The organism is Arthrobacter sp. KNU40, from assembly GCF_051515115.1.
Lineage (GTDB): Bacteria > Actinomycetota > Actinomycetes > Actinomycetales > Micrococcaceae > Arthrobacter.
In genome coordinates, this window is the sequence record NZ_CP195850.1 from 4785730 (window position 1) to 4843400 (window position 57671).

Here is a 57671-nt window from a genome sequence, read left to right on the forward strand (position 1 = left end):
CGTCGTCATCCTCATCACCTATGCCGAGATGACCACCGAAGAGGCCAAGGCCTACCAGCCCAAGGTTGTCCATTTGGACAGGGCCAACAAAATCGTCCAGCTCGGCAGCGATCCCGCCGAAGGCATTACTCCGGGCATCATGCGCCCGCCCCATGCCCTCAACAACGCACAGCTGAACTAGACTCCCGGTCCCCGGCGGACACCCCTTCTTCGCGGTCCACATGGCGGAACATGTCGCCGTCGAACCTTCCAGGCGAATAAAGCTGATTTAGGCTGGGACTGTGAACCCACGCCGCTCCGCGCCCGTCCCCCTCCGGATGCCGTAGTGCTGGGCGTCCTTTCCGGGTTCTTCGTGGTGTGGGCCATCATTCTGGTGGGCATGTTCGTCGGCAAGCGCGGGATCCTGGGGGACAATGCGCGTTCGGTCCTCAGCGGCCTGACCTTCTTCGTCGCGAGCCCTGCGCTCCTCTTTGAAACCCTGGGCAAGGCCCGTCTCCACGACATCTTTGCCGCCCCGCTCCTTGTCACGGCGGTGGGCGCCGTCGCCACAGGCAGTTTGTTCTTCGTCATCGTGAAGTTCTGGCTCAAGCGCTCCCTGCCCGAATCGCTCATGTCATCCATGAGCGCTTCCTTGGCCAACTCAGCGAACCTCGGCATCCCTATCGCGGTGTTCGTCCTGGGCGACGCCAGCTATGTGGCACCGCTGTTGATCTTCCAGCTCGCGTTTTTCACGCCCATGTACCTGATGGCGCTCGACGCGAGCACCAGCGCCCACCGCACCACTCCCCTGCGCTTCGTCTTGATGATCGTGCGGAACCCGATGATCGTGGGATCGGCCCTCGGTTTGGTGGTGGCTGGAACGGGCTGGCAAGTGCCCTCGCTCATCATGGACCCGATCCATTTGATCGGCGGAGCCGCCATTCCCGCGATGCTGATGGCGTTCGGGATGAGCCTGAACGGCTCCCGGCCCCTCCAAAAGGACACGGAACGCCGGACGGACGCGCTCCTGGCCAGCGGATTCAAGCTTTTAGTCCACCCCACGATGGCGTACCTGTTCGCCCGCTTCGCACTGGGCCTGGAGGCGCATGCATTGTTCGCAGTGGTTGTCACGGCGGCCCTGCCCACTGCGCAGAACGTATTTGTGGCTGCGAGCCGCTACAACACGGGAATCACCGTGGCCAAGGATACGGTCCTCATCACCACGGTGGTGGCCGTCCCGGCGATGATCGCCGTGGCCCTGCTGCTTACCTAGCCCAACTGGCCCGCATTTGTTGTCGTTTTGGGCGCCGAAAACGACATTAAGTGCGAGCTAGTTGGGTGGGCACCTACTCTTCGTCCACCGAGTCGAGGTACCTGTCCAGGAGCTGCGCACAGCGGATGAAGCCCAAATGCGAATACGCCTGCGGGTGGTTCCCCAAGTGGGTCTCGGTGCCCGGGTCGAATTCCTCGGGAAGCAGACCGGTCGGGCCGAAGAGGGCCACGAGCTGGTTGAACAGCTCAAGCGCATCGTCCAGTCGACCGACGGCCAGGTACGACTCGATCAGCCAGGTTGTGCAGATGTGGAACCCGCCCTCCAAGCCCGGCAGGCCGTCGTCGTACCTGTACCGGAACACGGTGGGACCCACCCGCAGTTCCCGCTCGACGGCGGTGACGGTGTCCAGGAAGCGCTGGTCGCGGACGTCCAGCAGGCCCGAGAGTCCGATGTGCAGCACCGCCGCGTCCAGGTCCGGGCTGTCGTAGGCCACGGTGTAGGAGCTCGCGGAATCATCCCAGCCCTCGCGGAGGACTTCCGCGCGGATGTGGTTGGCCGTTTCCTCCCACTCGGTCCCGATGGGGCGCCGGAACCGGACCGCTGTCTGCATGGCCCGGTCCAGGGTCACCCAGCACATCACCTTGGTGTAAATGTGGTGCCGAGGCGCGCGCCGGGCTTCCCAGATGCCATGGTCCGGTTCGTGCCAGCGGGCCAGGACGGCGGATGCCATCTGCTCCATGAGTTTCCAGTGCTCGTCCGGCAAGGTGCCGCGGCGTCTACTGAGGGTCTGGATGAGTTCGGCGATCGGCCCGAAAACGTCCAGCTGGACCTGGTGGTCGGCTGCGTTCCCGATCCGCACGGGCCGCGAGCCGGCATAACCGGGCAAGCTCTCGATAATGGCCTCCGTAGACAGTGGGGAGCCGGTCACGGAGTACAGGGGGTGCAGCCATTCCGGACCGGGCGCGTTCTCGAGAATGCGGCCGAGCCAACGGAGGAACCCGTCTGCCTCCTCGGTGGAACCCAGGTCCACCAGCGCATTAACCGTCATTGAGCCGTCGCGGAGCCAGCAGTAGCGGTAGTCCCAGTTGCGGGTGCCGCCGATCCCTTCCGGCAGCGACGTGGTTGGCGCCGCGAGGACAGCCCCGGTCGGCTCGTGTACCAGGGCTTTCAGGACCAGGGCCGAGCGCCGCACCAACGACGGTTTCATGTCGGGCAGTTCCAGCCCACGGACCCACTTCCGGGATTGGTGCGCGACGGCGGCCCGCCGGGCGAGCTCCCCGGCGGGGTCCGGCGACGTCGGCTCCGTGTCTCCGCACCTCAGGTTCATGACGACGGGACCGTACGCGAGGCTGACTTCCGCGGTGGCGGTGCCGTGCTTTCCGTCGCTCGTGACTGTGAAGGACACTCCGGGGGCGAAGAGAATGATGGGATCCGAGGTGCCGACGACGTGCAACTCTTCGCCGCGGATTTCCATGTTGAAGGGGGCGTTGGCGTAGTCCGGCCGCGGTGCGAAAACAATCCGCGCGCTGCCGGTTCCGGACAGGACACGTACCAGGCTGGTGATGCCGTCCGGTGCCGGCTCAAGATAGTCGGTGACCGTGACGTCCGCCCAGCGCGTCTCCACGATCATGGTGTTGTCCACGTAGCGCTGGCCGAGCACCTTCGACGTCTTGACCGGTTCCACGGTGAAATGGCCGGCCGGGTCGCCACCGAGGATGTGGGCAAACAACGAGCCGGAATCCGGGAGGGGATGGCTCATCCAGCAGATCTTGGCCTCGGGGGTGAGGAGCGCCGTCGAGGTCCCGTTGCCGATCATCGAATGCCGCTCCAGCCCCACCGCGTCCTCGCCGAACAGCCACGCGCGGCGCAGTTCGAAGAGGATGGCGAGCACTTTGGCGAACGACTCCGGGTCCGGCAAGCGGTGGCGTGCCTTGGTTTCCCCATCACCAACGTGCAGGCCAAGATCCGGGCCCCGCAGGGTGGCGATCGCGAGTTCATCGCTGTCCGCGTCGCCGGCAAACAGGGCCGCGCTGGCCCCCAACTGTGTACGCAGATGCTCCAGCGCGGCGTCTTTGGAGGGCTCCACGATGGACAGGTCCAGAACGGATCCGTCCACAATGAAAAACAGGCCCAATTCACGGGCGATCTGGTGCGCCTCGCGGGTCACCCGTGCCACGACGGCAGGAGTGGCCGGCCTAGTGTGGATGGCTACGGCCACGGGCTTGCGCTCGATGCTGATCCCCTTTTCAAAACCGATCGATTCGTTGAGGGCGGTGGCTGCCTGTTGAAGGACGGCTTCTGTGGCCATCGAGACGCTGTACGCGTAGGTCATGTCGAACTCGGCGCCGTGCGAACCTACCAAGTGGACTTCCGCCGGCAGCCTTGACACCGCGGCAAGGTCCCGCAGCGACCTCCCGGAGATGACGGCCGTGTGCGTGTTCGGCAGCGCAGCCAGGGCCCGAAGCGCGACGGCGGCACTACCCAAGGGCAGCGTCTCAGTAGATACGCCTTCCGCAGCGCAGAGGGTTCCACCGTAGTTGCAGGCAACCAGAAGCCCCGGAGTGCGGGCCAGCATCCTCAATTCTGCTAGCAACTCCGGAGTGATTCCATCGTGGGCGGCCTCGGATTGGACTGTCGTCCGCAGGAGGCCCAATGGAAGCGACTTTGTCAGCAGCGCCGTATCGGCCACGGACAAATTGAGCGGAGTTGCCATGGGGACGATCCTTCCGAGGTGGATTCGTCCAGTTTCCGCCCGGCTAGTTTCGCCTCCATGACCCGCGTATTGCCGGGGTGTAACGAATTTGCTTGGTTACGTTTGGACGGCGCAGCTACACCCGCGCCAACCCCACGGCTTCCGCGACCAGCTCCACGGATCGCAGGCGCTGCTCCGTGCCCGTGCTCTGGTGGGCAACGATCAGTTCGTCGGCATCGGCGTGGCGGGCAAACTCGTCGAGATAGTCGCGCACCACTTCTGGTGTGCCCACGGCCGAGTACTTCACCATCTGCGCGATGTGCTGGCCCTGGGGCGAGTCGAGGATGAGGTCCGCCTCGGCGTCGGTGAATTCGCGTCCGCCGCCAAGGAAACGGGAGACCCGGTCCCGCTTGACCTCGAGGAAGAGGCGTTGGGCTTCTGCCGCCGAATCTGCGGCCACCACGTTGACGCCCACGATCACGTAGGGCTCCGGCAGTTGCTCGGACGGCTTGAACTCGCGGCGGTAGACGGCGACGGCGTCCTGAAGAGCGTTGGGCGCGAAGTGCGAGGCGAAGGCGTAAGGCAGGCCGAGCTGCGCGGCGAGATGCGCCCCGAACAAAGAGGAACCGAGGATGTAGAGCGGCACGTTGGTGCCCTTGCCCGGCGTGGCTTCGACGCCCTGGATGCGCGTTGGTCCTGTGAGGTAGCCCTGCAATTCCAGGACGTCCTGCGGGAAGGTGTCCGCGGCCATCGGATCGCGGCGGAGTGCACGCATCGTGTTCTGGTCACTGCCGGGCGCCCGTCCGAGGCCGAGGTCGATGCGGCCCGGGTTCAGCGTCTCAAGGGTGCCGAACTGCTCTGCGATGGTGAGGGGCGAGTGGTTGGGCAGCATGACGCCGCCGGCACCAAGCCGGATGGTGCTCGTGTTGGCCGCGATGTGGGCGATCAGCACGCTCGTGGCCGAGGAAGCGATCGAACCCATGTTGTGGTGCTCGGCGTACCAGATCCGGCGGTAGCCGAGCCGTTCAGCCAGTTGCGCCATGGCGACGCTCCCGGCGAAGCTCTCCGCCGCCGTCTGGCCTTTGCCGATGATTGCCAGGTCGAGGATGGAGAGGGGAACAGTCACGTGATGCCGGCCTTTCGAAGGTGGTTTCGTTCAAGGGGCCGGTTTCCCGGCCCTTCTTGCGACAACGACGGCGGCGCCCGGGTTATTTCTCCCGCTTGCGTGGGTTCCGTCTCAGCTCATAAAGATGCCTTTGCCGGTCTCCATATCGATGGGCAAGGACGAGTGCTCGTGGGAGATCTTCCAGGCGTCGTCCTTCTTCTCAAGGCAAATGGTGAAGCGGTTGGTCATCGCGCGGAGCCGTTCCCCATCAGCCGAGATCCCGGCGAAGGTGACGGCCGCATGCCCGAAAGCCACGTCCTCTCCGGCGACGGACTGCACATCGTTGAATTCGACCCGTACCCGCTCATCGCCGAGCGAAGAGAACCATTCGCCCGCCATCGACCGCCAAGCCTCGATTCCCGTGTATTGCCATTGCCCCCAGGAATCGTAGATGTGGACGTTGTCGTCGTAGAGCGCCGCGAATGCGTCAACGTCCTTCGCGTGGACAGCAGCTGCGTAAGCCTCCAGCGCCTGATTGACCGGGGTTTGCTCGTTGCTCACGAAAAATCTCCTCATGTGTCGGCGGTTGTGTGGGAAGCCTACACTGTGGTTGTTTTGTGACCCTTCGGGACCTCGAATGAACCTCCGTTAACCCCTGTATCCCACCGTTTCACAGCGCTTTGACCGGTGCTGGGCCCTGCCGGATAGTTGCTGCAACGCACACCATCCATCGTTTTCGAAGGGGACTCCATGGCTATTTCACGCCTCAAAACAGGCACCGCACTGGCACTCGCCGTGACCACGGCTCTCGGCCTTGCCGCGTGCTCGGACCCGGGCGCCTCAGCCGCGTCAGCGCCGTCGTCGTCCGCTTCCGCTGGCAAAACCTTCAACCTGGCTCCCGAGCAGAACCGCTTTCCGGTGCAGGTTTCACCCGAAGGAGTCCCTGGGACTCAAGGCGGACATCGTCCCGACGGCGTGGGCCGACTGGCCGCTGGGCGTGGAATCGGGCAAGTACGAGGCCGTCATCTCGAACGTCACCGTGACGGAAGAGCGCAAGCTCAAATTCGACTTCGCCAGCTACCGCGAGGACAAACTGGGCTTCTACGCCAAGCGCGACAGCCCCATCACGAAGGTGGACTCGGCTCCGGACGTTGCGGGCAAGCGGATCATTGTGGGCTCGGGCACCAACCAGGAAGCAATCCTGTTGCGCTGGGACGCCGAGAACAAGAAGAACGGTTTGAAGCCGGTTGAGTTCCAGTATTACGACGACGACTCGGCCTCCACGCTAGCGCTTCAGTCGGGCCGTGCGGACCTGACGTTCGGGCCGAACGCGACCGCGTCCTACAAATCGCAGACCGACGGCAAGACAAAGAACGTGGGCCTGGTTGACGGCGGGTGGCCACTCAAGGCGAGCATCGCGGTGACTACCAAGAAGGGCAACGGCTTCGCGGCGGCAGCCCAGGCAGGACTGAACTCGCTCATCAAGGACGGCACGTACGGAAAGATCCTGGACCGCTGGGGTCTCACTGCGGAAGGCATCCAGAAGTCGGAACTGAACCCGCCGGGCTTGCCGAAGAGCTAGCGACGGCTTCGGGGTGTAACTTTCCACGTAAACGGAACCGCGATCCGGACACGCGAAAGGGAATTCCATGGGCCGGCGCCTTGCCATCCTCGACGACTACCAAGCCGTCGCCTACGATTACGCGCCGTGGGCTGAGCTCACCGACAACGGCGTTGATGTCACCGTCTTCACGGAGCCTTTGGCGGACGCCGTGGATGCCCTCCGCGACTTCGACATCATCATGGCCATGCGGGAACGGACCAGTTTCGACGCCGGGATCCTCCGGCAACTGCCGAAGCTGAAGCTCTTGGTCACCACGGGGATGGCCAACGCAGCCATCGACGTGCGCGCGGCCGGGGAACAGGGCATCACTGTCTGCGGGACAGGCGGTTCACCCACCGCGGCGCCCGAGCTCACGTGGGCCCTGCTTCTGGCGTTCGCACGAAAGGTGCCACTCGAGGACCGTCAGCTCCGCTCTGGAAGTTGGCAGAGCACGGTGGGTTTCGAACTGTCAGGGAAGACCTTAGGGGTGCTGGGACTCGGAAAGATCGGGAGCAAAATCGCCGGCTACGGCAAGGCGTTCGGCATGGACGTCATTGCTTGGAGCCCCAATCTCACGGAAGAGACTGCCGCCGCGGCCGGCGCCAGGAAGGTGGGCAAGGAAGCCCTGTTCCGGGAGGCCGACGTCGTTAGCGTCCACGTGCGGTTATCGGAACGGTCCCGGGCTCTCGTCGGGCAGGACGAACTGCGGCTCCTCGGCCCCAAAGGCGTCCTGGTGAACACGGCCCGCGGGCCGATCGTGGACGAGGCCGCGCTCCTCCGCGGGCTCAACGAGGGCTGGCTCGGCGGCGCGGCCCTGGACGTGTACGACGTCGAGCCCCTCCCGGTGGACCACCCGCTCCTCACTGCGCCGCGAACCGTGCTGACACCGCATTTGGGTTACGTCACGTCGCAAAGCTACGCCCGCTTTTACGGCGAGGCCTTCGAGGACGTCCGCGCGTGGGTGCGGGGGAACCCGGTGCGGGTTCTTACTGGTTGATTCGGCGGCGCCGATTGGGGTTGAGGTTGGGGTTGAATAGTCCAGTGCCTGCCGAATTCTCACTCCGTCCCGCCGTGCCCACCGATGCCGATTGGATCGCTGAACTGCGCGCCGTCGTCATGCGTCCGGATTTGGAACGGCTTGGCCGTTGGGATCCTGTCCGGGTGCGGGAGCGCTTCTTGAATGCATTCCAGCCGGAACACACCTTAGTCATTGGCGTGGAAGGGCACGCTGCCGGTGCCATCGCTGTCCGCCCGGAACCCGATGCGCTGTGGATCGAACACTTCTACCTCGCTCCGGAGTTCCAGGGACAAGGACTCGGGGCCGGCGTGCTCCAGCGGGTCATGGGCGAGTCCAAGGACCACCGGCCGTTCCGGCTCAACGTGCTCCAGGGCAGTCCGGCCCGGCGCCTCTACGAACGCCACGGCTTTGTCCTGGAGACCGCGGATCCGGTGGACGTTTTCATGGTCGCGGGCTGATTGGTAACGAATGGTGTGGTTTGCGAACTGTCAGGATCGGGCGCAGGTGCCATCCGCACGCCTGAGTCCACATCTGTGGATTGTCCGCCGAGTGGACTGCGAAGCAATGCCAATGCCTCCTTCCACACGGCGGCAAGCCGCAGCCGCCACTACCTGCTCTGTTGTTCTGCAAACCGGGCAATCACAGCCGCATCCGGTTTGTGGAACGTTCGCCAGTCCGAGCGAACATCGACCCACCGCGCGGGCTGGCCATCCTCCGGCAGGAGCGCCGTCGCGGGATCGGCGATCGTCCAGTAGGACAAGTTCAGTGTCGCTGACCAGTCCGACCGGTAGGAACGAGCAGCAGCGAAAGCCGGGCGGTCGGCAATAGGGAGTTCGACGCCGGTCTCTTCCGCAAGCTCGCGAGCTGCGCCCTCGCGCGGCGTCTCGCCCGGTTCCACTCGTCCGCCAGGAGGTACGAGGCCGCGCCAGCGATGCTCAACAACGAGTATCCGTTGGAAGTCCGGCGAGAACACCCACACATCGGCTGCTAACGGGCGCGGATTCATGAGCCATTCCGAATGGAACCAGGTCAGGAGTCCCTCTTCTGCGATGTGCGCAATGGACACATCATGGATGGCCGCTTCCACGGAGAGCCTGTTGTGCACTGTTAACCGATCGGCGTCCCACTCAGTGCCATCGCGGTGCGCCGGGCGCGTTCCAAGCGCGCGCAGAAGCCTGCCGGCACTTGAACTGGCAATTCATTGATCGGGAACCAGCGGACGTCCTCGCTTTCATCACTCACGGCGATCTCCGCATCCGGGTCTGCGGCCGCGGCGAACCCCACATCCCAATGGGTAGTACATGAGAATCCCCCATGCAGATCGTGTCGGTCAAGATCCACGATCGCGGGAGAAAGCAGGACAAGGTCGTCAATTCCGGACTCCTCGCGGGCTTCCCTCTGTGCAGCTTCCGCCACCGATGCGTCCTTGGACTCGACGTGACCGCCGAACTGCACCCAGAACTGCCCCTTGCGATGGAAACACAGGAGAACACGATCGAATTCGGGCGAAAACACGAAGCAGGACCCCGTGACATGCTCGGGTCCACCATTTCGACGCAACGCGGCGTCCCCCGCTACCTCCAGGAACCGCAGATACGCGTCTCGCGATCCCGATTCAGGAAGTGTCCTAAGGCTGGCGAGCAGATTGGCAAGAGGCATCCTGCCATTTTGCCGCACGAGGGTACGAACAACTCAATGCCACGGCGAGTGGTGTGATTCGTCGGATAGATGTCACTTTGGTGCCCGTTAGTCGATCCTGCACCGGGCACTACGAGTCGTGGTCAGGGACGTTTGATGTCATGGTTCTGGGGCCTAAAGATCCGCAGGTTCCACGGCAGCCATCGCAAATGGCCACGCCGACCGAATTCGAGGCGGTCCACTACGCGCCTCCGCAACTCGTATGACTGCGGCATGGAACCTGCGCCGGTTCAGATGGACCCCCGTGAGTCGACGGATACAAGCAATTAACACATCAAACTCTTGACCGGGTGAGGATCGCACCCTTAGAGTTCTCTGATATATGAGTTATATGTCACATTATGCAGCAGTGATACATGACGACGCCGAAATCATCTCGCGAGTCCTGCGCGGCCATATCGGCTGGCGTCAAACCAGTCGGCATCGTCCACTGGTCGCTAAGGGCTGCGGCTGTCCGTGCGTCTAGGAAACGGCGTCAGCGGTTTGCGCTGAAGTCAGAAGGGAACAAATCTCAATGATCTATCCGACCGGGACGACGGCCTCCGTCGACACCTCCATATCAAGAGAGACCAGCTCCAAGTTCAAACGCCGCTTCATGGTGCGGCTTGTCGGTGTCTTCATCGGCGGGATGTTCCTGGATGGTTACATCCTCGGAATCATCGGCCCCGTCAGCGGACTCATGCGGTCAGATCTCCAGCTCGACGCACTATCTCTGGGCATGATTGCTGCAGGCCCGCTGGTTGGAATCTTCGTCGGCTCCCCGCTGGCCGGCTGGGCTACTGACAAGTTCGGACGCAAGCCCATGTTCCTCGTGGACATGGGCCTGTTCCTGGTCGCCTCAGCGGCTCAGTTCTTCGTAACCTCCGGAGAAGGGGCTGTGATCCAGCTGGCCATCATCCGGTTCTTCATGGGTGTCGCGATCGGCGGCGAGTACTCAATCGGTGGGCCATTGCTATCAGAGTTCTCCCCTCCAAAGCTCCGCGGGCGATTGCTCGGGCTGACTCTGATCGCCTGGTACGTCGGTTTCATGATGGCATTCATCATCGGCACGCTCCTGCACGACGCCGGCACCCCATGGCGCCTCGTAATCGGCACGAGCACGATACTCGCATTCGTCCTGTTCCTCGCCCGCTTGGGCCTCCCCGAATCGCCGAGCTGGCTCATTACGAAGGGACGGCGTGAGGAAGCACTCGCGATCGCACGCAGATACGTCGAATCGCCCCAGATGCACAACAGCATCACCGAAGAGATCGATCTGAGGATGATCCAGGAGGCCCAAGCCGCGCAGAATAGGACCAAAATCAAGGGCTCCTCCTTCGGAATGCTGTTCTCGAGGCAGTACTGGCGCACCACCCTCTTCACCTCAGGTTTTTGGTTCTGCGCGGTCACTCCGTACTTCGCGATCGCGACCTTCGCCGACGACGTGCTCAACCAATTCGGCTTCGGCGGCTGGACCGGTGGAGTCGGCCTGTCCGCACTTGCGGCCGCGGGTGTTGTCACCACCGTACTTCTGATTGACAAGCTCGGCCGCCGGATCCTCACCGTGCCCGGGCAGTGGCTCTGCGCAGGCATCCTGCTGATCATCGGAGTCTGGGCGAACGCACCAGCGATCCTCGTGCTCGTACTGTTTCTCGCCTTCTCCTTCTTCAATGCCGGCTACACCACGATGACCCAGGTCTATCCGGCCGAGGTATTCCCCGGCCACCTGCGCGGCATCGGCATGGGCTTCGCCGCGGCCTTCAGCCGCATCGGAGCCGCACTCGGCACCTTCGCCCTGCCATGGGCGATCAGCAACATCGGCCTGGGCCCAAGCATGATCGTAGCCGCCGCCGTCGCATTACTCGGCGCAGTCCTCTCGCAATGGCTCGCGCCTGAGACGAAGGGGCGCACCCTCGCCGAAATCTCAGCAAACTTCTCCCACTGACACCGGGACTGCACGGTGATTTCGAATCAGAGCTAAGGCCCTCGGGCGGAACAGGGGCGTCAGTGGTTGGGGCCCGCCAGTCGATCCAGCCCGTGCTCCACTGCGGAGCCGAGAAGCTCATTGACGTCAACGTCCATGACAGTGTTATCGACTTGCTCGGTCAGGTCGATCGTGACGTCGTCGAGCTCCCGGCATTGATCGGCGACAGCCAAGTGGGTTATGAGTGGTTTTAGGCCAGCTAGTTTGGTGCCAGCCTCTCTGTTGTTGAGGCGGGTTTCGGCGAGGCCGGCACCGCGTTCGAGGTGCTCCGCGACAAATTGAAGATCCAGGATCAGTCTTTCGTTCACAGCGTAATCACGTGGCCGCGAGGACTGCCTGTGTCGGGTGCATCCTGGGGTCATGCCGGCGAATGGCCACAAAGAGTTGCGGCTAGCGCACCGGATATGCCCGTATCTCTGCTTCCCACTCGGCAGTTGCAGTGCCGAGTTCGGCGAGGGTCATCGTTAGGCACACGTAGTTTTGCAGGTGGCCGTGAGCTCCTGTTAGGACGAATGATGGTTCGGCTTCGTACAAGCTTCATCTTGCTCCCTCCTGATCGACCGAACCCGGTAGCGCGAGGCATCCGCCGGACCTTCCCCGTCTAGTCAGCCATACGAGGGTCCATGACCAAGGATAGAGGACCGAGATTCGCTAGTTCGATCCGCCCGTAAGTGCCCGGTGAAGGGCGCCCCAAACGCTACATTTCAGGGCAACATGCAGCGCTGAACATTCGAGGACGAACTAAGGCTTCTCGGCCCCGAAGGTGTCCCAGTGAACACCGCCCGCGATGCTCACCGTTTAGGGCCTCCCTGTGAACCAAAGTGATGAATGCCGGCGTTCATCCCCAATTGGCCGCTCAAGAAGTTTGCGGTTATGGTTTTGGCTATGGAGATTGAGGTCGACAGAGCCTAGCCACCTGACGTTCGGTGGCCGCCCGGTTGTTTGCGCTCATGCGCACCCGGTGAGAAATCTCGCTTTCAGTTGTCCGCAGGCGCTATTCCCTGCGTCCGATCTGATAGGTCCGTATGTCAGGTGCAGTGCCCTCCGAAGTAGCGCGCGTTTTTGCGCCCCGGAGAGAGCACGTTGACCCATGACTGCGCCCCCTGATGGGCAAGAACCAAAGGACTGTGTCTCATGTCAGCACAATCAGCCATCACATTGCACGACCTGTCATTCGAGTGGCCTGACGGCAGCCCCGCTCTTCACCGGCTCAATGGAACCATGACTACCGGCCGGACCGGACTAGTCGGTCGCAATGGTGCAGGAAAATCGACCCTGCTCCGTTTGATTGCCGGCAAGCTGAAGCCGACCCTGGGGCGCGTCGAAACCGTCGGTGACGTCGGCTACCTCCCGCAGACGTTGACCCTCGGGCACCACACGACGGTCGCCGTGCTGCTCGGCATCGACGGCACACTCAAGGCGCTCCATGCCATTGAGGCCGGCGACGTTGACGAGCGCCATTTCGACGCAGTCGGCGACGATTGGGATATTGAGTCCCGGACAGACGAGGCCCTACACGAAATCGGCTTCTCCGCGGACGATCTCAACCGACGGGTCGGCGAGGTCTCGGGCGGCGAGGCGATGCTCATCGCACTGACCGGACTGCGCATCCGCCGAACCCCGGTTACGCTTCTCGACGAGCCGAGCAACAACCTCGATCGGCGCACCCGGGCCAAACTTGCCGACTTTGTCGACAGTTGGCCGGGCACCCTCGTAGTGGTCAGCCACGACCTCGAGTTGCTTGAGCACATGGACTCCACAGCTGAGCTTCACTCCGGCAAGCTTGACGTGTTTGGTGGCCCGTACAGTCTTTTCACCGGACATCGCGAGCAGGAGCAAGCCTCCGCGGTCCAGGCGGCCCGCAGCGCCCAGCAGGCGCTGAAGGTGGAGAAGAAGCAACGCGTCGAAGCCGAAACGAAGCTTGCCCGCCGCGAGCGCACAGCGAAGAAGACCCAGGCCAGTGGCGGTATCCCGAAGATCCTGGCCGGCAACCGTGCGAGCAAGGCGCAGGCATCGGCTGGCTCGATGCGCTCGATCCTCGACGACAAAGTGCTGTCAGCCCAGGCCGCCGTCGACGCCGCCGACGCGAGGGTCAGGGAGGTCGAGCACATCCACCTCACTCTCCCCGATCCCGATGTGCCGCGGAGCCGCCGGATCGCCGAGCTAGGCGACGGCTCCCGGACGATTGTCATCCAGGGCCCCGAGCGCGTGGCCTTGGTGGGACCCAACGGCTCCGGTAAGTCGACACTCCTCAAGCACCTCGTCGAGGGGCGCCCCGCAGAATCTTCGGGCCGGATCAGCGGAAGGCTGCTGACAGACCGGGTGGGATACCTCCCGCAACGGCTCGACGGCCTGGACGATTCCCTTTCGGCACTGGACAACGTGCGGGAGGCAGCACCGGCGTCGGCGCCCGGGGACATCCGCAATCAACTCGCACGCCTCCTACTCCGGGGATCCACGGTTGATCGCCCGGTCTCCAGCCTGTCGGGAGGAGAACGGTTCCGGGTCAGCCTCGCGAAGCTGCTACTAGCGGAGCCGCCCGCCCAGCTGCTGATCCTCGACGAGCCGACAAACAACCTCGACTTTGCAAGCGTCAAACAGCTCGCCGAAGCCCTGGACGCCTACCGTGGCTCACTGCTTATCGTGAGCCACGACCTCGGTTTTCTCAGGCGCCTGAATATCGACACAGTGGCCGAGCTCGACGGCGAAGGGGGCCTGCGCGAGCGCACGGAGCCACTCGCCTAAAGCCACTGTTCCCACACTGTCAGTTGGAGCCGCACCAGCTCCGCGTCTGGGTCGCGGGAACCGCCGTCGTCGGTCTGCAAACCGACGACGGCGGCCGTCGCGTCCGCGCGCTCCCTCACCGCCCGCCCCGGGCAGGTACCGACTCCAACGACTCCGATCGCACCGGCGTCGCCAGCCCCAGGTTCTCGCGGAGGGTCGAGCCGACGTATGCCGTGGGGTACACGCCGCGTTCCTGCAGCTCGGGCACGAGATGGTTCACGATGTCGTCCAGGCCCGTGGGGATGAGCCAGGGCGAGATGTTGAAACCGTCCACGGCACCCACGCGGGCGTATTCGGCCAAGGTATCGGCCACGGCTGTGTAGGATCCCGTGAACGTCGCGTCCACCCTGGAAGTCCTGGAGCTCACGAACTGCCGGATGGACAGGTTCTTCCCCTTGGCTTCGGCGCGCCACTGCTCGGCGAGCTGCCGGGCCTTGGCCCCGTGGAAACCACTGCCACGCGTCTCGGAGGTCTCTTCCACCACCGGATCGATGTCCGGCAGCGGACCATCGGGATCGTAGGCGGACAGCTCGCGGCCCCAGAACTGTTCGAGATACGCAACTGCCTGCTGCGGCCCGATCTGCAGGCTGCGGACCCACTCCTTCTTCTCGCGGGCTTCCTCGTCAGTCGCGGCGAGGATGAACTCGCTCGCCGGCATGATCTGGACGTCGTTGGCGCCCCGTCCGGCTGCCAAGGAACGCGAGACGATATCAGCGCGGAACTCCACGGCGTCGTCGAACTTCGGGTGCGCCGAGAAGATGACATCCGCTTGGCGGGCGGCGAAGTCGCGGCCTTCCGGGGAATCGCCGGCTTGGAACAGCACGGGCCTGTACTGGGCGCTGCGCGGCAACCGCGGCGTGACGTCCACCGTATAGTGCCGCCCGGAATGGTGCACGGGCCGTGCATGCGACGGCACCGCCCAGGACTCCGCGGAAACTGACGAGGCGACCGCTCCGTTCTCCCACGAATCCCAGATCCTCTTGGCGGTCTCCACGAAGGCCTCGGCGTGAACGTAGCGATCGGCGTGGTCCAGGTAGCCGCCCCGCCGGAAGTTTGCCCCGGTCCACGCATTGTCTGTGGTCACGACGTTCCAGGCCGCGCGCCCACCGGAGAGCAAGTCGAGCGAAGCAAGCCGGTGCGCAAGGTCGGCGGGATCGTTGTAGGTGGTGTTTTGAGTGGCCACGAGTCCGATATTCGACGTCACCGAAGCCAACGCCGCGAGCATGGTCTGCGCGTCGGGCCTGCCCGCGACGTCAAGGGCGTGCGGCCGGCCGAGGTGTTCCCGCAAGCGCAGGCCCTCACCCAGGAAGAACGCCGCGAACAGCCCGCGCTCGGCGGTCTGCGCGATCCTCCGGAACGATTCGAAGTCGGTCTGCGAACCGGATTCGGGCGCCTTCCAGATGGTGCCGGAATTGACGCCCTGGAAGAAGATTCCGAACTGGATCTTCCCGCTCGGCTGGAATTTAGCACGGTTGTGCTGTGTCATGTTCTCTCCTCAGATTTCCGAGCCAAGGCTCGCGTACCGGCTCAGCGGCCGTTCAAGACCCAGCAATTCCCGGAACGTGCCGCCCTGGGCAACAGGCTGGAGCGCCCTGCGGCGACGAAGCTCGGGGAGCACCAGCTGCCCCAACTCCTCGAGTTCCACATCCAGCACAGCCGGATGCAGCCTTACGCCGTCGGCCACCGCAAGCAACTCGGCAAGGAAGTCCACCAATTCCGCTGCCGTGCCGACGAAACGCGCCCGGGAACTGGACCACGGAGTAAACGCGTCCAGTTCGGCGAGCCGCGCGGAGGCGCTTTGCCCGCGCGAGTCGAGGACGACGTCGAGCTCTGCGACTACCGCCGGGCCGCCCGCAAGAGTCGGGCCGCCCCCAACAGCGGTCCGGGCACGCACCTCTGCAACCTCCGCGGCAAGAAGTGAAGCCGTCGGAGCGGACACCAGCACCACATCGACGTCCGAAGGAAGCAAGCCAGTCCGCGCAACTACTGGCAACTGCCCTTGCAGCGGACGCGGAATGATCGAGGGGCCCTTCACCGAATACCCGGCCCCTGCGAAATCCGCTGGCGTCTCGAAGTCGACGTAGTGCAGTTTGTCGACGTCGAGGTACTGCCCGCTGGGGACGTCGCGGATCACGGCGTCGTCCTCCCAGGAATCCCAGAGCCGCCTGCTCACTTCCACCGACGCCGCGGCCTCTTGCGCCCGCGCGGCACCTTCAACGAAAAAGCGCCCGACGGCGGCAGCCTCCTCCGCGTAACCGCTCGCCGCGACGAGCCAACCGGCCCGTCCGCCTGAGACGTAGTCGAGGCTCGCTAGCTGCGTCGCGATGTGGAAAGGCTCGGTGTAGACGGTGTCGACTTCCGGAACCAGCACAATGGAACTCGTCACCGGCCCCGCGAAGGCGGCGCGCTGCAAGGCATTCAGGCGGCCGGCAACATCCCGCCCGCCAGCGACTGCACTGCCCACCGGACCGTCGCCGAACGTCGCCACATGAAACCCCGCCGACTCCGCCGCCAGCACCGTGCTCCGGATCCGCGCACCGTTCAGCAACCCATCCGGGGCATGCCGGGCTTTGCGCCAGGCGGCTGGGTGGGCGCCGTCGCCGTCGAGCTCCAGGGCCAAGAATCCGGGCTGGCCCGGACGAGATTCAGTGAGTGTGGACAAAACTCCTCCTGTGGTTGACGTGGTCTGTGGCGACGGTTCCGGCAGCGTCCGGTGACGTGGCTCCGGCGAATTCGGGACGACCGCCGTAGGGATCCGCGGTCTCCCACAAGGTGGTGGCTGCGGCTGCGCGGACGGCCGGGATGATTTCGAGTGCGAACCGCTCCAGAATCTCCAGCTGTTGCTCGAAAGGAAGCGTGGTGGGCAAGGAGATGGACTGCAGATCGTGGCCGAAGAGCGAGTGGTAGCTCAGGATTTTGTCGATGACCTGTTCCGGGCTGCCCACCAGCGCAGGACCTTCAGCCACAGCGTGGTCGATATCCCGGAACGGCGAATTGTTGCCCGGGACGTTGCGCCCGATCGCCAACGCTTCATAGACATGCCCGAACTGGCGCTTGGCTTCCTGCGTGGTGTCCGCGACAAACACTCCGCCGGCGCCGGAACCCGAACCGAGGTACTGGTGGCGCGGATCGTGACCGTGGCGTTCGTATTCCTCGCGGTAGTGCTCGATCAGGATCTTGTAGTTCTCACGAGGTTGGATGGCGTTGGCGGTGAACAGGGGATCGCCCCATTGGGCGGCGAGCGCAGCCGAAGTCAGGGTTGTAGCCGAGCCGTGCCAAATCCGCGGCGAACCCGCAAACGGTCGCGGCGTCGTCGTCGTTGCTTCGGTCAACGCAGGCCGGAAACGGCCGGACCACATGACGTTTTCCTCCCGCCACAGCCGCCGCAACAGTCCATACTTCTCGGCGAGCAGCTCCCACTGGTCACCCAGGGAGAGCCCGAACAAGGGATACTGAAGCACCTCGTTGCCCTTGCCGATCACTAGTTCCAGGCGGCCCCGGCTCAATTGATCGATCGTCGCGTAGTCCTCGGCCACCCGCACCGGATCGAGCACCGACAATACGGCGACGCCGGTTTGGAGCCTGATGCGGCTGGTGACGGCAGCGATCGCGGCGAGGACTGTCGTCGGGGACGAAGAGATGAACTCACCGGCGTGCCGCTCCCCCACCGCGAAACTGTCAAAACCCAGCTCCTCGGCCTTCCGGGCAGTCTCCACCACCTGGTTGAGCCGCGCGGCCGTCGAGACGATTTCGCCGGTCACCGGGTTCTTCAGGTGCGGAATGATATCGAGCACCTGGAACTTCACTGTGATTTCCCTGCCGGGGCGACCCCGAAGTTTGCCTCGGTAACGGTCTTGGATTCCGGCAGTGCTTCCTCGCTCAGACCCCAGCGATCCAGGACCTTGCCGTAGGTACCGTCCTTGATAGCCGAATTCAGGGCATCCGTGATGGCGGGAGCCAGGCCGTTGCCTTTGAGGGTGGTAGCCGCGACGAGGGTCTCGGAGGGCCAGCCGGCATTGACTTTGCCCACGACTTTGAGGTCGTTCCGGGTGTTTTCCCGATAGGACACTGACGGGTAGGGCGCGAGGTTCAAGTCTGTCCGGCCCGAGGAGAGCGCCAGGATGGTGTCGGCGTCGGAGGAGTAGTACTGCAGGGTTGCCGGCGCCTTGCCGCGGGATTCCAGGTCCTTGTTCCAGGCCAGGAGGATCTTCTCCTGATTGGTGCCCGAACCCACCGAGACCTTCAACCCCGAGATGTCGTCCGCGCCCTTGATTTTGTACGTGGACGATTTCTTGGCTTCGAAGCCCATGTACGCGGCGCGGTAGGTGGAGAAGTCGAACAGTTTCACCCGGTCCTTGTTGATGCCCACGTTCGAGAACACCGCTTCAAAATCTCCCGACTGGGTCTTGAGCGGCCAGTTCTCCCAGGAGGTGACCTGCACGTCCAGGCCGAGCCCCAGTTTGTCGGCAACGAGCTGTGCGATGTCCACCTCAACGCCGATCGGGGTCTTGTCATCCGTGGCGTGGAAAGACAGCGGGATGGACCCGGCGGTGGTGGCAACGGTCAGTTTGCCGTCCTTGCCGATCGCAGCGGGAACTGCGGCTGCCGCGGCGGGGTCCTTCTGTGCCCGGATACGGTTCTGCTCGGGCGAGGTGTTGTAGACGACGCCGTTGCGCGCCGCACTCGCTGACGGGCTGGCTCCAGCAGCCGATGCGCCGGGATCGGAGCAGCCGGCGAGCGCCGGCAGTACGACGGCGGGCAGCACCGCGAGCGCGAGAAGCCTGGTTTTGATGCGTTGCATTTTCAAGGATTCCTCAGATGTTGAAAGCTGGTTCGATGACTTTGGAGAAGAAGCTCCGCGTCCGTGGTTCACGGGGATTCGCGAAGATCTCGCGGGGACTGCCGTGCTCCACGATCTGGCCTTCGTCCATGAAGACGACGGTGTCTGCCACATCGCGGGCGAAGCCCATTTCGTGCGTGACGATGATCAACGTGGTGCCCGATGTAGCGAGTTCGCGGATGACGTCCAGGACCTCATTGACCAGCTCCGGATCCAGCGCCGAAGTGGGTTCGTCGAAGAGCAGGATCTTTGGGTCAAGGGCCAGCGCCCGGGCGATGGCAACGCGCTGTTGCTGGCCGCCCGACAATTGCCGCGGATAGGCATCGGCCCGGTCCTTGAGTCCCACGCGGTCCAGGAGTTCGAGCGCACGCTTGCGCGCTTCGGCCTTGTTCCGGTGGAGCGCGACGACGGGTGCTTCAGTCACGTTTTCCAGCGCGGTGAGGTGCGGGAACAGGTTGAAGTTCTGGAACACCATGCCGATGTCCGTGCGCTGTTTGAGGATGTCCTTTTCGCGCAGTTCGTGTAGCTTGTTTCCACGGACCTGGTAGCCCACCAATTGGCCGTCGATGGTGATGTACCCGCCGTCCACCTTTTCCAAGTGGTTGATCGTCCGCAGGAGGGTGGATTTCCCGGAACCGGAGGGCCCCACGATCACCGCAACGCCGCCTGGCGGAACCGTCAGGGAAACACCCTTGAGGACTTCAGTGCCCCCAAAAAACTTGCGGACGTTGGTGATTTCCACGTGGCCGCGGGTTGCAGCGGCGGCTGGCACCGCCGTCGTCGGGCCCTCAGAGGGAAAAGCGGCGGCACTCATCGGGCGTCCTTTGATCGGTCACTGTTCACAGGTGCGTGGGTGCCAAAGAACTTCCTTGCCTTCTGCAGCGGAGTGAGCGGCAGGTTGCGGACGGCGCCCTTCGAGTAGTGCCGCTCAATGTAGTACTGGAAGACGCTCAGGACCGAGGTAATGGCCACGTACCAGAGGGTCGCCACGAGGAGCAGCGGAAGAACCTGCTGGGTGCGGTTATAGATGACCTGCACGGTGTAGAAGAGCTCGGAGTAGGCCAGGACATAGACGATCGACGTTCCCTTGACCAGGCCGATGATCTCATTGAAAGCGGTAGGCAAAATGGCCCGCATGGCCTGCGGCAATACGATCCTGGTGGAGCGTCGCCACGCCGGGATGCCCAGGGCCGCGGCTGCCTCGAGCTGTCCCTGATCCACCGAGAGGATGCCGCCGCGGATGATCTCCGCCGAGTATGCCGCCTGGTTGAGGGTCAGACCCAGCACGGCCGCCGCGAATTGGCTGATGAGCGTAGTGGTCTGGACTTCGAAGAAGCGGATATCCGTGAAGGGGATGCCCAAGCTGATCTTCTCGTAGAGGTAGCCCAGGTTGTACCAAAGCAGCATCTGGACCAACAATGGCGTTGAGCGGAAAATCCAGGAGAACGTCCAGGACACTGAAAGCAGCAGCGGCGAGGCCGAGAGCCTCATGAGCGCCAGGATGAAACCGAGGACAAAGCCGAGCGCACCGGAGATTGCCGTCAGCTTGAGTGTCTCGACGAGGCCGTTCACGACGGATTGCGCGGTGAACCATTGTGCCACGACACCCCATTCCCAGCGCGGGTTGGTCGCGAGGGACCAGGCAACAGTGACGACGCCAAGCGCCACCAGCACGGTGCCTACCCAGCGCCATGGATGCCGGGCCGGCACCAGCTTGTAGCCGGAGTAGTCGGCTGCGCTCCGTGCCGCGGCCGCCGTCGGGCTTTCCGCGACGGCGCTGGCAGGCGCCGGTTCCGGTGCAGATTGCTGTGCGGACTGCGCCACTGTGGTTGCTGCTGAACTCACGCGCCACCTCGCTTCGTATCGCTTGATTGATCGGATGGCTGCCAATCTAGGGGCGTCGTCGAAGCGGCTGCAAGACGGATTTTTGCACTTCTTCATGGGGATTCATGGCGCTTCGCGCGGCTTCATATGGAGCCATATGGGTCCGTTCTTTGCGCTTGTTGACGCACCGTGACGCGCAATGAACGGCCGTTACCGGCGCCTCGACCGAAGCCCCGCCAGGTCCCTAGGCTCGGGTACCACCAGCCACCGCCAACAGGAGTTGCCATGCCGTCCTTCGCCCCCACGATCGTGTTCATTGGCGGTGGTCCGCGCTCAGCCGGCATCCTCGAACGGCTCGGGACCAACAAGCCCGGACTCTTCGACGGCCCACTCTCCATCCACGTCGTCGAGCCGTACGAACCCGGTTCCGGGAGGATCTGGCGCTATGACCAGAGCCCGGGACTCCTGCTCAACTCCACGGCAGCGGACGTCACGATGTTCACCGACAGTTCCGTGGCCTGCGACGGCCCCGCAGTCGACGGTCCGGGCCTCGCCGCGTGGGCAGCCGGCGTGTTGGACAGTTCCATCCGCGACGTCCCGCAGTTAGAGCCCCACCTCCTCGAGCAGCTCCGGGCGCTGACACCGGCATCGTTTCCCAGCCGGCAGCTCCAGAGCAAGTACCTCGAGTGGTTCTTCCGCAGGGCCGTAGCGGCACTCGGTCCGGACGTCCCAGTGACGGCCCACCGGGACATGGCCACCGCCGTCGAGCATCTTGCTTCAGAGCGCGACGGTGCGAAGTACCGTGTGCGGCTCGCCTCCGGTTGGGTCCTGGAGGCGGACCTCGTGGTGTATTCGCTGGGGCACACGGATTCCCAAGCCGGGCCGGAATCAGCGCGGCTGGCCGGGTTCGCCGCGCGCCATGGCGGGTTCCACGCGGCGCCGTCGTACACCACCGACGTCGACTATTCCGCGATTGCCCCTGGACAGGACGTCCTGGTCTCGGGCATGGGTCTGGCATTCGTGGACCTTCTGGTGCTCTTGTTCGAGGGCCGCGGCGGTCGCTTCGAAGACAGGCCCGACGGCGGCCTGGACTATGTGCCGTCCGGCGCCGAACCGCGGCTCTGGGCAGGCTCCCGGCGCGGAGTCCCCTACCACTCCAAGATCTCCTCGACCCTGCGCGGCGAGCCCGTCGGCGTGCCCCGGTACTTCACCGCGGGCGCCGTGGAATCGCTGCTCGCCGCCCACGAGGAGCTCGATTTCCGCACCCAGCTCTGGCCGCTCATCGCCAAGGACGCCGGCCACGCCTACTACCGCGAGCTGTTCACAGGCTATCCCGAGCGCGTCCGGGGAAGCTGGGACGAGTTTTCCGCGCATTTCGATGCCCTGGATTGGTACAGCCATGACCGCGAGGACCTCGTAGCCTGGGCCATCCCGGACCCGGCCCTCCGGCTCGACCTCGAGGCCCTGGACCAGCCGTTCAGCGGCTGCGCTTTCGCGGACCATGCCGCGGTGCAGAGATCGGTGGCGAACTACATCGAACGCGACCTCAAGCTCCGCACGAGTCCGGACCATTCGGAAACCCTCGCCTTGTTCACGGCCCTGCTCCGCGTCTACATGGAACTCGGCCGGCTGGTCCCCCAGGAACGGCTCAATTCGCGTTCCCAACAAGCGGTGCACGGATGGTGGCACGGCTTCTTCAGCTTCGTGGATTCCGGCCCGCCACCGCACCGGCTGCGCGAAATCCTCGCCCTGCACCGGGCCGGATTACTGCAATTCCTGGGCCCGGGCATGTGGGTGCGCCCGGACGAGGCCAGCGGCCGGTTCGTGGCCGGTTCCTTCCAATCGCCCGTGGTGGTGGATGCGGCGGCGTACATCGAGGCACGGTTGCCGTCGCCGTCGGTGGCGCGATCGGCGAACCCCGCTTTGGCGGACCTGCACGACGCCGGTTGGGGCACCGAACAGTCGCTTCTCACCGCGGACGGCCCGCACTCCACCGGTAAGCTGTTGGTCTCGAGTTCGCACGAAGTCCTGGCTCCCGATGGCGGGCGGCAGGCGGGGCTTTTCGCCGTCGGACCCTGGACCTCGGGTTGGGGCGCCGGTGCGTTCGCGCGGCCCGGAACCAACGCAGCACCGTTCCGGGAGAACGACGCCCTGGCCCGCCGCCTCCTCGCCGAACTCTCCGCCCGTCACCCAAGCACCAGCCACCCAACTGACTCGCAGTTGTTGTCGTTTTGACGCCTCATAACGACAACAACTGCGAGTCAGTTGGGGAAATTCACGAAAGGTAAGCCATGACAACAACGCCAACCCTGCCGCCGCCGGGCCTTTCCGTCCTGAGCCTGCCCATGCGCGATCCACGCGTCAAGCCCCTCCTGGACGAACTCGCCGTCGAATACACCACGCGCTATGGCGATCTCTTTGGCAGCGGTGGCGCGGCCGAAGAGCTCAACAGGTACCCGGCCGGCGAGTTTGCCGCACCCCACGGCGCCCTCCTCATCCTGCAGGAGAATGGCGAAACCGTGGCTGGCGGGGCATTCCGCCGCTACGACTCCCGGACGGCGGAGCTCAAGCGGATCTGGACGAATTCGGCCCACCGCCGTCGTGGGCTGGCCCGTGTTGTCCTCGCGGAACTCGAGGCCGAGGCGTCCCGGCGCGGCTACCGACGGATCTACCTCACCACCGGTCCGCGGCAGCCCGAAGCCAAGAACCTGTACTTGGCCACAGGCTACACCCCGTTGTTCGACGTCGACGCGGATCCGGAAGAGATCAAGCACTTGGCATTCACGAAGGACCTGGCGCCCATCGAGGCGTGAGGTCTCCGGCCTTTCGCGCTCGCAAAGGGTCGGGATCTCACCCCTCGATTGCTACCCCACGGCCTGGCGCGCCGCGGCTTCGATCCTGGCGCGGTGATCGGCCCATTCTTCGGTGCCTCGCTGTGACAAATTCGGGTCCCCCGGGCCTTTCCCGGCTGAGCCGTCGATGAGCTCACGAAGTATGTCGGCATGCCCCAAGTGCTGGGCTGTCTCGACGCACATGTGCACCAGGATCTGATGGAGCGTCACGTGTCGGCGTTCCTCCGACCACCACGGCACTTCCCCGGGAGCGTCGAGTGGCAGCGACTCGATGGTTGCATCGCTGTGCCCGGCCGAGAACCTGTGCAGTTCGATGATCTCGTCCCTGCTCTCTTCCGCGGGAACCCACAGGTCCGCGTCGGCTTCGGCATCGTCCGCGAGCCACGGCAAGTCCCGGCCGCTGGGCCGGCCGAAGACCTCGCCGAAGTACCCCAGCTCCACGCTGGCCACATGCTTGACGAGGCCCAGGAGGTTGGTGCCGGTGGGGGTCATGGGCCGGCGGACGTCGTACTCGTCGAGTCCGTCGAGCTTGGCGAGGAGTTCGCCGCGACGGGCACGCAGGTATTTGAGCAGAATCGCTTTGTCATCCATCCGGGCACTATACCGTTGCCGTCGCGAGTTCTGTCTCCTCCTCACGCCGGTGGTCGTCGGAGGCGGCAAACAATTCCTCCCCGACGGCGTGGGCCTGACCCTTGAGCTGTTGGACGAACGTCGCTTTGGCAACGGCGTCGTCTACCTCCGGTACGCCAAGCGAGCCTCATCAGTAGGGCAAATTTTTCGGCCAAATGGCGGCCCTGCACCACTAAGCTATGCGCATGGCCAAGAAAACCACAGCTGAAAAGATCGCTACGATCCAGCAGGGATACAGCCTCGATGGCGCCACGATCGAGCTGGGTGCCGCCGTCGTCGACGGCGAAGTCCGCAGAGAAGCACAAGTCCGGTTGCCACTGTCCATGATGAACCGGCACGGCCTGGTGGCAGGCGCCACGGGCACCGGCAAGACCGTCACCCTGCACATGATGGCAGAACAGCTGTCCACTGCCGGAGTCCCCGTCTTCTTGGCGGACATCAAGGGAGACCTTTCAGGACTCGCCACCGCGGCCACAGCCAGCGAAAAACTCACGGCCCGCACCGCGAGCCTCGGCCAAGATTGGTCCGGCAAGGCTTTTCCGGTCGAGTTTCTCTCATTGGGCGGGGATGGCAACGGCGTTCCCGTCCGCGCGACCATCACCTCGTTCGGCCCCATCCTGCTTTCGCGCATCATGGAGCTCAACGACACCCAGGAATCCAGCCTGCAGCTGGTCTTCCACTTCGCCGACCAGAAAAAACTGGAGCTGATCGACCTCAAAGACCTGAGGGCAGTCATCCAGTTCCTGGTCTCGGATGAAGGCAAAGCCGAGCTCGAAGACCTCGGCGGACTATCGAAGGCCACGGCCGGCGTCATCCTGCGCGAACTCGTCAATCTTGAGGCCCAAGGCATGGAGAAGTTCTTTGGCGAGCCGGAATTCGACACCGCGGAACTTCTCCGCACAGCCCCGGATGGCCGCGGCGTGATCAGTTGCCTCGAACTTCCGACACTTCAGACCAAACCCATGCTGTTCTCGACTTTCCTTATGTGGCTGCTTGCCGACCTCTTCGAAGACTTGCCCGAAGCGGGAGACCTCGACAAGCCCAAACTCGTCTTCTTCCTGGACGAAGCCCACTTGCTCTTCACCGGCGCATCCAAGGCTTTCCTCGAAGCCATCACCACGACGGTGCGGCTCATCCGGTCCAAGGGGGTCGGGATATTCTTCGTCACCCAGACGCCCAAGGATGTTCCTGCCGCCGTCCTCGGCCAGCTTGCCAACCGGGTCCAGCACGCCCTGCGCGCGTTTACTCCGGAGGATGCCAAAGCCCTCAAGGCCACCGTGTCCACGTTCCCGGTAAGCGATTACGACCTTGCGGAAACCCTGACCTCCGCCGGCATCGGCGAAGCGGTCATCACCGTCATGAACGAAAGGGGCGCGCCCACGCCCGTGGCGCTGACGAAGCTGCGTGCCCCGGAATCCGTGATGGGACCCAGCACGGACGAGCTGATCGGCAGTACCATCGCGGCTTCCCTGCTGCTGCCGAAATACGGCACGGCGGTGGACAACATTTCGGCCTACGAGAAACTCAGCGGCAAAGCCACCGCACCCGCCACGGGAGAGGCCGCGCCGGGTGAGCCTCCGGTACCTGCCTCCCCTGACCACCATGCCGTGGATGCTGAAGCCCGCAGGATCGAGGAAGAGATCCTTGGCCGTCCCAGCAGCCGCCCCCTGCCAGGCTCCACCCCCGAAGAGTGGCCCCCCGCACCGGCCCATGCCCCGGCACCGGGTCCACAGCAAGAGGGCGGCGGAATGATGGGCGATCTCGCAGGCGTCCTGGGTGGTGCGCTCGGCGGCGGAATGAAGAGCATGGCACGGTCCCTCGGTACGCAGCTCGGCCGGGAACTACTCCGCGGAGTGTTCGGAACCTCATCGCGCCGGCGCCGCTAAAACGGAGCTGCTGCCCGCCGTCGGGCCCTTCCCCAAAAGCCTGCTCAGTCGTCACGTGAGGAGAGGATGCCGGGGTATTGCTGAACCGGCGGGTAACGTAAAGGGCGTGCAGTTGAGTCAAGCGTTGGTCAAGACCGCGGCCGGGTGGCTGCTCGGTCTGATGCTTGCTGTGGCCGCCGCGATCGTTTCGATCAACCTGGTGAGCAACTCCATAGCCAGCCCGCAGCAGCAAGTTCGAGATTATCTCTCTGCCCTCCAGAAGGGGCATGGCGGGGAAGCCCTCGGGCTCCTGCACGCGTCCGTGCCCAACGCCAACGCCGCCATGCTGGACGGTACCGCCCTGCAGACAGCTGCGTCGAAGATCACTGATATCAAGCTCGGCAACGCCGAATCCCGAGGCGGCAACCGGGTGACGGTTCCTATGGACTACCAGATCGACGGCAAGTCGCTGCACTCGGACTTCCTGCTTGAACGGACGGGCACCGAGTGGCTGTTCTTCGGGAAGTGGTCCTTCGTGCCGTCATCCTTGCCGACCATTGAGGTCACCGTGGTGAACGCCAACGAGGCAAACCTGAACGGCATCCCGGTGAACTTGCCCAACGGCCGCAACAGCTTTGCCGTGTTCTACCCCGGCCAATACGAAGCCAGCCTCGCCGGCAAATACTTCTCCGCACCGACTACCAGCACCTCGGTGACCACTGGCGCCCTGCCTCAGGCACCCCTCAACCTACTGACAAAGCCCACCGACGCCATGATCAAGGTGGTCAGCGACAAGGTCAAGGAATTCCTGGACACCTGCGCCGCTGACGCCACCAAGCAGCAAAAACTCCAGCCCGACTGCCCGTTCTACCACGTGACCAATAGCCGGGTGGTGGACGGCACCATCAAATGGCAGATCACGGAATATCCCAAGGTCAGCATCGACCCCTTTAACGGCCAGTGGGTCGTGGCGCCCCTCAACGGCAAAGCCAAGGTAACGGCACGCGAAATCGACCTCTTCAGCGGGCAAGTTGGCGACCTCAGCGCCGTTCACGACTTCAGCTTCACCACACGTCTGGACATAGGGGCGGACACCATCACGGTCACCCCGCTGGTGAGCTTCTAGCTTCGACGGCGCTAAAGCCCGGCAGCCCCTGCCTAGTCCATCCCGCGCAGGTCAAGCACCAGTTCGGAGTCGCCGTCGGCCTGCAGGACAACGGGGATGCCCCAGTCTTGCTGGTAGAGGTGGCAGGCTGCGTGATCGGGAATTTCGCCGTCCTCGGTCTCCGGGCCATCGCACGCAGCCGCGCGGGCCGTGATGTGCAGGATACCCTCAGGCACGTCGGCAGACAGCTCGAGGGTCCGCAGCAGCCCCACGGACGTGCCACCACCGGAAAGCAGCAGCTCGGGCGGGGTCGACGAAATCTTCAGCTGCGTCGGGTCGCCCCAGCGATCGTCGAGCTTCTGGCCGGTCGGGGCCGTGAAACGCACGGTGAGCTCCAGGTTCCCCGGCGCCACGGGACTCTTAGGCCGCTGCGTCTGGGATGCTCCCTCGTCCACCTGCTGGGCTTCCTTGGGGATGGGAACCAGGACCAACTGGTGCTTGTTGGATTCGACCACCACCAGCAGCGGTTCGCCGCCTTCCGGGTAGACCACGACGACGTCGCTCGGCTCGGCGAGTCCCCGCGCCAGAGTGGACACTGCCTTAGCGGCGGGATCGTAGCGCCGCACGGCACCGTTGTAGGTATCTGCGACCGCGACGGAGCCATCGGGGAGCACTGTGACGCCAAGGGGGTGCTGCAAGCGGGCTTCAGTGGCGCCGCCGTCCCGGAAGCCGAAATCGAACAGGCCCTTGCCCACTGCCGACTCAACGGTCACACCGGTTTCGCCAAGGACCAGGCGGCGCAGTGCCGAGGTCTCGGAGTCGGCCACCCAGATGTTGTCGTCCGCATCCACGGCCAGGCCGGAAGGCTGGGCGAACCAGGCTTCCTCGGCGGGTCCGTCAAGCAAACCTTCAAGGCCCGAGCCGGCCAGGATGGACACCTCGCCGCTGAGAGGCTCGAAGGCGAAGATCTGGTGCGTGCCGGCCATCGCGATGACAACGCGCTGTAGCTTCTCGCTCCACACCACGTCCCACGGCGAGGACAGGGAGACCCCGGTCCCGACACCCAGTACCCCGACGTCGAGTGCGTCGGCCGCGAAGTCAGCCGGACCGCCGTCGTGGTGTTCAGCGCACACGCCGGCGCCGCTTTCCGTCACCCGGGCCGGGCCGGCGTCGAGCAGGCGCTGTACGCCGTTGCCGGCAACCGTCTGTACATAACCCGAGCTGAGCGTGACGCCGCGGAGGCGGTGGTTCACGGTGTCCGCGACTACTGCTTCGTACCCGAGCTGCCACGCCAACGACGACGGGAGCACCGCCACGCCCTGCGGCTCGTTGAACTGGGCGATTTCCGCCGCACCATCCAGGTAACCCTTGGTTCCGGAGCCGATGACGCGCTCGACGGTCTCAAGGTCGGGACGAAGTTCCACCAAGCGGTGGTGGCCGGAATCGACCACAAGGTAGTTGCCGTTGTCCAGCTGGGTCGCCTTGCCGGGGAAGCGCAGGGTGCCCGACGTCGGGACGGGAGCCACGTAGGGCCCGTCACCGCGGTGGAGGGTCCCCTTGGCTTCGTGCTCTGCAACGAGCTCCTCGAGGAGTACTGCAAGGCCGTCTGCGTGGCCCTCACCGGAAAGGTGCGCCACGATGTAGCCCTCGGGATCCACCACCACCAATGTCGGCCAGGCGCGGGCCGTGTAGGCCTTCCACGTGGCGAGCTCGGGGTCGTCCAGGACGGGGTGGTGGATTTCGTAGCGCTCCACGGCGGATGCGAGGGCCACGGGATCGGCCTCGTGCTCGAACTTGGGAGAGTGCACGCCCACGGTCACCAGGACGTCGGAGTACTTTTCCTCAAGCGGGCGCAGCTCGTCCAGGACATGCAGGCAGTTGATGCAGCAGAACGTCCAGAAGTCGAGCAGCACGATCTTGCCGCGCAGCGCTTCCAGGTCCAGGGTCTTCCCGCCGGTGTTGAGCCAGCCACGGCCCACCAGTTCAGAGGCGCGGACACGCAGTTGGGTGCGTACGGATTCGCTCATCAGCGTCCTTCCAGGTTGGTCTTGCTTTCGGGCTGCTTGACGTCCCGATCAATCAGTTTCGCATCGCGGTCTGCAAGCCGCGCAAACATATCGTTGTAAGCATTCAGGTCGGCGTCGTTATTCCTATCCGCCGCCCGGTCGGTGCGTTTGGTCTCGCGCGCGTCCGAACGCGACCACATGACCGCGACGCCGATCGCCACCAGTAAGGTGGGGACTTCGCCGATTCCCCAGGCCACGGCGCCGCCTGTCTGCTGGTCCAGCAAAGCCGATTGCCCCCAGGTCCGGCCGAGGTTGCCGAAGTAATCGGCAGCGAGCAGGCCGGTGCCTCCCATGATGGACACGCCGAAGAAGGCGTGGAAGCCCATCGTGGCGAGCAACAGGAGCAACCGCATGGGGTAGGGCGCCCGTCGGGGCAGCGGGTCGGTGCCGATCATGGTGAGGACAAAAATGTAGCCGGTCAGCAGGAAGTGCAGGTTCATCAGTTCATGTCCGACGTGCTCACGCATTGCCCAGCCGAACGCATCCGAGAAGTAGAACAGGACGATCGAACCGGCAAAGTTCGCCGCGGCAAACAGCGGGTGGGTCACCACCTGGGAGAACTTCGAGTGCACAAACACGAGGAGCCACTCACGAAGTCCACGGGAGCCGTCCCCGCGCGATCCCTCGCCGCGCGACGGGAGGGCGCGCAATGCCAAGGTCACCGGCGAACCCAGAACCAGGAACAGCGGCGCAACCATCGTCAATGCCATGTGGTCCACCATGTGCGCGGAGAATAGAATGCGGCCGTAGACCGACGGCGGTCCGGACGTGATGTAGGTCAGGACCACCAAGCCGATCATCCAGTTCACGGCACGGAACCAGGACCAGGAGTCACCGCGGCGGCGGACCTTGACGACGCCAATGATGTAGCTCGCCGCGCCGAAGAGGGCCACAGCCACCCAAAGCCAGTCGAGGCGCCACTCGGTCAACCAACGCGCGGGCGTCAGTTCAGGCGGCAGCTCGTAACCGGACAGGATAAAGGCCGGCGATGCGTCGGGCGCGTAGGTGGTGGGCAGGGGAGGTGCCGAACTGGCCAGCGCGACGGCGAGTCCCGACGTCGCGCCCATCACCAGAAGTTCGACCAACACAAGCTGCCACAGCACGCGACGCGTGGTCATGGACTTGCGGCCCAGCTGCGGGATCACCCACTGGCGGTGCATGAACCCGATACCGCCGAGGACGATCGTGGCGAGCGCCTTCGCCAGGATGATCTGCCCATAGGGTGTGCCGACCAAGGCCGAAAAGGTCGTGACACGAATGCTCGCGTTGACGATGCCCGAGGCGAAGACCAGTACGAAGGCAAAGCCGGCCAACGCGGAGAACCGGCGGAGGGTCTGCTCAGTGATGTCCTTGGCGCCTGTTGCCTTGGAACCCCGCAGGAGGCTCGAGAGGACGGCAAGCATGATGATGCCGCCGACCCAAGTGGACACGCCCACGAGGTGAAGGCCGAGCGAATTGATGGCGCCCTCGTGGTCGTTGGAACTCGCGGAGTGGCCGATCAGTGCACTCGGGATCAGACCGCCAAGGGACAGGACGAGGGTCAGCGCGAGTCCCGCCAACGAACGGACGCCGAAGAGCGCCGTCGTGACAATCGCGGCGATGATCGTCACGGCGAGCCACGCTTGGCCCGTCTGGATGTCCGTCATGAAGTAGACGAGGGAAGCTGTGAACTGCGCGTCCCCGGAGAGGCTCTGCCCGGCCACGTCAGCGTACGTCAGCACGAGGACCGCGACGGCGGAGAGCGTCCAGGCTGCGCCTGCTGCGGCCGCTACGGCCAAAGCCCGTGTGAACGCCGGGTGCTCCGGGGCATCGTCGCCCTTGGATCGCGACGCGTGCTTGGGAAGGATCACGACGGCGAAGATCAGCCCGCCGATCACAGTCGCCAAGGACACGTTGTGAAGGGCTTTGGCGACGGGCAGCCCCCAGCGGACCAAGGCGCCTGGGTCAGAGACCTGCCGCGCGGCCGAGGCTCCGGAGAAGATCAGGGCGCCCGCGAGAGCCAGGAAGAGCGCAGCGAAGCCCGCCAGCTGCCACGGCAAGGAGATCCCTTCCATGGCAGCCCCTGCCTTGCTTCCCGGCTTGGAAGCGGGCAAGGGGGCAGTGGCGGGAGTTTTGGCTGATGGCACTTATCCATTGTCCGCTAAGGTCGGCGGCGCGGCGAATCGAGCGGATTAAAGCAGAAAGGCGGCAACCCGCAGGTTGCCGCCTTTCAGGGCGTTCGCCGAAGTGTCTTACTTCTTGGCGACAGCTGCCTTCAGCTTGGAGCCGGCGGTCAGCTTGACGCTGTGGCCAGCGGCGATCTGGATGGTCTCGCCGGTCTGCGGGTTGCGGCCCGTGCGGGCTGCGCGGTCCGTGCGCTCGATGGCGAGCCAGCCCGGAATGGTGATCTTCTCGCCAGCGGCGACGGAAGTCTCGAAAACTTCGAACAGGGCATCGAGCACGGAGTTGACTGCAGCCTGGCTGGTGCCAGCCTTGCCAGCTACCTCGGAAACCAGTTCGCTACGGTTCTTAGCCATTTGTGTCCTCCTGGACTTTACGATTTTGGAGCTCACACACGGCATGCGTGCGAGCCACTGTTCGAAAACTTACCAGCTTGGGACGACGCGGCCAGCAAATTCCGCGTGTTTCCGCGCTTTTTTGACCAAATTCACCCTATTTCGGGCGCTTTTGGGGGTCAATTCCGCCGCGGGCGAACTCCCCGACCCCGGACGCCGGCTCACATATACCGGGTCCCGGCCGGACGCCGGCTCACATATAACCGGTCCCGGCCGGACGCTAGCTCACATATGCCGGGTCCCGGCCGGACGCCCGCTCACATATGCCGGGTCCCGGCCGGACGCCCGCTCATTTCTGCTGACGACGGGTGGGGGCAGGGGGCCGCGGTCCGGCTCAAGGGTGAGCGGGGGTGTGGCCCCGACCCTGTTATAGGTGAGCCGGCGTTCGTGGAAACCGGGTCATAGGTGAGCCGGCGTTGGTGGGAACCGGCCCATAGGTGAGCAGGCGTTCGTGGAAACCGGCCCATAGGTGAGCCGGGGTTCGTGGAAACCGGCCCATAGGTGAGCCGGGGTTAGTGGGAACCGGCCCATAGGTGAGCGGGGGTTTGGGGATTTCCCGCCCATAGGTGAGCCGGGGTTGGTGGGAACCGGGTGATAGGTGAGCCGGGGTTTGATATCCCAAACCCCCGCTCACCTATGCGTCCCGATCGGAAACCCCCGCTCACGTCAGCCGGGCCGGGGTTTGGGGGTCCGGGGGTGGTTAAATGGGTCAGGCCCCGACACGTGGTGTCGGGGCCTGGCCGTTAATGGTTGTCCGGCGGTGTCCTACTCTCCCACACCCTCCCGGGTGCAGTACCATCGGCGCTGTGGGTCTTAGCTTCCGGGTTCGGAATGGGACCGGGCGTTTCCCCCACGCTATGACCGCCGTAACCCTGTTACCCGTCCCCGCAGGTGCGGGGTGGGAAGATACGTGGTTACAACATTGTGGTGTTGTTGTTCAGTTGTTTGGTTCCTGGAGCAACGGGTTTGTTGTTCGGGAACCACATAGTGGACGCAAGCAGTGATCGTGTTTGTGTGGTGTAAGTTGTCGGCCTATTAGTACCGGTCAGCTTCAACAGTCTTTAGTCCTGTCTTCCACATCCGGCCTATCAACCCAGTGGTCTGGCTGGGGGCCTCTCACACACGAGGTGCATGGAAATCTCATCTTGAAGCGAGCTTCCCGCTTAGATGCTTTCAGCGGTTATCCCATCCGAACGTAGCTAATCAGCGGTGCACTTGGCAGTACAACTGACACACCAGAGGTTCGTCCGTCCCGGTCCTCTCGTACTAAGGACAGCCCTTCTCAAATTTCCTGCGCGCGCAGCGGATAGGGACCGAACTGTCTCACGACGTTCTAAACCCAGCTCGCGTACCGCTTTAATGGGCGAACAGCCCAACCCTTGGGACCTACTCCAGCCCCAGGATGCGACGAGCCGACATCGAGGTGCCAAACCATGCCGTCGATATGGACTCTTGGGCAAGATCAGCCTGTTATCCCCGAGGTACCTTTTATCCGTTGAGCGACGGCCATTCCACAATGTACCGCCGGATCACTAGTCCCGACTTTCGTCCCTGCTTGAGATGTCTCTCTCACAGTCAAGCTCCCTTGTGCACTTACACTCGACACCTGATTGCCAACCAGGCTGAGGGAACCTTTGGGCGCCTCCGTTACTTTTTAGGAGGCAACCGCCCCAGTTAAACTACCCATCAGGCACTGTCCCTGACCCGGATCACGGGCCGAAGTTAGATGTCCAAAGTGACCAGAGTGGTATTTCAACGATGACTCCACCCGAACTGGCGTCCGGGCTTCAACGTCTCCCACCTATCCTACACAAGCCACTCCGAACACCAATACCAAACTATAGTAAAGGTCTCGGGGTCTTTCCGTCCTGCTGCGCGTAACGAGCATCTTTACTCGTACTGCAATTTCGCCGAGTTTATGGTTGAGACAGCGGGGAAGTCGTTACTCCATTCGTGCAGGTCGGAACTTACCCGACAAGGAATTTCGCTACCTTAGGATGGTTATAGTTACCACCGCCGTTTACTGGGGCTTAAATTCTCAGCTTCGCCTTGCGGCTAACCGGTCCTCTTAACCTTCCAGCACCGGGCAGGAGTCAGTCCGTATACATCGTCTTGCGACTTCGCACGGACCTGTGTTTTTAGTAAACAGTCGCTTCCCCCTGGTCTCTGCGGCCCCGATCCCCTCCCACCAGCAAGTGGTGTTCAAGGTTGGGGCCCCCCTTCTCCCGAAGTTACGGGGGCATTTTGCCGAGTTCCTTAACCATAATTCTCTCGATCGCCTTGGTATTCTCTACCTGATCACCTGTGTCGGTTTGGGGTACGGGCGGCTGGAACCTCGCGCCGATGCTTTTCTAGGCAGCATAGGATCACCGGATCCCCCCATGACGGGGGTCCCATCAGATCTCAGGAACGTCATCAAAGACACAGCGACGGATTTGCCTATCGCTGACCCTACATCCTTAGACCGGGGCAACCATCGCCCGGCCCGGCTACCTTCCTGCGTCACACCTGTTAATACGCTTACCTCCCGGGATCAGGTCCCGCGCTCGGCCAAAACCCGCACACCACAAGGGTGATTGGGCAGGCTCCGGGCGGTTAGTATCCCCCGCTTGGCATGGGCGGTCCTTCGCCGGTACGGGAATATCAACCCGTTGTCCATCGACTACGCCTGTCGGCCTCGCCTTAGGTCCCGACTTACCCAGGGCAGATTAGCTTGACCCTGGAACCCTTGATCATTCGGCGGACGGGTTTCTCACCCGTCTTTCGCTACTCATGCCTGCATTCTCACTCGTGTAGGCTCCACCGCTGGTTTACACCGCGACTTCACCGCCCACACGACGCTCCCCTACCACTCCAGACGACTGAACCACGAAGGCTTGTCTACTATCTGAAATCCACAACTTCGGCGGTGTACTTGAGCCCCGCTACATTGTCGGCGCGGAATCACTTGACCAGTGAGCTATTACGCACTCTTTCAAGGATGGCTGCTTCTAAGCCAACCTCCTGGTTGTCTTCGCAACTCCACATCCTTTCCCACTTAGCACACGCTTAGGGGCCTTAGTTGGTGGTCTGGGCTGTTTCCCTCTCGACTATGAAGCTTATCCCCCACAGTCTCACTGCTGCGCTCTCACTTACCGGCATTCGGAGTTTGGCTGACGTCAGTAACCTTGTAGGGCCCATCGGCCATCCAGTAGCTCTACCTCCGGCAAGAAACACGCAACGCTGCACCTAAATGCATTTCGGGGAGAACCAGCTATCACGGAGTTTGATTGGCCTTTCACCCCTACCCACAGCTCATCCCCTCCATTTTCAACTGAAGTGGGTTCGGTCCTCCACGACGTCTTACCGTCGCTTCAACCTGGCCATGGGTAGATCACTCCGCTTCGGGTCTAGATCACGCCACTACACTCGCCCTATTCAGACTCGCTTTCGCTACGGCTACCCCACACGGGTTAACCTCGCGACGTAACACTAACTCGCAGGCTCATTCTTCAAAAGGCACGCCGTCACAACTACAAGGTTGCTCCGACGGATTGTAAGCACACGGTTTCAGGTACTGTTTCACTCCCCTCCCGGGGTACTTTTCACCTTTCCCTCACGGTACTGGTCCGCTATCGGTCATTAGGAAGTATTTAGGCTTATCAGGTGGTCCTGACAGATTCACACGGGATTTCTCGGGCCCCGTGCTACTTGGGATCCTCTCCAGGCGGCACACAACATTACGGTTACGGGGCTAACACCCTCTCCGGCCGGCCTTTCAAGACCGTTCACCTATGTCCATGCTCTCACCCCACCGGTCCGGCAGAACCAGTACGGAAAGTCCCACAACCCCGCCCATGCAACGCCCGCCGGCTATCACACATGGAACGGTTTAGCCTCATCCGCGTTCGCTCGCCACTACTAACGGAATCACTCTTGTTTTCTCTTCCTGCGGGTACTGAGATGTTTCACTTCCCCGCGTTCCCCCCACGCACCCTATGTGTTCAGATGCGGGTCACCAGATCACGCAAGCGCGTCTGGCGGGGTTTCCCCATTCGGACATCCTGGGATCACCGTTCGGTTATCAACTCCCCCAGGCTTATCGCAGATTCCTACGTCCTTCTTCGGCTCCTAATGCCAAGGCATCCACCGTGTGCCCTTAAAAACTTGACCACACAAGATCAAAAAACTTCTCGAGAGAACCACAGAAACCGCCACACCAAAGCATGGCCGGATCCAGGTTCATAAAAAGAAATTGCTGTATGACACGAACCAAACCCGAAGGCCGGCCCGTATCAGATGCTCGCGTCCACTATGTAGTTCTCAAACAACAACCCCGTACCACACCCCCCCGCACCCGGCCACCCCCGCCACCAAAGACGAAGAACAACCACGAACGCACGAAGACCATGCAGCCAGGAAACCAGAAACACACAAACCCGCACCACGGAAACCACGCAACCCTCACAGGCCACGCACCCCACGCCACGGCCCTGTTGCCTCAGGACCCAACAGTGTGCCAAACACGAAAACCGGCCACCCCCCACCCGCACCGTTCCAAGACACTCAAAGAGCATCCGTACTAGGGGCGGACAAGAACCAACCGGCCGCTATCTGCTGATATTCCACCCATGAGCACCCACCGCAGAACAGACGCCTGCGCAATGGGCTTTGCTTCCACACACCCCCCAACCAACCATGCGGCCGGACAGGGAGCGATAATGGTGCTCCTTAGAAAGGAGGTGATCCAGCCGCACCTTCCGGTACGGCTACCTTGTTACGACTTAGTCCCAATCGCCGGTCCCACCTTCGACGGCTCCCCCCACAAGGGTTAGGCCACCGGCTTCGGGTGTTACCAACTTTCGTGACTTGACGGGCGGTGTGTACAAGGCCCGGGAACGTATTCACCGCAGCGTTGCTGATCTGCGATTACTAGCGACTCCGACTTCATGGGGTCGAGTTGCAGACCCCAATCCGAACTGAGACCGGCTTTTTGGGATTAGCTCCACCTCACAGTATCGCAACCCTTTGTACCGGCCATTGTAGCATGCGTGAAGCCCAAGACATAAGGGGCATGATGATTTGACGTCGTCCCCACCTTCCTCCGAGTTGACCCCGGCAGTCTCCTATGAGTCCCCGCCATCACGCGCTGGCAACATAGAACGAGGGTTGCGCTCGTTGCGGGACTTAACCCAACATCTCACGACACGAGCTGACGACAACCATGCACCACCTGTAAACCGACCGCAAGCGGGGCACCTGTTTCCAGGCGTTACCGGTTCATGTCAAGCCTTGGTAAGGTTCTTCGCGTTGCATCGAATTAATCCGCATGCTCCGCCGCTTGTGCGGGCCCCCGTCAATTCCTTTGAGTTTTAGCCTTGCGGCCGTACTCCCCAGGCGGGGCACTTAATGCGTTAGCTACGGCGCGGAAAACGTGGAATGTCCCCCACACCTAGTGCCCAACGTTTACGGCATGGACTACCAGGGTATCTAATCCTGTTCGCTCCCCATGCTTTCGCTCCTCAGCGTCAGTTAATGCCCAGAGACCTGCCTTCGCCATCGGTGTTCCTCCTGATATCTGCGCATTTCACCGCTACACCAGGAATTCCAGTCTCCCCTACATCACTCTAGTCTGCCCGTACCCACTGCAGAACCGGAGTTGAGCCCCGGTCTTTCACAGCAGACGCGACAAACCGCCTACGAGCTCTTTACGCCCAATAATTCCGGATAACGCTTGCGCCCTACGTATTACCGCGGCTGCTGGCACGTAGTTAGCCGGCGCTTCTTCTGCAGGTACCGTCACTTTCGCTTCTTCCCTACTGAAAGAGGTTTACAACCCGAAGGCCGTCATCCCTCACGCGGCGTCGCTGCATCAGGCTTTCGCCCATTGTGCAATATTCCCCACTGCTGCCTCCCGTAGGAGTCTGGGCCGTGTCTCAGTCCCAGTGTGGCCGGTCACCCTCTCAGGCCGGCTACCCGTCGTCGCCTTGGTAGGCCATTACCCCACCAACAAGCTGATAGGCCGCGAGTCCATCCAAAACCGCAAAAGCTTTCCACCACCACCGCATGCGCGGAGCAGTCGTATCCGGTATTAGACCCAGTTTCCCAGGCTTATCCCAGAGTCAAGGGCAGGTTACTCACGTGTTACTCACCCGTTCGCCACTAATCCCCCCAGCAAGCTGGAGATCATCGTTCGACTTGCATGTGTTAAGCACGCCGCCAGCGTTCATCCTGAGCCAGGATCAAACTCTCCGTTGAAGTAAAACAAAAACAGACACAACCACAACCACCGGAAATAACGGCAGAAGAGCTGCACAAAATTTGAAACCAGCTGTAAAAAACCAGCCCCACGCCACCAAAGCGACACGGAACCAGCCAAAACAACCAATTTAATAAAAAATCGGTATCAACAAACTTGGCACACTATTGAGTTCTCAAACAACAGACACACCCGGCACCACCCACACCCCACAGGGTCCAGGATCGCTCCGGAGCAACTTCCCAAACTTACCCGAACTGCCAGGATCAAGCAAATCGGCGTTTCCGCGATTCACTGCTCAACAGGGGTCCCCACCCATCCACAGCACGCAAATCAGCGCGCCATTTCCAGGCCGTTTATCAGAGGGGGTCGGTCGCTATCTTTCCGCATCAGCGGCGGCGACTCGAACTACTTTACACACCCCCAAGCCCCCACGCAAATCACGCCTCAGGCGAGCAAGAACCGCGGTAATCCGGGACAGAACGGCCGGTTGCGCCCAAAAAGAAGCCGCCGGCGTCGTAATTCAGCACTATGTCCTGCGCCACTTAATCGCAAAGCCGGAGATTCTCCGCACCAAAGCCGAGAATTTGGCGCCTTAAACGCAAGAAGGACCGGCAACCAAACGGTTGCCGGCCCTCCTAGTGCTTCTGGATTACCAGGAAGACTTGGTGATACCCGGGAGCTCACCACGGTGAGCCATGTCGCGGAAGCGAACACGGGAGATACCGAACTTCTGGAAGGTACCGCGCGGGCGGCCGTCGATGATGTCGCGGTTACGCAGACGGATCGGGGAGGCGTTGCGGGGCAGCTTCTGCAGGCCGAGGCGAGCCTCTTCGCGTGCTTCGTCAGTCGCGTTGGCGTCAACCAGGGTCTTCTTCAGTTCGAGACGCTTGGCAGCGTAACGCTCAACGATGACCTTGCGCTGCTCGTTGCGAGCAATCTTGGACTTCTTAGCCATGTTTAGCGCTCCTCTCGGAATTCGACGTGCTGGCGGATCTTGGGGTCGTACTTCTTCAGGACCAGACGGTCCGGGTCGTTACGACGGTTCTTGCGGGTTACGTAGGTGTAACCCGTTCCCGCAGTCGACTTCAGCTTGATGATCGGACGTACGTCCTTGTCTTTTGCCACTAGAGCTTCACCCCACGAGCCAGAACTTCGGCGACGACTGCGTCGATGCCGCGAACGTCGATGGTCTTGATGCCCTTGGCCGACAGGGTCAGCGTGACATTACGGCGCAGGGACGGAACCCAGTAGCGCTTCTTCTGGATGTTGGGGTCGAACCGACGCTTGTTGCGGCGGTGCGAGTGCGAAATGCTGTGTCCAAAGCCCGGCTCGGCTCCGGTCACCTGGCAGTTTGCTGCCATGACGACTCTCCTAAAAAATAAAATGAAACGGCCAGCAGAGTTCCTGCTTTCCGTGCATTAGGCGACGTCCGCAACCAGTCCACACCGTTTTCGGTAGTTCCCGCAGGCTGGATCGCTCGACTGAAACCAGCCAATGATCACCGCTGCGGCGAAGGTAGTGGGTCCGGATAACAGGCCGGAATACTGGGCGAATACTGGAATGCACGCAACTTGAGCCCCTAACTACCGGCCCACGGATCTCCTGTTATTGCCAACAGTCACCGCAAACCGGAGCAATTGCACACGCTCCGCGCCACCTAGCGCCTAATAAGTCTAGGGGCTGGGGGAAATTAAGACCAATCGGGTGTATAAGAACCAAGTGATCAACTCATAAGCGGGGGCTAGGCCCTTCACAGGAGAACGAAAGGTTGAGAGTTCAATCTTGAGACATGAAGTCACAACTCCTCGCCTCCCCAGGCCAACGTGTGGGTGTGTCCCCGGGTCAGCCTCAAGCGCCCGCTGGGCGCAAATCCACCAAGGGAAGGTTCGCTGCGCAGCACCGCCGACGCATGTTCCGGACGGACATGCTCACCGTTGCGCTGTGGGCTTCCCTTGCAGCGGCGCTTGCTTTGTGGCTCGCCGACGGCGGGATGTCGTCGGTCGGGAACGTCACCCAGGCGGTCACCGCCGTCGGGATCCTGGCCGGGCTTGCCGGCATGGATCTGGTCTTCCTGATGCTTCTCCTCGCGGCACGCCTGCCGTTCGTGGACGGCGCGGTGGGGCATGACAGGGCGTTGGAGTTCCACCGGAAGCTAGGCAAACCGGCGCTCTACCTGTTGCTGGCGCACGGACTTCTCCTGGCGACCGGCTACGGCATGGCCGAAGGCCTGAATCCCGTGAGCGAGGCCGTCGCGCTCTGGACGCTGGTACCCGATATGTGGCTGGCGTTCGTATCCATGGCATTGTTCATTGCCGTGGTGGTCACCTCGCTAGTGGCTGTTCGGCGCCGCTTCCCCTATGAATTCTGGTACTTCGTCCACCTGCTCACGTATTTGGCGGTAGCAGTAGCCCTTCCGCACCAGTTCAGTGTGGGCGGCTTGTTCGCCGAAGGCACCTGGCAGCGCTGGTACTGGCTGGCGCTCTACATTGGAACAGGCTCGGCGCTGGCTTGGTTCCGGATTGCCCAACCGGCGATAGCCACCTACCGGCACCAGCTGACCGTGCGGCGCGTGGTGCCCCTTGCGCCCGGCGTCTTCAGCATCGAAATGAGCGGCCTGCGATTGAACGAATTGTCGGGAAACGGCGGCCGCTTCTTCGTGTGGCGCTTCCTCGCTCCCGGCATGTGGTGGCAGGCGCATCCGTTCAGCCTGTCCGCGGAACCACAGATGGGGAAATCATCGCGGCAGCCCACCTTGAGGATCACCGTCCGGAATCTGGGTGCAGGCTCGGCCCGCTTGGCTTCGCTCAAACCAGGAACCAAGGTAGCCATCGAAGGACCCTACGGTGTCTTCAGCACGGCGGCCCGCAGCCGGGAACACGTCGTCATGATCGGCACAGGAATCGGAATCACGCCCCTCCGTGCGCTCCTGGAATCGACGCCGTTCGTGCCCGGCCAGGCGACCGTCTTGTTGCGCGGCAGCAGCACGGAAGAGCTATTCCTTGGCGACGAGATCCTGGAATTGTGCCGGAAGCGCGGTGCCACGCTCTTCCACCTGACCGGCCCGCGGTCGGCGAATTCTCAAGGCGCCTGGCTGCCTGCCTCTGCCGGCACCTCGCAGTTGCGGGACTTCGTTCCGGACATCACTGATGCGGATGTCTACATCTGCGGCCCTTCTGCTTGGGCCCGCCAGGTGCTGGCTGAGGCGAAAAGGTCCGGCGTGCGGGAGGAGCAACTCCACTACGAAAGGTTTGACTGGTGAGACTCAGGGCAGGAATTTCAGCAGCGCTGGCGTCGGCGGCCATCCTCCTGGTTGGTTGGCAGGCGGGCGCGCACGTGGCGGAATCGAACGCATCGGCGGTCACGACCTCCGCAGCCGGAACCGCCTCAGGTACGGGCTCGACGGCGAATGGAACCACCGGGAGCAGCACTTCCGGATCGTCCTCGGGAACCGGAGCCGGCTCCATTTCCAGCACAGGCTCCAGTTCCGGCACGGGCTCGAGTTCCAGCTCCACCTTGGGAGCCACTGCCAAGGCGGGCGGCACCTACGCAGGAACGGCAGTGGAGACGCACTTCGGAACAGTCCAGGTCCAGGTAACCATCAAGGCCGGCGTCATCACGGATGTCACAGCCCTGCATCTGACCGACCAAGAGCAACGATCCGTCCAGATCAGCGCCAGGGCAGCACCCCTTCTGCGATCCGAGGTGCTGAGCGCCCAGTCGGCGAACGTACAGACCATCGGCGGGGCCACCTTTACCAGCGAGGCCTATCTGACATCGCTCCAGGCAGCCCTCGATGCAGCCCATTTCTAAGCCCGACGGGCACGGACAAGGCAGTGCGGAACCCCGCCTTCGTTCCCGCACCTTCACCAGCATGGGCACCGTGGTGAGCCTCGCGATCCCAGCCGCTCCAGGGACGGCCCCCCAAGCTGCGGTGGAAGAACTCGAGGCGGCCACCGCCGTCGTCGAGCAGTTGTTCAACAGGCTGGACCGGACGTTTAGTCTTTACCGTCCCGACTCGGAGGCGAGCGCGATGGCGCTTGGCGAGCTGGCCCTGATGGATGCCTCGACGGACATGCGCCGGCTCTATGTCGAGGCATCAGAATGGCGCACCCTCACGGAAGGTGCGTTCACGGCTGAACGGCCCGACGGCGTCGTGGACTTGTCGGGGATCGTCAAGGCACATGCCATCCGGGAAGCCGGAACGTCGTTGCTCGCACTGGGCCTGAAGGATTGGTGCCTCAATGCGGGCGGGGACGTGCTGGTGAACGGATCGCCGACGCCGGGCAGCGCGCAGTCGTGGCTCGCGGGGATCGTTGACCCGGAGGATCGGACGACGCTCCTGACCGCGTTTCCGCTCAGTAACGCGGGCAAGCGCGCGCTCGCGACCTCAGGAACCAGCGAACGCGGCCACCACATTTGGTCCGCCGGCGTCCCGGCGGCACGGGACGAGCGGTTCCGCCAGGTTTCGGTGGCAGCCACCGACATCATCACGGCCGATGTACTGGCCACCGCCATCATGGCCGGCGGCGCCCGGACCCTCACGCTGGCGACCTCCCACTGGGACGTGGACGTGCTCGCTGTGAAGAACGACGGCGGACTGCTCGCCACGCCGGGCTTCCGGAAACTCGCTCCTCAGAACAGTTAGGGCCGAGTGAGCTGGGGATACTTCGGGCTGAGGCCGTCTCCGGATGACTTGCCCGTAACGCGGCGGACGACCCACGGGGCGGCGTGTTCACGGGCCCAACGCGCGTTGGCCCGCAACGCCTCCACCCGCGCAAGCTGCGGTTGCGGGACGGGAGGCGGGACCTCAAGGGAACCTTCGTGCTCCAGGACCGCCAGGACCCTGTTGGCCATGTTGATGTGACCGGCAGTGGACATGTGCATCCGGTCCTGCGCCCACATGTGCCAGTCGTGGTATTCGCTGAAGCGCCAGTAGTCCACCACCAGCGCACCGTGGTTTTCGGCGATTTCCCGCAGCAACTCGTTATAGATCGCGGTGCGTCCGCGCATGGTGCCGAAAACCTTGGAACTGCGTGCGTCGAAACCCGTAAAGAGAAGCAACGTAGCGCCGGTGGCACTTAGTTTCTCGATGCCGGCTTCGTAGTCCTCCATAAGCCTGTCGATATCGACCTTGGGGCGGAAGATGTCGTTCGCTCCCGCATACAAGGTCACCAGCGTCGGTTGAAGCGCGACGGCGGCATCTACCTGCTCTGCCATGACTTGCCGGAGTTTCTTCCCCCGGATGGCCAGGTTGGCGTAGCCGAAATTGTCGTTGCTTTGGGCCAATTGATGGGCAACCAAGTCCGCCCATCCCCTCACTCCGTTGGGGCGCGAGAGGTCGGCGTCGCCAAGTCCTTCGGTGAACGAGTCACCCAATGCCACATACCGGGCGGAAAAATCCATGGCGCCAGTCTTTCATCAGTGCGAGGCGGCCGTCACGCGCGGCGCGGGATGCGCAGCGTACGGCGGCCGTATTTGCCGGCTCAGCGGCCGCGGCTCAGTGTTCGCGCAGGATCCAGTGATCGTCGTCCAGCCGCGCTACGATTTTCTCGCCGATCCGCGCGAGGTCCGCAACGTCGTCGTCGGTCATGGCGTCCAGCATCAAAGCGCGGACGGCATCCACATGCCCCGGGGCGAGGGACACGATGGTGTCCATGCCGGCGTCGGTCAGGTGCGCGACCGTGACGCGGGCATCGCCCGGGTGGGCCTCGCGCTCCACCCAACCGCGTCCTTGGAGTTTGGTGACAACGTGCGACAGCCTGGACAAGGAAGCGCTGGTACGGGCGGCAAGCTCACTCATCGGCAGGAATCGCCCCTCCGCTTCGGACAGCATGGCGAGCACGTTGTAGTCGAACAGCGACAATTTGCCGGCCGCCTGCAGTTGGGTGTCCAGGGCTGCCGGCAGCAGGGTGTTGATGCTCAGGAGGGCCAGCCAGGCACGGCGTTCGTCGGCGTTGAGCCAGCGCGGTTCGGTCATGGATTCATCTTAGAAGGAAATTAATGCTTGACACTTCAACTTAAGGCCATTATTGTTTTAGTTGAAGCTTCAAGTAAATGAATATAACCCGATCATGAGCACTCAAGCAAAGGAAATAACAATGGCTGACATCACCATCATCGGCACCGGCAACATGGCGTCCGGCATTGCGGCACGCGCGGCCGCGGCAGGCAAGAGCGTCCAGGTCCTCAGCCGCGACGCGGGCTCCGCTGCTGCGCTTGCGGCGACGGTCAACGGAACCTCCGGCATCACGGGATCCCCGGTGGAAGGCAGCATCGTGGTCCTGGCCACTCCGTTCGACGCCTCCAAGGCAGTCCTTTCTTCCTACGGCTCAGCGCTCAGCGGCAAGACGATCGTGGACATCTCCAACCCCGTGAACTTCGAGACCTTCGATTCCCTCACCGTCCCCGCCGGAACCTCGGCAGCCGAAGAACTCCAGGCCGTGGTCCCGGGCGCGTCGGTCGTCAAGGCGTTCAACACTGTCTTCGCTGCCACGCTCGCGGACGGCGAAGTGGACGGCCAGACCCTCGATGTACTCGTGGCGGGCGACGATGCCGAGGCGACGGCCGCCGTCGTCGACTTCGTCAAAGGTGCCGGGCTGCGCCCGGTGAACGTCGGGCCCCTGCGCCGCTCGCGTGAGCTCGAAGCCTTCCAGTTGCTCGTCATGACGCTGCAGGTCAGCGACGCCCACCCCGACTACAACTGGAACTCCGCAGTCAAGCTCCTGCCGTAGTCATTTTGGAGGGCGGCCCGCCTGGCCGCCCTCCGCGTTGTAGGCTGGGCGGCATGTTCGTGGTTTCGCTGACCTACAAAGTTCCCGACGAGATTGTCGATTTCCACCGCCCCGCACACATGGATTGGGTCAAAGAAGCGTTCGACGCCGGCACTTTCGTCGCGTCCGGACGTCGCGTTCCAGCCATCGGGGGCGTGCTGTTGTCCAACGTCGATCGCGCGACACTGGACGCTTCCCTGGCTACGGATCCGTTCTACGTCAATGGGGTAGCCGACTTCGAGATCATCGAATTCACGGTCACCACGGCGTCCACGGGTTTCGAAAACCTGCTGGACTAGTTAGGTTGGGCGTCCGGGGCGTGACGCTGCCGCTTCAAATCCGGGCTGGCTCAGGGGACGTCCCCAATCGCTCCGGCAAGACCACCGGCATAAGAGCCGGCCAGCGGGCGCTCAGGTGATCACCGCTCGAAACTCCCCTGAAACGACGCGAAAGCCAGGGTGCCACGTCGCGCCTGAGCCACGCGGCGTCGTCGGCCATTATCTCGGCGCGGCTCCGCGGTTGGAGCGCCCCAAGCACGGGTGAGCCGAGCGAGTGCGCGGCGCCCAACACCTCCAAGACTTTCTTCGCCATGTACTCATGTCCGATGCCGGACATGTGCAGCCGATCGGGAGCCCACATCCGGCGGTCCTGGTACTTTTCGAAGCACCAATGGTCCACCAGAAGCGTTCCGTAGGCTGCCGAAATGCGCCGGATGTGCTTGTTGAAAACCGCCGTGCGCAGCTTAAGCGGCTCCAACACCGGCGAGAGCGGCACGTTGTACTCGGTGAACAGCAGGACTTGGGCACCACTTTCGGCGATCCGGACAACGGCGTCCTCGAATCCACGGACCAGTAGGCGCATGTCCAGTCGTGCGCCGAGGAGATCGTTGCCGCCGGCGTGGAAACTGACCAGAGTGGGAGCCATAGCGAGCGCGGGCTCAAGTTGTTCAACCACGATCTGCCTGAGCCGACGGCCGCGGAGGGCCAGATTGGCGTACTGCGTCTGCATCCGGTGCCTGGCCAGTTCCTCGGCCACGCGGTCGGCCCAGCCACGGCAGTCGTTGGGAAGGCGAAGGTCCGTGTCGCCGACGCCTTCGGTGAAAGAATCTCCGACGGCGACGAATCTCAGCGGCGTGTGCGTAGTCACGGTCATGTCCCCCCGTTGTCTTGAGCTTTTCCTGGTGGCTTGCTTCCAGCATCGGCGGCGCCCGCCCCGGCGGCTTGGCGTTCCGCGAGTTTACGTAGCCCGGCTTTCCGCGGCACCTTCACGAGCTCCGGCCAGCGTGGGCCAAGGTTGTCCCCGAGCGTGACGCCGCGAAGCTTCCGGCCGAACAATGGCAGAACCCAGTCGTTCACCCAGCGGCGCTGCCGACGTTCCCAGTCGCGCAACTTGAGCCGCTGCGGCGGTTCCCAGTCTTTGGGCGAGAACTTGTGCGGTACGCCGAGGTGATCCAGGACCTGCGATGCCATGTATTTGTGTCCGGCTTTGGACATGTGGAGACGGTCCGAGGCCCACATCCGGCGGTCGTGGTAGGCGTCAAGGCACCAATAATCCACCAGCACGGCGCCGTACTTGGCGGCCAGTTCGCGGACGCGTTCGTTGTACAGGGCGTTCCGCTTCTTGAAGGGTTCCAGCACGGCCGAGACCTTGACGTCGTACCCGGTGAACAAGACCAAGGTGGCTCCCGTGGCTGCGAGGCGGGCCACGAGCCTTTCGTACTCGGCCATGAGGATGTCCATGTCCGTGCCGAAATCCAGGATGTCGTTGCCACCTGCGTAAAGCGTGATGAGCGTGGGTTCCATGCCCAGCGCCCGGTCCAATTGCTCGTCGACGATATGGCGAAGCCGCTTGCTCCGCACGGCAAGATTCGCATACTCCCAGCCAGGTTCAGCCTTGGCGAGTTTCTCGGCAACGCGGTCGGCCCAGCCCCGGACGCCGTTCGGTAGGGCCTCGTTCCGGTCCCCCACACCCTCGGTGAAGGAATCGCCCAAGGCAACAAACCGCCGTCGTCCGTTCTGGTCAGCATGAAGCACGTTCCCAGCCACCACGCCAGCGTAGCCCCGCCCGGTTGCCCGCCGGCAAAGCCCAGGTTAATTCGACGCCGGCTCACTTGTGAGGCCTTTCGGCCAAACGCCCGCTCACCTATGAGGCCTTTCGGCCAAACGCCGGCTCACTCGAGGTGAGCGGACGTTCCGCCGTTTGGCCGCAAAAGTGAGCGAGCCGAAAGTTGTCAAGCTGTGTGGAGTCACTGGGCTAGTTTTTGGGGTGTTTTGGTCTGGGGGAGGTTGATCCCGGCGTATGTGGCGGGGGCCGGTGTGGTGGGTCGGCGGCGGAATCTTCCCGGGTGTCGTTCGTAGTAGTCCTGGTGGACTTTGTCTCGCTTGGTCCAGAGTTCTTTCCACGACCCGTCGTGGACCTGTGATGGTGAGAACAGTGCGATGCCGGAGTGTTTGTGATCGGTGCTGTACCAGTGCACGTAGCAGGTGAGGTACTCCCTGGCGGCCTCGAGATCGTTAAAGATCCGGGGGTAGCCGGGCCGGTATTTCATCGTGCGAAAGCCTGACTCCGAGAAGGGATTGTCGTTGGAGACGTACGGGCGGTTATGGCTGAGTTCCACGCCGTGGGCGGTGAGGGTGTCACGGAGCAGGGTTGATCTCATGGCCGGGCCTGAATCGGCATGCACGATGCGCGGGGCGCCGTGCCGGGCGATGGCTGTCTTGAACATCTGCGCGGCGAGGTGGTCGGACTCGCGTTCCTCCACCCGCCAGCCGACGATTTCCCGGGAGAAGATGTCCATGATGGAGTACACCTTGAAAACCTTGCCCTGCCACTTGGCATAGATGTCGGTGATGTCCCAGGACCAGACCTGGCAGGGTCCGGTGGCCTTGACCACCGGCTTTTCAGAGGAACCACGCGTGCCCCAACGCTTGCGCGGGATGGTTGGGCGGGCCTGCTGGTCCTCGTAGTCTGCCGCGATCCGCCACCACGAGCGGTTGGAGGCGAGCAGCTCGCCGTTGTCCCAGGCTGTGGCGAAGGCATGGTCAACGGAGTTGCCCTTCTCCCAGCTGGCCAGGATGAGCCCCAGGATCCGGTCCTGATGCGCGGAGCTGATCCGGGATTCGTAGGCCCGGTCGCTCTGGTGGATCGGGTGCTGCACCGCCGGACGGGGATTGGACCGGTAATGCCAGGTCCCGCGCGAGAGGCCCGCCAGCTTGAGCGCTGTCCGCTGGGAGCCGATGATCACATGCAGTTCCAGGACCAGAGTGTTCTCGGCCGCTATGAATCGTTGTGAGCGCTCGTCGGGGTTGTATCGGGCTCTGGCACGCTCAACTCGTGCAAGAGCCCGATAGCTTTTCCCAGCGCGGAATTCGTGTCCTCCAGCTCCTGCACCCGCTTCTGGAGTTTTTCGACTTCGGCACGGTGGGCAGCCATTTCCTTCGCGCGTGCTTTTTCGAACGCGGAGAGTTCACGATTCGTCGGGACCATGCCTCCATGCTCCCGCGGAATCAGGCCACGGTCGATATCGCCCTGGACCATCATCTTGCGCCACCGGCGGAACGTCCATTCCGAAACGGACGTCGAGGCCATCCATTCCTTCCTCGACCCGTGCGGCTGCAAATAGTACTCATGCATGAACTCACGGATCTCTTCACGCGTAAAACCCTTGTTATCAACGGCCATCGCCGGCTCCTTCAATCAAAAGGTAATGAATGACTCACAACCAGCTTGACGATGAGGGAGCGTCGGCGAAAAGGACGGTATATGTGAGCGTGCGTCAGACGGGGGCGGGCTAGAGCTCGGCTTTCCCTTTGCGCCAGTAGCCCATGAACGCCACCTGCTTCCGGTCGATCCCCACATCCCGGACCAAGTACCGTCGCAGCTCCTTGATGACCCCGGCCTCGCCAGCGATCCAGGCGTAGAACGGCAAAGCCCCGGCGGGAAGGCCCGGGTTGCGGCTCGCTTCGATCGCGGCAGTGTCCATGCGCAGCGGAGTTTCCCACAAAATATCTTGGTCCACATTGACGTCTTCGGGCTCGGGGCCGGCGGCGCCGTCGAGCGGGATGATGCCGACCCAGCCCGGCACGGGTACGGCTCCGCGGACGGCTTCCTTCAGCAATTCGCCGTGGGGGCGGGACCGGCCGAGGACCGCTCCGCGCGCTAGCCAGGTGATTTCAATGTCGGCGTCTGAAGCGAGGTCCTTGAAATCGCCAGCCTCTGGTACTTCGAGGAAGGCATGGCCGGTGATTCCCGCAGGCAAGGATTCCAGGATTGCACTGATGGCAGGGACAGCCGTTTCGTCGCCGGCAAGGAGGACCCGCTGTGCCAGGCCGGGACGCCATTCAATGCCGGAGTATGTTTCGGCCGTGATGCAGTGGGCTGCCCGGTTGTTGGGGCCGATGATGGTGATGGAATCCCCGGGTTTCGCGCCGAGTGCCCAGTTGGCCGCGGGCCCGCCTCTCGGGTGAGCCGCACCGCCGTCGACGTCGGACCCCGCCGCGCCACCGCCGTCGCGGGTGCCGCGGCCGTCGCCGAAATGCATCACGAAGTCGACGTCGATCTCCGGATAGACGGCGTCGAGCCTCTCGTTCCGCACGGTGTAGGTCCGCATCGAACCGCGCACCGCGGGATCCATCGCCAACCACTCCTGGTACCAACCGGCGTCGCCCGTATTGAAGGCGGGCAAGGGCAGCGGGCGACCTTCGGCATCGAGCGAGGGAATCATGAGTTTGATACGCAGGTCCAGGGTGTTCCCTGAAACACCGAATCCGCGCAGGCAATATCCCCCAAACGTGATGCGGCGGAAATTGGGCCCAAGATCCTCGACGGCGGTGACGGTGACGTCGAAGGCGAGCGTCATCGGCTCCGTGATGGCGTTTCGCACGGCGGCGTCTGCATTCATGAGGCGAACTCCAATTCGATGGGTGTTGAGGGAGCGGCGGTGTGGTGCCGGCCGATCGGGAGAATGAGCGGGGTGCCCGAAATCGGATCCGGAACCACCCGGGACTCCAGGCCAAAAACGTCGCGGACCAAGTCCTCGGTGACCACTACCGGCGCAGGACCCTCGGCGACGATTGCCCCGCCTTTCATCGCGATGACGTGGTCCGCGTATCGCGCTGCCAGATTGAGGTCGTGCAACACGATCGCCACAGTGGCTCCGCGGCTGCGGTTGAGATCGGTCACCAGATCCAGCACCTCCACTTGGTGTGCCAGGTCAAGGTAGGTGGTGGGTTCGTCGAGGAGCAGGACGTCCGTCTCCTGCGCAAGGGCCATGGCGATCCACACTCGCTGGCGTTGCCCGCCGGACAGTTCATCGACGCTTCGTTCAGCCAATTCCAACGTTGCGGTGGTTTCGAGCGCGCGCTGAACGGCGAGATCATGCACCGACCGGTCACCAGTCCTCCAGCTGCGGAAGAAGGCCAAGCGTGCGGGCAAGTTCGCGGGCCGGGCGGGAGTGGATGTCCTTGCCATCCAAAGTGACGACGCCGGCGCTCGGCTTCAGGAGCCGGGACAGCCCTCGGAGGAGCGTGGATTTTCCGCAAGCGTTGGCACCCACGATCATGGTCACTTTGCCTTCGGGAATCTGCGTCGAGAGTCCTTCGACCACGCGTCGCTGATCGTATTGGAGCGTCAAGCCGCGTGCGCTCAGTTGTGCCATGTCAGGCTTCCTTTCGATTGGACGTGACGAGGAGCCACAACAAGAATGGAGCGCCGAGGGCGCCGGTAATGACACCGACCGGCAGAACGGTGCCGCTCAGAATCAGGGGTGCCACGTTGTACGCGAAGTAGTCGGCCGCGAGGACGATCAAGGCGCCAGTGAACGCCGACGCCGGGAGGCTGGGCCGCCCGACGGTCCGCCGGGCGATCGGCCCGGCTAGGAAGGCGACGAAGGCAACCGGTCCGGCAGCCGCCGTCGCCACCGCTGCGAGCGCGACGGCGGTAATCACGAGGCCGAAGCGCACGGCGTTCACGCGGATTCCCAGTCCAGCCGCGGCGTCATCCCCGAGCTCGAGCATGCGCAGCGGTCCCGAGAGGAGGGCCAGCGCGGGAACAAGCACCGCGAGCGAGGCGAGGAGGACGCCCACACGTTCCCAATTGGCAGTATTCAAGGAACCGTTGAGCCAAATGAGGGCCTCGGAGGCTGTCCGGATGTCCGCCCGGGTCATGAGGAAATTCACCACCGCCCCCAAGGCTGCGGCGATACCAACGCCGGCGAGTATGAGCCGGTTGCCTGCCGCATTCCCGCGCCTACCGCCTGAACTGCCGCCGGAGCCCCCGCCGCCTCGCGAAATGGCGTAAATGAGGAGCGCGACGCCGATTGCACCCGCGAGCGCAGCCGCGGACACAGCGGCACCGGACGCGCCGAACACGACAATAGCCAGGACTGCCGCTGCGCTCGCGCCGTAACTGATGCCGATGACGTCCGGGCTTGCGAGCGGGTTGCGGAGCATGGTCTGGAAGAGCCCGCCGGAGAGGCCGAAGGCCACACCGATCAGGATTCCCACCACGGCCCGGGGCAGTTTGTTCTCCATGACGATGAAGCTTGCGCCCGGGATCTTCTCGCCGCCTGTCAGGTGAGCCGTGAGGATCCTGAAGAAATCGGGGACGGTGACCGTGTAGCTGCCCAGGAGCACGGTCACCGCAAAGAGGACGACGACGCCGGCGCCCAGGAGTGCGGTCATGCTGCGGGGCTTCATAGCGAGGCCCCCTTGCCCCGGCGGACGAGCCACACGAAGACGGGAGCACCGACGATGGCCGTCATGATGCCCGCTGGGACTTCGCCCGGCAGCAGCACCACCCGGCCGATCACGTCCGAAACAAGAAGGAGGGCCGGTGCGAGAACCATCGAAAACGGCAGGATCCAGCGGTAGTCCGGGCCGGTAAAGAAGCGCAGCGCGTGTGGAACCACGAGTCCGACGAATCCGATGGGACCGGCCAGCGCCGTGGCCGAGCCACAAAGCAACACGATTCCAAGCGCGGTGACACCCCTCCCTAGCGCCACATTCTGGCCGAGCCCGCGGGCAACGTCGTCACCGAGGGCAAGGCTGTTGAGTATCCGGCCGCTGCCCAGAACGATCAACGCCCCGATCAACAGGAACGGCAACCCGGTCAACACCACGGACCAGTCGCTGCCGGCAATCCCACCCACTTGCCAGAAACGGAAGCGGTCCAGAGTGTCCTGGCTCGAAACCAGGATCACGTTCATCAACGAGTAGAGTCCAGCGCTCAGCGCCGCACCCGCCAAAGCGAGCTTCACCGGCGTCGCGCCGTCACGCCCCATCGACGCGATCAAATAGACGACGACGGCGGCCGCGGCGGCACCGACAAAAGCGAACCAGATGTAGCCACTCGCCCCGGAGATACCGAAAAGATGGATCCCGGTGACCACGGCCAGAGCCGCCCCCGCGTTGACGCCCATGATGCCCGGGTCAGCCAAGGGGTTGCGGGAGACGCCCTGCATCGCGGCGCCGGCAAGGCCGAGGGCAGCGCCTGCCACTAAGCCGAGCACAGTGCGTGGAATCCGGGTGTGGACGACCGCATGGTTGCCGTCGTCGGGGTTGAACTGAGTGAGTGCTTGCCACACGGTTTCGATGGACATGCCGCGTGCGCCGATCGCGAGCGAGGCCGCAACGACAAGCACAAGCACGACGACGGCGGCCAACAGCCACGCGACCTTCGCGCGAACTGGCAGCTGTTGCCCTTTGGACGTGCTTTGAGGGTCATCAGCTGCCAGTTCGCGCGTGGTTCCCCCTCGAGAAGGTGGGCCGGCCGTCGTCGTGCTCTGTGTCATGGGGGGCGTATCGCTTACTTGGCTGCCGCGTCGGCGCCCTTGGCCAGCTGGGGCAGGAACATGTCCAGTGCCCACGGCAGGCTCAGGGGCGAGGATGCGGAGATCGCGAGGGTGAGGGTGTTGTCGGAGTCGGCGACCAGGGCGCCCTTCTTGATGGCGGGGATCTGGCCCAGCAGGGGGTCCTGCTTGATCTGGTCCCTGGTCTTGGAATCCGGCACCCACGTCACGAAAACGTCGGAGGAAAGCTCATTGGCCTTTTCAGCGGACCATGGAACGAAGAATTCCTTGGAACCCTTGCTCGCGTTCTCCACCACGGGAGCAAGCTTCATGCCGATTTCGGACAGGAAACGCGGACGATTGTCGTTGGCTGTGTAGACGTTGACGCCATCGCCCTTCGCAGGCTCGAGGTTGCCGTAGATGAAAGACTTGCCGGCGAGCTGCGGAAAGGCGCCAACCTTGTTTTTGATGATTGCCTCGGTGTCCGAGACGAGCTTTGCCGCATCTGAGTTCTTACCCAAGGCCTTGCCGATGATCGAGGTGGCTTCCTGCCATGGCGTGCCGTACGCGAGTTCGGGCTGCGCCACCACCGGGGCAATTTCCGAGAGCTTCTTGTAGTCGGCTTCGGTCAAGCCCGAGTAGGCGGCAAGGATGACGTCCGGGGCCAACTTGGCGATCTCCGTGAAGTTAATGCCGTCCGCCTCAGAGAACTGGGCTGGGGCCTTCGCGGTGCCGAAGCCGGCGCCCAACTTCTCTAGCGCGGCGTCCTTCCAGGGAGTAGACCCCTTGTCGTTGTTGCCCCAGGCGACCTTCGGCACACCGACCGGTACGACGCCGAGAGCCAAGGCGACATCGTCGTTAACCCACGAGACGGTCACCACGCGCTGCGGTTGCGACTTGATGGTGGTCTCGCCGAAAACGTTCTTGAGAGTAACCGGGAACTGGCCGCTTGAGGCCGGGGACGTCGCGGAACTGGCGGTGGTTGAGCCGGTCGAGCAAGCGGTGAGGGATAGTGCGACGGCGGCAAAGGCTGCGGTCGCTGCGCCTGCGGTCTTCAACAGGGCACGGCGTGAGGGGCGGGAAGCCACGAGACTCCTTAGGTAAGTGATGCAAACCTAAGTAAGGCTAGCCTACCCTTCATCTAATTACGAAACGTTTGCGTCGCGTAATTAATTCATGCCCAGCCGGCCCCCAACGCTCGCTCACATATCGCGACAAAACGGCCAACGCTCGCTCACATATCCGGGCCAAACGGCGGACGCTCGCTCACCTCAGGTAAGCGAGCATCGGGGCCAACGGGCGCTTCAACGCACGGGATCTTTGGACACCGAGGGCGGCGTTTGCAAAGATGACAGAGCCGGTTTATTCAACGAACCGCGTCAGGGCCGCGAAAGCGGCGAAGATCGAGAGGATGAGCATGCGCACTGCACACGTTGGCGCTGCCATGGTTGGCGAGGTGGCCGTGTTGGCCTACTTTGCATCTCCCTCTGCGTCGGTCATCCCGCTCGGCGGCCTGGGAAACTAACCCCACCGCCCCGCACTAGAAGCACACGAAGGGTTGCTTTGCTGTGCCCTCGGATCGCCGGACGCCAGCGTCCTTCCTCTTCGGAGCCCAAACGATCTGAAAGAACTTCGCCGTGCAGAAAATCACCGCTCAACAAATCCGTTCCTCTTTCATCAATGCGAGCCGCTCGGAGGCGGCCAAACTCAACCTCCCGGAGGACTTCGATTCCCTTGACTGGGACAACCTCGAATTCCTTGGCTGGCGCGACGAAAAGATGCCCATGCGGGGATACCTCGTCCTTCCGAACGATGGTGCCCTCACTGGCATCATGCTGCGTGCGCCCGAGGGAGGCTCCGGCAAGAAGCGTTCGGTCCTTTGCGAGCTGTGCCGCGACGTGTTTTCCAAAGACGATGTCTATCTTTGGGTTGCCAAGCGCGCAGGCCAGTCGGGTCGCGACGGCAACACCGTGGGGACGTTGATCTGCGCAGAATTCGGCTGTTGCACCAACGTCCGCAAGGAGCCCCCGGCGAATGAGATCAATCCGGACCCGGCCGCCGTCGTCGTTCGTCAAATCGCCGGACTGCAGTCCCGGACCGCCCAGTTCCTGGGGCGGGTCCAAGGAAAGTAGACGCTTCGGCGGCGGACGCTCGCTCGCTTTACGTGAGCGAGCGTCCGCCGGAAACCCGACATACGTGAGCGAGCGTCCGGGCTAGCGGAGCACGATGTCCACGGGGTTGGCTTCGGAACGCCATTCTCCGGGCTTGCCCGGGCCGCCGATCACGGGAGCCGTAAGCACGCCGGAGCGGTTGGTTCGTTTGTCGCGCAGGATTTCCGTGACGGAGCCAAGGTGCCGGGAGAGGTCGATCACGTTTTCCGGCGCGGCCAGCAACAACTGGAAGCCGAACTCGTGCAGGGCCTTGATGCCCGCACCGGCGAACTCCTCCGATGCCAGGACGAACGCCTCGTCCATCATCACGGTTCCGTAGGTCGTGAAACCCTGCTCGGCGATGCCCAACTGGTAGCTCAGGGCCGCTGCCATGATGAACGCCGTGAATCGCTGCCGCTCGCCACCGGACATCGAGCCGGTGTCCGCATGCATGTACACCTCGGTCTTCTTGCCACCCCGCGGGCCTTGGACGGAGCGGTGTTCCTTGCACTGAATGAAGAGATGCCCGCGGACATCCAGCACCTCGGCTCGCCAGCGCCGGTCCTCGGGGGTCTGCGAACCGAGCCGCTTGACGAGGGTTTCGAGCGACTTGTAGCGGTTGGTGAGTTCGACGTCGTCGTCCGCCTCGCTCGGAGCACCGGCACCCGAAGCGGCGCCCGCCGCGCGAGATGGACGCGTGTGTCGCGTCTTCAACGCGTTGTGGATGGCGTCCTTGAACTGCTTCGCGGTGGCGGGCAGCGTCTGCTTGATGTCGAGTTCCAGGAAGCTGCCCTCGTGGAAATTGACCTCGGACAGGATGCCGTTGAGGGGCAGGATACGGCTCGTGATGGCGCGGCGCTCCTCGTCGAGCAGGTGGAGCAGCGTGCTGAACGATTCGTGCGTTCGCTGGTTGAAGAACTGGCGGAATTCGGCTTCCTGCGCGGGCAACCCTTCGCTGACGATCTGGTGGTAGCGGGACTCGAATTCCCCCGCGGCGCCGATCGAGGTGCCATGGTCCGCGGAAATCGCGGTGCCCCATTCCCGCACGAATCCTTCGAACATCCGCGTCAGCCGCTCCGCCAACGCCTGCCCGCGGGACTCGGCGGCGTGCAGTTCCGCCAGGAGCTTGCTCCGGACTTCGGCAGCGAGTGTGTCGAGTTCGTGGAGCTCGCTCACCTCTGCGAATGCGCTGAAGTACGGTTCGAGTGCAGTCACGGTAGCGCCCGACGGCGGCGCCTGGTCCAGGCGGCTGCGTGCGGCATCCAGGAGGGCGTCAGCCGTGGTCATCTGGTGGTCGAGCGTCTTGTACTCGCTCTGCAACACCGCCGCCGACCCTGTGGAGGACTGGTGCTTTTCGCGCACAGCCTCGATGTTCGCGCGCAAGGGTTCCAAGTCGGCCTGCGCTGCCAAGGCATCCTTGAGCCGCTGTTCGATCTTCGCGAGCTCCTCGTCCGCCACTGCTGCAGAGACCTGTTCCCAGCCCCGCTCGTCGTCGGCGATGCGGCGCAAGGCTTCGAGCTGGCGTGTCATGCCTTGGTGGGAATCCTCGCGGCTTTGGGCGAGTTCCGCGGCCTTCAGAAGCTCATTTTCGAGCTCGCCGACCTTCGCCGCCACGAGCTCCAGCTTGGAAGCATTGTCGAAACCAAGAACGTAGTCCTGCCGGCTCGTGAAGCGATCGTCCTTCTCGACTGTGTGCCTGTTGCGCTTGACCACTCCGCCCAGGCTCAGGCCCTTGTCCAGCTGGGCGAGCTCGTCCGGGTCTTCCACGCACGGGTAGGCGAAATCGAGGGCGATCCGCTCGCGGATCCACTCACCGGCGTCGGCATTCGCCCCCAACGTGAGGATGTTCAGCTTCGTCAACAGCTCGCCGTCGGACACGTCCTCCACAGCCAAAGCGCCGCCCGCGAGCGGTTTGGAAACATCCACTGCCCGCAGCGCTCCGCGGACGGTGTTGTCGTTCAGGTAGCGCGTGACGGCGGCAAAGTGCTCGCCGGGAACCAGCAGCGTCGTTGCGAGGTTGCGCAAGGCGCGCTCGGCCGCGGGCCGCCACTGTTCCTCCCCCTCGGCGAGGTCGATCAGCTCGCCTCCAAAGGGCATGCGGTCCTCCGGAACGCCCGTGGCTGCGGCGATCGCGGCGCGGTTTTCAATGCTCGACGGCGGCAGAAGGGACTTGCGCGTCTTCAGCGAGACCAGCTCCTGCTGGGCTGCGGCGAGTTCACGTTTCTTGGTGGCGTGGCCGTCGAACGCTTCGAAGCGGAGTTCCCTCAGCGCTTCGGAATCGTCTTTGAGTTCGGCGGAGCGGCTCGCGGCCTGCTCGTGGGCCTGCTCCCAACCGTCGGCCGTCCACTCAAGGTTGAGTCCGGCGTCGGCCAATGCTTGCCGGGCCGCTTCCTCCACCTGCTGGCGAAGCTTGAGGCCGACCCGGGCATTTTCGAGGGACTGCTCGATCGCCGAAATCGCGTTCCCGCCCTGGTTGTTGTAGTCCGATTCGAGCTGGCGAAGCTCCTTGGCGAGCGCGTCCCGGACTCCCCGCTCGGCGCTGAGCTCCTTGGCCTTCGACTGGGCAAGGTCCTTGAAACGAGCCAAAGTCTTGGCGTGGACCGTGACCGAGAGCTGCTGCTTGTAGGCGTCGAATTCCTCGCCGCTGAGCTCCCGGAGCCGGTTGGCCTCCACCAACGACTGGGCATATTCCTTGTTCATCCCGGGCACGGGTGCGAGCTGATCGCGCTGCTGGCGAACGTCCTCAAGCCTCTGCCTGATTGACATGAGGTTGCTGAATTCCTCAACGACGTCGTCCGCGGCAGTGAGCGTCGCGGGCGCGTCGAGCACCTGGTCGCGGAAGAACGTGTTGACGCTGCCGCCGAGCCCCTTG

The 57671-nt window shown here is 63.4% G+C and carries 47 protein-coding genes, 3 rRNA genes and 2 pseudogenes (2 of these 52 only partly in view); 17 read left to right on the plus strand and 35 right to left on the minus strand.

Annotated elements, in window-relative coordinates; translation table 11 throughout:
- Both panD and ACSKT0_RS22290 read left to right on the plus strand, forming a co-directional pair.
- Positions 1-181, plus strand: the 3' end of a protein-coding gene (panD, locus tag ACSKT0_RS22285) for an aspartate 1-decarboxylase (protein ID WP_437771667.1). 248 nt of this gene lie to the left of the window's left edge; only the last 181 of its 429 coding nucleotides appear in the window; the start codon falls outside the window, past its left edge; the stop codon is at positions 179-181.
- A 144-nt stretch (positions 182-325) separates the two neighbouring features.
- On the plus strand, positions 326-1252 hold the full coding sequence (locus tag ACSKT0_RS22290; protein WP_437771668.1) for an AEC family transporter: 927 nt from the start codon (positions 326-328) through the stop codon (positions 1250-1252).
- 73 nt (positions 1253-1325) lie between these two features.
- Here the strand turns inward: ACSKT0_RS22290 and ACSKT0_RS22295 are convergent, their stop codons facing one another.
- The 3 genes from ACSKT0_RS22295 to ACSKT0_RS22305 form a co-directional block, all read right to left on the minus strand.
- Positions 1326-3965 carry a trehalase-like domain-containing protein gene (locus tag ACSKT0_RS22295; protein WP_437771669.1) on the minus strand — a complete coding sequence of 880 codons (2640 nt, stop codon included), beginning with the start codon at positions 3963-3965 and terminating at the stop codon, positions 1326-1328.
- 115 nt (positions 3966-4080) lie between these two features.
- Entirely contained in the window at positions 4081-5070 is a 990-nt protein-coding gene (locus ACSKT0_RS22300; protein ID WP_437771670.1) for an LLM class flavin-dependent oxidoreductase, read from the minus strand.
- Between the two features lie 111 nt (positions 5071-5181).
- Complete coding sequence (locus ACSKT0_RS22305) at positions 5182-5610, minus strand: YybH family protein (RefSeq protein WP_437771671.1); 429 nt, start codon at positions 5608-5610, stop codon at positions 5182-5184.
- Between the two features lie 189 nt (positions 5611-5799).
- Here ACSKT0_RS22305 and ACSKT0_RS22310 point away from each other — a divergent pair.
- From ACSKT0_RS22310 to ACSKT0_RS22320, 3 genes and pseudogenes are all read left to right on the plus strand, one after another.
- Positions 5800-6631: pseudogene (locus tag ACSKT0_RS22310) on the plus strand (ABC transporter substrate-binding protein).
- 67 nt (positions 6632-6698) lie between these two features.
- Positions 6699-7649: a D-2-hydroxyacid dehydrogenase family protein gene (locus ACSKT0_RS22315; protein WP_437771672.1), complete on the plus strand. Its 951-nt coding sequence runs from the start codon at positions 6699-6701 to the stop codon at positions 7647-7649.
- A 44-nt stretch (positions 7650-7693) separates the two neighbouring features.
- Positions 7694-8128 carry a GNAT family N-acetyltransferase gene (locus ACSKT0_RS22320; RefSeq protein ID WP_437771673.1) on the plus strand — a complete coding sequence of 145 codons (435 nt, stop codon included), beginning with the start codon at positions 7694-7696 and terminating at the stop codon, positions 8126-8128.
- 149 nt (positions 8129-8277) lie between these two features.
- Here the strand turns inward: ACSKT0_RS22320 and ACSKT0_RS22325 are convergent, their stop codons facing one another.
- Together ACSKT0_RS22325 and ACSKT0_RS22330 are read right to left on the minus strand one after the other, a co-directional pair.
- The gene (locus ACSKT0_RS22325; protein WP_437771674.1) at positions 8278-8757 is read right to left on the minus strand and encodes an NUDIX domain-containing protein; all 480 of its coding nucleotides are present in this window, start codon (positions 8755-8757) and stop codon (positions 8278-8280) included.
- A gap of 20 nt (positions 8758-8777) precedes the next feature.
- Positions 8778-9329 (minus strand): NUDIX hydrolase, encoded by a 552-nt coding sequence (locus ACSKT0_RS22330; RefSeq protein ID WP_437771675.1) that lies wholly within the window; start codon positions 9327-9329, stop codon positions 8778-8780.
- A 553-nt stretch (positions 9330-9882) separates the two neighbouring features.
- On the opposite strand from ACSKT0_RS22330, the gene ACSKT0_RS22335 reads away from it, so the two are divergent.
- A complete protein-coding gene (locus ACSKT0_RS22335) occupies positions 9883-11292 on the plus strand; it encodes an MFS transporter (RefSeq protein ID WP_437771676.1) in 1410 nt (469 codons plus the stop codon).
- 59 nt (positions 11293-11351) lie between these two features.
- Here ACSKT0_RS22335 and ACSKT0_RS22340 read toward each other — a convergent pair whose 3' ends face one another.
- Positions 11352-11639 carry a hypothetical protein gene (locus ACSKT0_RS22340; RefSeq protein ID WP_437771677.1) on the minus strand — a complete coding sequence of 96 codons (288 nt, stop codon included), beginning with the start codon at positions 11637-11639 and terminating at the stop codon, positions 11352-11354.
- A gap of 826 nt (positions 11640-12465) precedes the next feature.
- Here ACSKT0_RS22340 and ACSKT0_RS22345 point away from each other — a divergent pair.
- On the plus strand, positions 12466-14076 hold the full coding sequence (locus ACSKT0_RS22345; protein ID WP_437771678.1) for an ATP-binding cassette domain-containing protein: 1611 nt from the start codon (positions 12466-12468) through the stop codon (positions 14074-14076).
- On the opposite strand, the gene ACSKT0_RS22350 is transcribed toward ACSKT0_RS22345, so the two are convergent.
- The 7 genes from ACSKT0_RS22350 to ACSKT0_RS22380 are packed head-to-tail and all read right to left on the minus strand — an operon-like array spanning position 14073 to position 20779.
- Positions 14073-14195, minus strand: coding sequence for a hypothetical protein (locus tag ACSKT0_RS22350; RefSeq protein WP_437771679.1), 123 nt, complete (start codon positions 14193-14195; stop codon positions 14073-14075). The two genes, ACSKT0_RS22345 and ACSKT0_RS22350, sit on opposite strands and share 4 nt — an antisense overlap.
- Positions 14192-15601 (minus strand): NtaA/DmoA family FMN-dependent monooxygenase, encoded by a 1410-nt coding sequence (locus tag ACSKT0_RS22355; RefSeq protein WP_437771680.1) that lies wholly within the window; start codon positions 15599-15601, stop codon positions 14192-14194. The genes ACSKT0_RS22350 and ACSKT0_RS22355 overlap by 4 nt, the downstream gene beginning before the upstream one ends.
- 9 nt (positions 15602-15610) lie before the next feature.
- The gene (locus ACSKT0_RS22360; protein WP_437771681.1) at positions 15611-16777 is read right to left on the minus strand and encodes an LLM class flavin-dependent oxidoreductase; all 1167 of its coding nucleotides are present in this window, start codon (positions 16775-16777) and stop codon (positions 15611-15613) included.
- On the minus strand, positions 16761-17921 hold the full coding sequence (locus tag ACSKT0_RS22365) for an LLM class flavin-dependent oxidoreductase (protein ID WP_437771682.1): 1161 nt from the start codon (positions 17919-17921) through the stop codon (positions 16761-16763). The genes ACSKT0_RS22360 and ACSKT0_RS22365 overlap by 17 nt, the downstream gene beginning before the upstream one ends.
- The gene (locus tag ACSKT0_RS22370; protein ID WP_437771683.1) at positions 17918-18916 is read right to left on the minus strand and encodes an ABC transporter substrate-binding protein; all 999 of its coding nucleotides are present in this window, start codon (positions 18914-18916) and stop codon (positions 17918-17920) included. The genes ACSKT0_RS22365 and ACSKT0_RS22370 overlap by 4 nt, the downstream gene beginning before the upstream one ends.
- A 13-nt stretch (positions 18917-18929) precedes the next feature.
- Positions 18930-19769 carry an amino acid ABC transporter ATP-binding protein gene (locus ACSKT0_RS22375; protein ID WP_437771684.1) on the minus strand — a complete coding sequence of 280 codons (840 nt, stop codon included), beginning with the start codon at positions 19767-19769 and terminating at the stop codon, positions 18930-18932.
- Positions 19766-20779 (minus strand): amino acid ABC transporter permease, encoded by a 1014-nt coding sequence (locus ACSKT0_RS22380; protein WP_437774095.1) that lies wholly within the window; start codon positions 20777-20779, stop codon positions 19766-19768. The genes ACSKT0_RS22375 and ACSKT0_RS22380 overlap by 4 nt, the downstream gene beginning before the upstream one ends.
- Positions 20780-21064: 285 nt before the next feature.
- On the opposite strand from ACSKT0_RS22380, the gene ACSKT0_RS22385 reads away from it, so the two are divergent.
- Together ACSKT0_RS22385 and ACSKT0_RS22390 are read left to right on the plus strand one after the other, a co-directional pair.
- Complete coding sequence (locus ACSKT0_RS22385; RefSeq protein WP_437771685.1) at positions 21065-23014, plus strand: FAD/NAD(P)-binding protein; 1950 nt, start codon at positions 21065-21067, stop codon at positions 23012-23014.
- A gap of 56 nt (positions 23015-23070) precedes the next feature.
- Positions 23071-23592, plus strand: coding sequence for a GNAT family N-acetyltransferase (locus ACSKT0_RS22390; protein ID WP_437771686.1), 522 nt, complete (start codon positions 23071-23073; stop codon positions 23590-23592).
- Positions 23593-23643: 51 nt separating this feature from the next.
- On the opposite strand, the gene ACSKT0_RS22395 is transcribed toward ACSKT0_RS22390, so the two are convergent.
- Positions 23644-24222: a DinB family protein gene (locus ACSKT0_RS22395; RefSeq protein ID WP_437771687.1), complete on the minus strand. Its 579-nt coding sequence runs from the start codon at positions 24220-24222 to the stop codon at positions 23644-23646.
- Between the two features lie 224 nt (positions 24223-24446).
- On the opposite strand from ACSKT0_RS22395, the gene ACSKT0_RS22400 reads away from it, so the two are divergent.
- Together ACSKT0_RS22400 and ACSKT0_RS22405 are read left to right on the plus strand one after the other, a co-directional pair.
- On the plus strand, positions 24447-26147 hold the full coding sequence (locus tag ACSKT0_RS22400) for a helicase HerA-like domain-containing protein (protein ID WP_437771688.1): 1701 nt from the start codon (positions 24447-24449) through the stop codon (positions 26145-26147).
- 112 nt (positions 26148-26259) lie between these two features.
- Complete coding sequence (locus tag ACSKT0_RS22405) at positions 26260-27252, plus strand: hypothetical protein (protein WP_437774096.1); 993 nt, start codon at positions 26260-26262, stop codon at positions 27250-27252.
- 32 nt (positions 27253-27284) lie between these two features.
- Here ACSKT0_RS22405 and ACSKT0_RS22410 read toward each other — a convergent pair whose 3' ends face one another.
- The 9 genes from ACSKT0_RS22410 to rpmB all read right to left on the minus strand — a co-directional run bounded on the left by ACSKT0_RS22410 (position 27285) and on the right by rpmB (position 39454).
- Positions 27285-29258: an NHL domain-containing thioredoxin family protein gene (locus ACSKT0_RS22410; RefSeq protein ID WP_437771689.1), complete on the minus strand. Its 1974-nt coding sequence runs from the start codon at positions 29256-29258 to the stop codon at positions 27285-27287.
- On the minus strand, positions 29258-31351 hold the full coding sequence (locus ACSKT0_RS22415; RefSeq protein WP_437774097.1) for a cytochrome c oxidase assembly protein: 2094 nt from the start codon (positions 31349-31351) through the stop codon (positions 29258-29260). Before ACSKT0_RS22415 ends, ACSKT0_RS22410 begins: the two co-directional genes overlap by 1 nt.
- A gap of 177 nt (positions 31352-31528) precedes the next feature.
- Positions 31529-31813, minus strand: coding sequence for an HU family DNA-binding protein (locus ACSKT0_RS22420; RefSeq protein WP_184739845.1), 285 nt, complete (start codon positions 31811-31813; stop codon positions 31529-31531).
- 791 nt (positions 31814-32604) lie between these two features.
- Positions 32605-32721: ribosomal RNA gene (gene rrf, locus ACSKT0_RS22425) — 5S ribosomal RNA — on the minus strand.
- A gap of 145 nt (positions 32722-32866) precedes the next feature.
- Positions 32867-36004 (minus strand): 23S ribosomal RNA (locus tag ACSKT0_RS22430).
- Between the two features lie 562 nt (positions 36005-36566).
- Positions 36567-38089, minus strand: a 16S ribosomal RNA gene (locus tag ACSKT0_RS22435).
- The 16S, 23S and 5S rRNA genes sit together here, the layout of an rRNA operon.
- A 653-nt stretch (positions 38090-38742) precedes the next feature.
- Positions 38743-39048 (minus strand): 30S ribosomal protein S14, encoded by a 306-nt coding sequence (rpsN, locus tag ACSKT0_RS22440; protein WP_028267656.1) that lies wholly within the window; start codon positions 39046-39048, stop codon positions 38743-38745.
- A gap of 2 nt (positions 39049-39050) precedes the next feature.
- Entirely contained in the window at positions 39051-39218 is a 168-nt protein-coding gene (gene rpmG / locus ACSKT0_RS22445) for a 50S ribosomal protein L33 (RefSeq protein WP_003798558.1), read from the minus strand.
- The gene (gene rpmB, locus ACSKT0_RS22450) at positions 39218-39454 is read right to left on the minus strand and encodes a 50S ribosomal protein L28 (RefSeq protein ID WP_078107326.1); all 237 of its coding nucleotides are present in this window, start codon (positions 39452-39454) and stop codon (positions 39218-39220) included. The genes rpmG and rpmB overlap by 1 nt, the downstream gene beginning before the upstream one ends.
- Before the next feature lie 428 nt (positions 39455-39882).
- Here rpmB and ACSKT0_RS22455 point away from each other — a divergent pair, with 428 nt between their 5' ends.
- Genes ACSKT0_RS22455 through ACSKT0_RS22465 form a run of 3 tightly spaced genes read left to right on the plus strand, consistent with a single transcriptional unit; the run spans position 39883 to position 42738 of the window.
- Positions 39883-41352 carry a ferredoxin reductase family protein gene (locus ACSKT0_RS22455; RefSeq protein WP_437771690.1) on the plus strand — a complete coding sequence of 490 codons (1470 nt, stop codon included), beginning with the start codon at positions 39883-39885 and terminating at the stop codon, positions 41350-41352.
- The gene (locus ACSKT0_RS22460) at positions 41349-41903 is read left to right on the plus strand and encodes an FMN-binding protein (RefSeq protein ID WP_437771691.1); all 555 of its coding nucleotides are present in this window, start codon (positions 41349-41351) and stop codon (positions 41901-41903) included. Before ACSKT0_RS22455 ends, ACSKT0_RS22460 begins: the two co-directional genes overlap by 4 nt.
- A complete protein-coding gene (locus ACSKT0_RS22465; RefSeq protein WP_437771692.1) occupies positions 41887-42738 on the plus strand; it encodes an FAD:protein FMN transferase in 852 nt (283 codons plus the stop codon). The genes ACSKT0_RS22460 and ACSKT0_RS22465 overlap by 17 nt, the downstream gene beginning before the upstream one ends.
- Here the strand turns inward: ACSKT0_RS22465 and ACSKT0_RS22470 are convergent.
- Positions 42735-43496 (minus strand): SGNH/GDSL hydrolase family protein, encoded by a 762-nt coding sequence (locus tag ACSKT0_RS22470; RefSeq protein WP_437771693.1) that lies wholly within the window; start codon positions 43494-43496, stop codon positions 42735-42737. The genes ACSKT0_RS22465 and ACSKT0_RS22470 overlap by 4 nt on opposite strands.
- Positions 43497-43590: 94 nt before the next feature.
- The gene (locus tag ACSKT0_RS22475) at positions 43591-44070 is read right to left on the minus strand and encodes a MarR family winged helix-turn-helix transcriptional regulator (RefSeq protein WP_437771694.1); all 480 of its coding nucleotides are present in this window, start codon (positions 44068-44070) and stop codon (positions 43591-43593) included.
- 121 nt (positions 44071-44191) lie between these two features.
- Between ACSKT0_RS22475 and ACSKT0_RS22480 the strand changes: the two genes are divergently transcribed.
- Both ACSKT0_RS22480 and ACSKT0_RS22485 read left to right on the plus strand, forming a co-directional pair.
- The gene (locus tag ACSKT0_RS22480; RefSeq protein ID WP_437771695.1) at positions 44192-44824 is read left to right on the plus strand and encodes an NADPH-dependent F420 reductase; all 633 of its coding nucleotides are present in this window, start codon (positions 44192-44194) and stop codon (positions 44822-44824) included.
- A 53-nt stretch (positions 44825-44877) separates the two neighbouring features.
- Entirely contained in the window at positions 44878-45162 is a 285-nt protein-coding gene (locus ACSKT0_RS22485) for a YciI family protein (RefSeq protein WP_234754497.1), read from the plus strand.
- A gap of 34 nt (positions 45163-45196) precedes the next feature.
- On the opposite strand, the gene ACSKT0_RS22490 is transcribed toward ACSKT0_RS22485, so the two are convergent.
- From ACSKT0_RS22490 to ACSKT0_RS22530, 9 genes and pseudogenes are all read right to left on the minus strand, one after another.
- Complete coding sequence (locus tag ACSKT0_RS22490; RefSeq protein WP_437771696.1) at positions 45197-46009, minus strand: SGNH/GDSL hydrolase family protein; 813 nt, start codon at positions 46007-46009, stop codon at positions 45197-45199.
- Between the two features lie 2 nt (positions 46010-46011).
- Positions 46012-46908 (minus strand): SGNH/GDSL hydrolase family protein, encoded by an 897-nt coding sequence (locus tag ACSKT0_RS22495; RefSeq protein ID WP_437771697.1) that lies wholly within the window; start codon positions 46906-46908, stop codon positions 46012-46014.
- 200 nt (positions 46909-47108) lie between these two features.
- The gene (locus tag ACSKT0_RS22500; protein WP_437771022.1) at positions 47109-48107 is read right to left on the minus strand and encodes a transposase; all 999 of its coding nucleotides are present in this window, start codon (positions 48105-48107) and stop codon (positions 47109-47111) included.
- 32 nt (positions 48108-48139) lie between these two features.
- Positions 48140-48544: a hypothetical protein gene (locus ACSKT0_RS22505; protein WP_437771023.1), complete on the minus strand. Its 405-nt coding sequence runs from the start codon at positions 48542-48544 to the stop codon at positions 48140-48142.
- A 109-nt stretch (positions 48545-48653) separates the two neighbouring features.
- Entirely contained in the window at positions 48654-49763 is a 1110-nt protein-coding gene (locus ACSKT0_RS22510) for a siderophore-interacting protein (protein WP_437771698.1), read from the minus strand.
- Positions 49760-50519: pseudogene (locus ACSKT0_RS22515) on the minus strand (ABC transporter ATP-binding protein). The gene ACSKT0_RS22510 and the pseudogene ACSKT0_RS22515 overlap by 4 nt, the downstream one beginning before the upstream one ends.
- A gap of 1 nt (position 50520) precedes the next feature.
- Positions 50521-51558 (minus strand): FecCD family ABC transporter permease, encoded by a 1038-nt coding sequence (locus ACSKT0_RS22520; protein ID WP_437771699.1) that lies wholly within the window; start codon positions 51556-51558, stop codon positions 50521-50523.
- Positions 51555-52652, minus strand: coding sequence for a FecCD family ABC transporter permease (locus ACSKT0_RS22525; RefSeq protein ID WP_437771700.1), 1098 nt, complete (start codon positions 52650-52652; stop codon positions 51555-51557). The genes ACSKT0_RS22520 and ACSKT0_RS22525 overlap by 4 nt, the downstream gene beginning before the upstream one ends.
- A gap of 14 nt (positions 52653-52666) precedes the next feature.
- Positions 52667-53737 (minus strand): ABC transporter substrate-binding protein, encoded by a 1071-nt coding sequence (locus ACSKT0_RS22530; protein ID WP_437771701.1) that lies wholly within the window; start codon positions 53735-53737, stop codon positions 52667-52669.
- Between the two features lie 549 nt (positions 53738-54286).
- On the opposite strand from ACSKT0_RS22530, the gene ACSKT0_RS22535 reads away from it, so the two are divergent.
- Positions 54287-54781, plus strand: coding sequence for an FBP domain-containing protein (locus ACSKT0_RS22535; RefSeq protein ID WP_437771702.1), 495 nt, complete (start codon positions 54287-54289; stop codon positions 54779-54781).
- An 81-nt stretch (positions 54782-54862) separates the two neighbouring features.
- Here the strand turns inward: ACSKT0_RS22535 and ACSKT0_RS22540 are convergent, their stop codons facing one another.
- Positions 54863-57671: the 3' portion of an ATP-binding protein gene (locus ACSKT0_RS22540; RefSeq protein ID WP_437771703.1), read on the minus strand. 656 nt of this gene lie beyond the right edge of the window; only the last 2809 of its 3465 coding nucleotides appear in the window; the start codon falls outside the window, past its right edge — the gene reads right to left on this strand; it ends in the stop codon at positions 54863-54865.

Excerpts from the sequence above, each read along its gene's own strand:
- ACSKT0_RS22520 (WP_437771699.1), bottom strand. The coding sequence starts at position 51,558 with ATGAAGCCCCGCAGCATGACCGCACTCCTGGGCGCCGGCGTCGTCGTC.
- ACSKT0_RS22510 (WP_437771698.1), bottom strand. The coding sequence starts at position 49,763 with ATGAATGCAGACGCCGCCGTGCGAAACGCCATCACGGAGCCGATGACG.
- ACSKT0_RS22385 (WP_437771685.1), top strand. The coding sequence starts at position 21,065 with ATGCCGTCCTTCGCCCCCACGATCGTGTTCATTGGCGGTGGTCCGCGC.
- ACSKT0_RS22465 (WP_437771692.1), top strand. The coding sequence starts at position 41,887 with ATGCAGCCCATTTCTAAGCCCGACGGGCACGGACAAGGCAGTGCGGAA.
- ACSKT0_RS22475 (WP_437771694.1), bottom strand. The coding sequence starts at position 44,070 with ATGACCGAACCGCGCTGGCTCAACGCCGACGAACGCCGTGCCTGGCTG.
- rpmB (WP_078107326.1), bottom strand. The coding sequence starts at position 39,454 with ATGGCAGCAAACTGCCAGGTGACCGGAGCCGAGCCGGGCTTTGGACAC.
- ACSKT0_RS22480 (WP_437771695.1), top strand. The coding sequence starts at position 44,192 with ATGGCTGACATCACCATCATCGGCACCGGCAACATGGCGTCCGGCATT.
- ACSKT0_RS22390 (WP_437771686.1), top strand. The coding sequence starts at position 23,071 with ATGACAACAACGCCAACCCTGCCGCCGCCGGGCCTTTCCGTCCTGAGC.
- ACSKT0_RS22370 (WP_437771683.1), bottom strand. The coding sequence starts at position 18,916 with ATGCAACGCATCAAAACCAGGCTTCTCGCGCTCGCGGTGCTGCCCGCC.
- ACSKT0_RS22470 (WP_437771693.1), bottom strand. The coding sequence starts at position 43,496 with ATGGATTTTTCCGCCCGGTATGTGGCATTGGGTGACTCGTTCACCGAA.
- ACSKT0_RS22455 (WP_437771690.1), top strand. The coding sequence starts at position 39,883 with ATGAAGTCACAACTCCTCGCCTCCCCAGGCCAACGTGTGGGTGTGTCC.
- ACSKT0_RS22525 (WP_437771700.1), bottom strand. The coding sequence starts at position 52,652 with ATGACACAGAGCACGACGACGGCCGGCCCACCTTCTCGAGGGGGAACC.
- ACSKT0_RS22395 (WP_437771687.1), bottom strand. The coding sequence starts at position 24,222 with ATGGATGACAAAGCGATTCTGCTCAAATACCTGCGTGCCCGTCGCGGC.
- rpsN (WP_028267656.1), bottom strand. The coding sequence starts at position 39,048 with ATGGCTAAGAAGTCCAAGATTGCTCGCAACGAGCAGCGCAAGGTCATC.
- ACSKT0_RS22330 (WP_437771675.1), bottom strand. The coding sequence starts at position 9,329 with ATGCCTCTTGCCAATCTGCTCGCCAGCCTTAGGACACTTCCTGAATCG.
- ACSKT0_RS22400 (WP_437771688.1), top strand. The coding sequence starts at position 24,447 with ATGGCCAAGAAAACCACAGCTGAAAAGATCGCTACGATCCAGCAGGGA.
- ACSKT0_RS22315 (WP_437771672.1), top strand. The coding sequence starts at position 6,699 with ATGGGCCGGCGCCTTGCCATCCTCGACGACTACCAAGCCGTCGCCTAC.
- ACSKT0_RS22335 (WP_437771676.1), top strand. The coding sequence starts at position 9,883 with ATGATCTATCCGACCGGGACGACGGCCTCCGTCGACACCTCCATATCA.
- ACSKT0_RS22505 (WP_437771023.1), bottom strand. The coding sequence starts at position 48,544 with ATGGCCGTTGATAACAAGGGTTTTACGCGTGAAGAGATCCGTGAGTTC.
- ACSKT0_RS22420 (WP_184739845.1), bottom strand. The coding sequence starts at position 31,813 with ATGGCTAAGAACCGTAGCGAACTGGTTTCCGAGGTAGCTGGCAAGGCT.
- ACSKT0_RS22295 (WP_437771669.1), bottom strand. The coding sequence starts at position 3,965 with ATGGCAACTCCGCTCAATTTGTCCGTGGCCGATACGGCGCTGCTGACA.
- ACSKT0_RS22415 (WP_437774097.1), bottom strand. The coding sequence starts at position 31,351 with ATGGAAGGGATCTCCTTGCCGTGGCAGCTGGCGGGCTTCGCTGCGCTC.
- ACSKT0_RS22345 (WP_437771678.1), top strand. The coding sequence starts at position 12,466 with ATGTCAGCACAATCAGCCATCACATTGCACGACCTGTCATTCGAGTGG.
- ACSKT0_RS22410 (WP_437771689.1), bottom strand. The coding sequence starts at position 29,258 with ATGAGCGAATCCGTACGCACCCAACTGCGTGTCCGCGCCTCTGAACTG.
- ACSKT0_RS22485 (WP_234754497.1), top strand. The coding sequence starts at position 44,878 with ATGTTCGTGGTTTCGCTGACCTACAAAGTTCCCGACGAGATTGTCGAT.
- ACSKT0_RS22375 (WP_437771684.1), bottom strand. The coding sequence starts at position 19,769 with ATGAGTGCCGCCGCTTTTCCCTCTGAGGGCCCGACGACGGCGGTGCCA.
- ACSKT0_RS22355 (WP_437771680.1), bottom strand. The coding sequence starts at position 15,601 with ATGACACAGCACAACCGTGCTAAATTCCAGCCGAGCGGGAAGATCCAG.